Here is a 54,589-nt window from a genome sequence, read left to right as displayed (position 1 = left end):
GCTTTCGAGCATGCTCGAGTTCACCGCCGCCGGATCACGGCCGGCCGTGCTTCCGAGCGGCGAGCGCCGCAGCTTCCTCGAGGACGGCGACGAGGTCACCTTCCGCGGCCGCTGCAGCCTGGAAGGTTTTGCGGGCATCGGCTTCGGCTCATGCGTCGGCAGGATCGGGCCCGCCGATGCCGTGATTGCCGAAAACAACCATGCCTGATGGCGGGAGGGTGATATGGAGTGTCAATCGCTGCTAACCTACGCACAGCTCCAGAACGCGGCGCTCGATCCAGACGACTTCCGCTTCGGACAGCTCCTGACATTTGCGGTCGGGTTATCGCTGCTGCTGGTCACGCGTCTGGCGACGCTGCTGGCCGCTGCGCTGTAGGGTGACGGAAGTCCGACGGCGAGCGGTTGGTCCACTTCTTGAACGCCTTGCGGAAGCTGGTAGCGTCGGCAAAGCCGACACGCTCGGCGACCTGATCGATTGCCAGATGGGTGTTCTCGAGCAACTCTGTCGCAATCGACTGCCGCATCCCGTCGACGATCGACTGGAACGACTGCCCGTCCTCCGCCAGCCTGCGGTGGAACGTTCGCAACGACAGCCCGAGCTTGGATGCGATCTCCGGCGCGCCCGCAAATCGGCTGGGGCTGTTGAGACAGGCGGCTCTGATCCGCCTGACTAGCTCGGATTCGCCGGGCCGCTCGGTCAAGACGACGTCGCAGAGCTGCTGGCAGATCTTCGCGGTGATCGGGTTCGCGTTGGGGCAGGGCAGATCGAGCACCTTGGCTTCGAAATGCCATTCCATGCGATCGGCGCCGAAGTCGATCGGGCAGTTGAACATCCGCTCGTAGTTGCGCCAGTGCACGGGTGCGGCAAACGGAAAGATCATCCTCTTGCTCGGGAACGGCGACTCGAGGATGCGGCTGAACACCGCGGTCATCGAGCTGCGCCAGAATTCCGCGGCGAACGGCAGCAGCTCGCCGAGCGGGTCGAGCCCATGGCTGCGAAGGATCGCGGTCGTCCCGTGCTCGATCCGGAAGCTGATCTGCCTGACCGCCGGCCCGGCCATGGTGATGTGATCGAGTGAGAACATCAGCGCTTCGCCGAATGTCCGGCTCGACCCCAGCGCATAGCCGTAAATGCCGTAATCGCTGATGCGCTGCCGAGCGCCTGCGAGCAACCCTATATCAGAGCGCTTCGCCAACCGCATCGCGTTGCGGTAGATCGCCAGCCGCTGGCGGTGCGAGATGCGAGCGTGGGGATCCTCGAGCTGGGAGGCATCGAGACCGGTCCGTGCAAACAGCTCCCGAACCGACACGCCCTGCGCCGCCAGCTCGGCGGCCAGCGCGCCGAGTCCGAGCAGGCTCTGCGTCGGCGCATCGGGGTCGCTCGAGATCGGCATCACGATCTTGATCGGCTTCATGGCACTTCCTCCACGTCCGGCTGGCACAGATTGACAGGCCGACGAACGGCTCTTCCGGCCGTTTGGCAATCTTCGACATCATAATTGGCAGAGCTTGACGTTGTCACGTTTGTTATGACGGACGACATTCAAATCATCAGAACAGCGGGATCTGCGCCGGGCAGGCCCGCAGCGAGGAGACGTCTGACCGCCGTGACGCTGCGTCGAAAGCGCTGCCGGCCGGCTTTTGTATCGAGCGGAGGGAACCTGATGACGACAGTACTTCACGAGATGGACGGCAAGGTTGGCGTGGTGACGCTGGCGAAGCCGCCGCACAATTTGCTCGACGACCAGCTCATCAACGATGTGGTCGGCGCCTACCACGCGGTGGTTGCGGCCGGCTGCCGCGCTATCCTGCTGCGTAGCTCGATGCGGCACTTCTGCGCCGGCGCGGAGATGGCGTCCTGGGGAATCGGCACCAAGCTGCACACCGATCAGGCGGGCCTCGAAAAAATCTGGCGTAGTCTCGAGGATGTACCGGTTCCCACGGTTGCCGCCGTCAATGGCGGCGTGCTTGGCGGCGGGCTTGAGCTCGCGCTGACCTGCGACATGATTATCGCAGCGAACACCGCGTTCCTCGGCCAGGTCGAGGTTGCGGTCGGGTTGCTGCCGCTGCTCGGCGGCACGCAGCGCATCGCGCAACGCGCCGGCATCGCGCGGGCCAAGGAGATCGCGATGCTCGGCCGCCGTCACACGCCCGAGGCGTTCGAACGCTGGGGCATCATCAACCTCGTCGTCCCGGAAGCCGAATTGGGCGCTTCATCGATGACCATGGCCCGGCAGCTCGCCGCCGGCCCGACCAAGGTCATCGCGGGCGTCAAGATGCAGGCGAACCTGCAGGCGCGCGGCGGCGTCGCCGCTGCCGACGCGCGACAGGTCGAGATCAACGACATGATCTGGAAGGCCAGGGATCGCCAGCGCGGCGCCGACGCCTTCTTCGCGTCGGGCCCGGCAACAGCTGTCTTCGAGGGAGACTGACGATGTCGGCTGCGCCTCTTCAGGGATTGCGGGTGGTCGATTTCACTCGCGTGCTGGCCGGTCCGCATTGCACCAAGGCGCTGCGTGACCTCGGCGCCGAGGTCACCAAGATCGAGCCGCCGTCCGGCGACATTGGCCGCGCCGGACTGCCTTACGTCGGTGGTATGGGTCTCTATTTCGTGCAGCAGAACGCCGGCAAGCGGAATCTCAGCATCGACCTGAACTATGTTGAGGGACGCGAGATAGTCACCCGCCTGTGTAGGGGAGCCGACGTCATCGTCGAGAATTTCCGTCCCGGCACCTTGGCGCGGTTCGGCTTCAGCTACGACGACGTCCGTGCCTTCAACCCCGGCATCATCTATGTCTCGCTGAGCGGCTACGGGCAGTCGACCTCCTGGCGCAACCGGCCGGCCTTTGCGCCTACCGTGCAGGCCGAGACCGGCCTGACCTCGATCGTGCAGGACCATTTCGGTGCGGCATTGTCGGAGCCACGCGGCGATTCATGCAGCCATGCCGATGTCTATACCGGGCTGCAGGGCGTGATCGCCGTGCTCGCCGCGCTCCAGCATCGCAACCGCACCGGCGAGGGACAGCACGTCGACGTGTCGATGGCTGCGACGATGCTGTCGGTCAACGAGCGCGCCGGCGCGATGATGTCGGGGATCGACACCGACGGCGAGCCTATCGCGCTGTCGGCCAATGAGTCGCACATCTTCGAGATGTCCGACGGCACCCGCCTGACGATCGCCGCCAGCCCGATCTATTCGCCGATGTTCACGCGCTACTGCGCGATGATGCGGCGAAGCGATCTGCTGGCCGATGCCCGCTACGCCACCGCCAGCCTGCGCCGGCAGAACCTCGCGCCGTTGCTCGCCGAAATCCGCGCCTGGATTACGACGTTCGAGAATCTCGAGCAGTTGCAGGCGCAAGTCAGTGAAGCCGGGCTCGCGGTTGGGCGCGTGCGCACCGTCAACGAGTTCGTGGAGACCGATTGGGCCAAGGAGTGGAATGCCGTGGTCGAGGTCGATGACCGGGCCGGCGGATTGGTCCGAATGCCGGGCAATCCCTGGATCTTCAGCCGCTCGGAACTGCCGTCGCCCGGCATGCCGGCCTATCAGGGCGAGCACAATGAAGACGTCCTTGGCCAGCTCGACTTTGCGCCCGAGAGGATCAAGGATCTGCAGCACCGCAACATCCTGCTCAGCCGGCGATAGGCGGAGCTTGTCCGGGCATGGCAAAAAGATCGCTTCAATTGGATGGAGGAGGAATCCGACGACATCGAGCGATCCGCTCCGACCTTCTCGGCACTTTCCGCAACCGACATTTCGCGACGCGAGCCTCCCGAGGCCGGCACCTAACTGGTTCCAACCCTCTCGCAGTGGAATTGCGGGCGAAAGGAGGCCTTTGACGGGGTATCAGGAGGCGACCCCGCGAGTTTGCCTGCCCGTAGGTAGAAAAGAGGGCTTCGAGAATAGTGGGCTTAGCGATGCAGCGGACCAGCGCCTCGAATCCCCGACGCCTTATCGTTAGTTGGTCCGGGCTCGCTCGAAATTTGCCTTGCCCCATTCCGACAAGAGGAAATCAAACTGGAGGTTCAATGCACGCGAGCCCTGGTGCGCCCACCAAGCTTTCATAGCTTAAGTCCGCCCTCGTAGCGGTCATCCCGGCCAGCGGTCGCGTCTGTTCCGGCAACCGCTATCGCCTGCTTCCTCACGCCGCTTCCTGATCTCCCCCCTCAATTGCTCGCGCCTGCGTTTCGCACCGGCCGGCAAATCGTCGGGGCATGTCCGCTATCGCGCGCGGAATTTCGATCGCCGTTCGGCAGCGGTCTGAATCTGACGAAGTTCATCACGACAGGTCCGCGATCACTGCGCTGACAGGCGTTGGGGTGAAGGTGCGGGCTGAGCGCGGGGACGCCCTGCAGCGAGGGCGGTTGACAGGGGAGAGCGCCCACTTTAATCACCTGACTAATTAATCAATTAATTAAAGCCCAAAACCCTAGGGAAAGAATCCGCCTGATGCTGGCCGGCCAGAGACATCCGAAGCTGCTTGCCCCGCGCGGCCGCGGCCTCACTTGGCTGGAAAACAAGGTGCTCGTGCATTCCGTGCGCAGCGGCCTCGAACAGGCTGAGAATGACCTTGCCGAGCCCGCCGCACGCTTTGCCGAGCGCAACGTCGGTGTGATCACCGCGGGCAGACCGAACGCCGGAGCGACCGGCCATCGCGTCAAACCGTCGATCCCGGAAAAACCCGTGCAGCACCGCTGCAGCCGCCCACGCGGAGCGCGCCGCGGACCCCTGCCGCCGAATCCCGCACATCAGTTCGGGCGCGCGAGCGATGCGCGCCCGGCCGTGATGTCGCGGATCGGCGTCTGCCGCCCGAACCAGAGTGGGCTTCGATCACCCGTATGGAAAATGAGGAGTGAGGCGTAAACGATGGGACGTCGATCTGAGGTACTGATGGCGCAAGAGACCACCGGCACGGACAACCGGCGCGTGATCCAGGTGGTGTCGCGCGCATTCGACATCGTGCGTTGCTTCGAAGGTCGAAGCATACGCCTGGGAAATCGCGAAATCGCCGATCGCTGTGGTCTTCCCCGATCGACGGTGTCGCGTCTCACCTTGACGCTTACCCAGATCGGCCAGCTGATCTATCTGCCGCAAGAGCAAAAATATGCTCTCGGTCCCCACGCCGCCGCGCCCGGCGCGCCGTTGTTTGCGCATGGTTGCGACAAGCCTGCCTGCGCCGACGAGCCGCAACTCCGCCAGGTGCCGCGCTTCGGGTACTTCGAAGATCAGCGCAACTCGATTGCCGAGCCGCTTGCGGTGACGCCACACCGTTGATGCCTCGCGGAAACGGCTGGGACTATCGGTACGAGCGCAAGCTAACGAAACATTCGAAGCAAAGGGAAACGCATGTCTGAAGCATACATCATTGACGCTGTTCGCACGCCGCGCGGCATCGGCAAGCCGGGCAAGGGAGCGCTGTCGCACCTGCATCCGCAGCATCTGGCCGCGACGGTGCTCGGCGCGCTCAAGGAGCGCAACAAGCTCGACACGTCGACCGTCGATGACATCATCTGGTCGACATCGACTCAGGAAGGCAAGCAGGGCGGCGATCTCGGACGCATGTCGGCGCTCGCGGCAGGCTACGATATCAACGCCAGCGGCACGACGCTGGATCGTTTCTGCGGCGGCGGCATCACCTCGGTGAACCTCGCGGCAGCGTCGGTGATGTCGGGGATGGAAGATTGCGTCATCGCCGGCGGCACCGAGATGATGAGCTACCAACAGACCTTGGCAGCCGAGCGCTCCAAGGCCGGGCAGCCGGCGCGGATGATGGGTTCGGGCAATCCGGCGCTCGACGAGATTCACCCGCAGTCGCACCAGGGCGTGTGCGGCGACGCCATCGCCACGCGCGAGGGGATCAGCCGCGAGGCCTGCGATGCCCTGGCGCTGACGAGCCAGCAGCGCGCCAAGCGGGCCATCGATGAAGGCCGCTTCGCCAAGTCGGTGATCCCCGTCCTCAACGACGACGGCAGCGTTGCGCTCAATCGTGAAGAATTCCCGCGTCCGGAGACCACGGCTGAAGGCCTTGCTTCGCTGAAGCCGAGCTTCGAGCAGCTTGCCGATTTCGACCTCGGCAACGGCACGACGTTCAAGAAGCAGATCCAGCGCCGCTATCCGGACCTCGAGTGGAAGGGCGTGCACCATGCCGGCAACAGCTCGGGCGTGGTGGACGGCGCCGCCGCGGTGCTGATCACGTCGAAGGAATATGCCGAGAAGCACGGCCTCAAGCCGCGCGGCCGCATCGTGGCCTATGCCAACCAGGGTGACGATCCGACCCTGATGCTCAACGCGCCGGTTCCGGCGGCCAAGAAGGTACTCGCCAAGGCCGGCCTGACCAAGAACGACATCGACGTCTGGGAGATCAACGAGGCCTTCGCGGTCGTCGCCGAGAAGTTTATCCGCGACCTCGAGCTGGACCGCGAGAAGGTCAACATCAATGGCGGCTCGATCGCGCTCGGCCATCCGATCGGCGCGACCGGATCGATCCTGATCGGCACTGCGCTCGACGAGCTCGAGCGCAGCGGCGGCCGCTATGGCCTGGTCACCATGTGTGCCGCCGGCGGCATGGCGCCCGCCATCATCATCGAACGCATGTGATCGCGAAAGGATATTGCCATGAAACTCGATTCATCGGTCGCCGCCGTCGTCACCGGTGGGGCTTCCGGCCTTGGTGCTGCCACCTCGCGCGCGCTGGCTGCGCAAGGCGTGAAAGTCGCGATCTTCGACTTCAACGAAGAGAAGGGTGAAGCCATCGCCAAGGAAATCGGCGGTGTGTTCTGCAAAGTCGATGTCACCTCGGACGAGCAGGTCGATGCGGGCTTTGCCAAGGCCCGCGCAGCACATGGCCAGGAGCGCATCCTGGTGAACTGCGCCGGCACCGGCAATGCGGTGAAGACCGCGGGCCGCGACAAGAAGACCGGCGAGCCCACCCACTTCCCGATCGACGCCTTCAACCGCATCATCCAGATCAACCTCGTCGGCACCTTCCGTTGCATCGCCAAGTCGGCGCAGGGCATGCTGTCGCTGGCTCCGCTGGAGCACGGCGAGCGTGGTGCGGTCGTCAATACAGCCTCCGTCGCGGCCGAAGACGGCCAGATGGGGCAGGCGGCCTATTCGGCCTCGAAGGCCGGCGTGGTCGGCATGACCCTGCCGATCGCGCGCGACCTGATGGCCGAAGGCATCCGCGTCAACACCATCCTGCCGGGCATCTTCAACACCCCGCTGCTGCAGGGCGCCCCGGAGAACGTCAAGGCCGCGCTCAGCGCGTCGGTGCCGTTCCCGAAGCGTCTCGGCATGCCGGAGGAATATGCGCATCTGGCGCTGACCATGATCACCAATGGCTACTTCAACGGTGAAGACGTCCGTCTCGACGGCGCCATCCGCATGGCTCCGCGTTAAGCGATCAGGAGACCAAAGCGATGTCCGAAGAAACCCCGGTCCTCACTGAAGTCCGCGGACCGATACTGATCATCACCCTGAACCGGCCGGAAGCCAAGAACGCGGCCAACCTCGCCCTCTCCAAGGGCGTGGCCGCGGCGATCGACCGGCTCGACGCCGACGATTCCCTGAGCGTCGGCATCATCACCGGCGCCGGCGGCACATTCTGCTCGGGCATGGACCTCAAGGGGTTCCTGAAAGGCGAGCGGCCGTCGATCCCCGGCCGCGGCTTCGCCGGCCTGACCGAGGCCCCGCCGAAGAAGCCGCTGATTGCGGCTGTCGACGGCTACGCGCTCGCCGGCGGGATGGAGATCGCGCTGTCGTGCGACATGATCGTCGCCAGCCGCAACGCGAAGTTCGGGATCCCCGAGGTGAAGCGCGGACTTGCGGCCGCTGCCGGCGGGCTAATCCGCATGCCGCGCCAGATGCCGTTCCGTGTGGCGATGGAGTTCGCATTGACGGGCGAGTTCTTCGGCGCCGAGCGCGCCCATCAACTCGGCATCATCAATCGCGTAACCGATGGCCCGGCGCTCGACGCCGCGCTTGAGCTCGCGGCAGCGATCGGCGCCAACGGCCCGCTCGCCGTCAAGGCATCCAAGCAGGTGATCGTCGAATCCCGGCTCTGGCCGGAAGATGAGATGTGGAAGAGGCAGCAGGAGATCGTCGGTCCTGTCTTCGTATCCGAGGATGCCCGCGAGGGCGCGGCTGCCTTTGCCGAAAAGCGCGCGCCGAACTGGAAGGGCAAGTAGGGCATCGCCTGTTTCGATGACGGGGCGTCGGTTTTGATTGCAGCAGAACCGGCGCTCTAAACTTTTTACGATGCCTCGCCGTACGTCGGTGGGCTTCCACGAGAGCGCTATTGGGTGATTGATGCGCAGCTTTACCGAAGACCAGGTCATTTTCCGCGACTCCTACCGCAAGTTCCTCGCCAGCGAGATCACGCCTCACATGGAGGAGTGGCGGGAAGCCGGCATCGTCGACCGCAGCGCGTTCAAGAAGGCCGGTGACCTCGGCTTCCTGATGATCTGGCCCGAGGAAAAATACGGCGGAATGGGCGACGAGGACTTCCGTTACGAGCAGATCATCATCGAGGAGACCGCGCGCTCGGGCTGCAAGGGCTGGTTCAACACGCTGCACAGCCGACTGGTCGGTTCTTACTTCAAACGCTTCGGCACCGAGGAGCAGCGCGACCGGTTCCTGCCGAAATGCGTCAGCGGCGAGACCATCCTGGCGATCGCGATGACCGAGCCCGGCGCGGGCTCAGACCTCGCCGGCATGCGGTCGACCGCGGAAGACAAGGGCGATCATTTCCTGCTCAATGGCTCGAAGACCTATATTTCCAACGGCATCAATTCCGACGTGGTGATCGTCGCGGCCAAGCTCGCGGGCGCCGAGAAGAAGCATGCCATGGTGCTCCTGATCGTCGAGCGCGGCATGGAAGGTTTTGAGCGCGGCCGCAATCTCAAGAAGATGGGCATGCCGGCGCAGGACACTGCCGAACTGTTCTTCAACAATGTGAAGGTGCCCAAGGCCAACGTGCTGGGAGAACCCGGCAGGGGCTTCTACTATCTGATGGAAGGCCTTGCCGAGGAGCGGCTGATCTCCGCGGTCGGATCGATCGCCAACGGCCGCAAGGCGTTCGACATCACGCGCGCTTACGTGATGGACCGCAAATTGTTCGGCCGGCCGCTCGCCGAACAGCAGAACACCCAGTTCCGCATGGCGGAGATGGATGCCGAAATCGATCTCGTGCAGGTCTATGTCGATCACTGCGTGGCCGAGCACAATGCCGGACGCCTGACCAGCAACATGGGCGCCAAGGCCAAGATGATGTCGTCGGAGGTCGAGTGGAAGATGCTCGATCTTGGCGTCCAGCTGCACGGCGGCGCGGGATACATGGACGAATATCCGATCAGTCGCATGTTTACCGACGCGCGCGTCAATCGAATCCTCGCTGGAAGCTCTGAAGTGATGCGGCTGATCATCGGCCGCGATGTCTTCTCGGAGCACTACAAGAGCATTCTGGACTAGCCGGTCAGCACGACCGGCTAACTGCCTCCGTTCCGCATCAGCCGCGGGCCTGCCGCAGCGGCTCGCGCGCATGCTCCTTCGAGCGCAGCAATGCATCGACGAAGATCGGCTCCCAGGAGCGGATGTGCGTGCGGAGCAGGGCGGTCAGCGCCTCGGTCTCGCCGGCGAGCGCGAGCTCGATCAACCGGTAATGTTCGGGCACTGACGCTTGCTGCCGCTCGTGGCCGGCGCGGGAGCTGATGCCGTAGAGCCGCATCTTGTCGCGCAGGCCCATCACCGTGTCGGTCAGCAGGTCGTTGCCGGCGGCCGCGATGAACTCGCGATGATAGTTGCGGTCGGCTTCCAGATAGAGCTGGACGTCGTCGGTCTCCACGGCCCTGGCGATCTGGTCGGCCCAGCCGCGCACGATTGTTAGATCCTTCGGCGGATTGGTGGCGACCAGCACGGCGGCGTGCAGCTCGAGCACTTCGCGCATGTCGAACAAGTTGCGCAGTTCGGTCAGCGTCGGCTCGACCACCTTGAAGCCGCGGTTGCGCATCGGCTCGACCAGACCGCCGCGGCTGAGCTCGAGCAGCGCCTCGCGCACCGGCGTCGAGGAGACGCCGAGGCTCGCCGCGAGACTCGGCACCGAATACATCGTGCCCGGAAGGCTCTGCCCGGAAATGATCTCGGCCCGCACCCGCTGCACCACCTGTTCTCGCAAATTCTGGTCCATCGGTGGTCGTGGCCGCCTCTCGCTGGGAACTCCGATTCGTCGCTGATTATTACCTAGCCTTGACGCCGCCGGTAGCGTATGACGTAAATGTGTAACGCATTACAAAAATGCGTCACATGGATTGACTGGGATAGGTGAGACGGCGGTGAAACAGCGGCTGCCCGGCTATTGCACGCTTTGTCGCTCGCGCTGCGGTGCCGTCACCGTGGTCGAGGATGGGCGTCTTGTCGGCGTAGAGGTATTGAATAACCACCCGACCGGCGGCGCGCTTTGCGCCAAGGGCAGGGCGGCGCCCGAAATCGTCGCCAGCCCGCGCCGTCTGACCGTCCCGCTGAAGCGGACCCAGCCGCGCGGCGCCGCCGATCCGGGCTGGGTCGAGGTGTCGTGGGACGAGGCCTTGACCGAGATCGCCGCCCGGCTCGGTACAATCCGCGCCGAGAGCGGCGCCGAAGCGGTGGCGTTCGGCGTCACTACGCCGAGCGGCACGCCGATGGTCGACAGTTTCGAGTGGGTCGAGCGCTTCATCCGCGGCTTCGGCAGCCCCAATCTGATCTATGCGGTCGAGATCTGCGGCTGGCACAAGGACTATGCGCATGCGCTGACCTTCGGCCGCGGCATCGGCTTTCCCGATTACGACAAGGCCGATGCGATTATCCTGTGGGGCCACAATCCGGCGCGGACCTGGCTTGCCCAGGCAACGCGGATCGCCGATGCGCGGCGGCGCGGCGCCAAGGTCGTGGTGATCGATCCCAAGCCGAACGGCTCGGGGCAGCAGGCCGATCTGTGGCTGCGCATTCGCCCGGGCGCCGACGGCGCGCTCGCGATGGGGGCGATCCGTCACCTCATCGCGACCGGCAGCTTCGATGCGGATTTCGTCAACGCATGGACCAATGGATCGCTGCTGGTCGATCGTGCGACGGGACGCTTCCTGCGCGCCGACGCATTGTGGCCGGATGGCGCGCCGGAGGCTTTCGTTCGTCTCGATGCGTCGGGCGCGCCCGTGCCTTGCGACACCCGCTACGCGCCGGAGAGCTGTGGCCAGCTGCGTGGCGCGCTGCAGGTCCGCACACGCGACGGCCGGCTGATAGCGGCGGCTACCGCGTTCGAACTGCTCGTCGAGCGAGCTGCGCCATACACGCCGGCGCGCGTCGCGGAGCTGACCTGGCTTCCTGTCGAGGACGTCGACGCGTTCAACACGCTGCTCGCTCGCCGGCCGCGGCTCGCCTACCATTCCTGGACCGGCGTCGGCCAGCACACCAACGCGACCGCGATCGAGCGCACGATTGCAACGTTGTATGCGCTGACCGGCGCTTGCGATCGGCCCGGCGGCAATCGCTGGCCGGTGCCGCCGCCGACCCGTGCCCTCAACGACTACAACATCCTGTCGCCGGAGCAGCAGGCGAAGGCGCTGGGCATTACTGAGCTGCCGCTCGGCCCGCCGGCCAAGGGCTGGATCACGGCGCGCGATTTCAGCAGGGCGGTGCTCGACGGCGAGCCCTACCGGGTGCGCGCGCTGGTCGCCTTCGGCACCAACTTCGTCGTCTCGCAGGGCCATTCCGAGCGCAACCGCGCCGCGCTGAACGCGCTGGAATTCCAGGTCCATATCGACATGTTCATGAATCCGACCGCGGAGAGCGCCGATTTCGTGCTGCCGGCCAGCACGCCATGGGAGCGCGATGCGCTCAAGATCGGATTTGAGATCACGCAGGAAGCTGTCGAGACCGTGCAGTTTCGCCCGCGCATGGTCGAGCCGGTCGGTGAGGTGAAGGCCGATTACGAGATCGCCGCCGCGCTCGCGCTCAAGCTCGGGATGGGCGACTTGTTCTTCGGCGGCGACATCAAGGCCGGGTGGAATTACCAGCTGGCGCCGCTCGGCATCGGTGTCGAGGATCTGCGCGCGCATCCCGAAGGCCGCCGCTTCCCGCAGATCTTCCGCGACGAAAAATACGCCGTGGCGCGCGAGGACCGAACGGTTGCCGGATTCGCGACGCCGACGCGCCGCGTCGAGATCTATTCGGAGCTGATGCTGGGACACGGGTATGATCCCTTGCCCGACCATGTCGAGCCGGTCGGCAGCCCGCTCACGGCAGCGCCGGATGCACGCTTTCCGCTCGTGCTTTCCACCGCCAAGAGCGGCTGGTTCGTTCACTCCTCTTATCGGCACGTCGCCTCGCTGCGGCGCAAGTCGCCCGATCCGGCCGTCGAGATCAATCCGCAGCTCGCCAAGTGGCGCGGCCTTGCCGAAGGCGACTGGGCCGTGGTGGAGACGCATGGCGGTGCCGTGCGCCTGAAGATACGCATCAATACGGCGCTCGACGATCGCGTCGTCGTCGCCGAATTCGGCTGGTGGGAAGACTGTCCGCCGCTCGGCCGCGAGCGTTCCGCGACGGCAGGCATCCACACCCGCAACATCAACGCCGTGCTGCATGACGATGCGCGCGATCCGGTCAGCGGCTCCGTCCCGCTGCGCGCGATCGTCTGCGATATCAGGCGCGACGGCGTCGCCAGTCGCGGCCTGTGGAGCGGTCAGCGGCGTTTCACGGTCGGCGCGCGTCGCGCCGAGGCGGATAATGTCATCGCGCTCAACCTGCTGCCGCTTGACGATGGTCCGCTGCCCGACTTCCTGCCGGGCCAGCACGTGATGGTCTCGCTGCCCGGCGCAACGCAGGCACGGGCCTATTCGCTGACCGGGTCGGGCGATCGGCCGGATGTGCTCTCGATAGCGGTGAAGGGGCGCTTCTTCAATGAGGCGCCGAGTGGCGATGCGCCGTTCTTCATGCCGGATCGTCTGCACCATCTTGCCGTCGGAGACGAGGTCGTGCTGGAGCCGCCGGGCGGCATCTTCACGCCGCCATTGAAGGGGCAGCGGCCGCTGATCTTCCTCGCCGCCGGCATCGGCATCACGCCGTTCATCAGCCATCTCGAAACGCTGCAACGGATTGCCCCACAAGATCGCGTTGGCGAAATCCTGCTGCTCCACGGCTGCCGCAGCAGTCGGGAGCATCCGTTTGCCGAGCGGCTTGCGGAGCTGGAAGCCGGTATTCCAGGGCTGAAGCGTGTGACGTTCTATTCCGCGCAGTTCGCGCAGGACCCGATCGACTCGCATGCGTTGCGCAAGGGGAGGGTTGATCTCGGACAGGTCAAGCCGCTGTTGCCGCGCCGGCCGCTGGTCTACATCTGCGGCTCGCCGGAATTCGTTGCGGCACAGATCGAGGCCGTGACGGCGCTTGGCGTGCCGCGCTTCGACATCTTTGCCGAGAGCTTCGTGTCGCCGCCGTCGGTGCCGAGCGATCTTGCGCCGCGCACCGTCCGGCTTGCGGGCAGCAAGCAGAGTTTTTCTTGGCGGCCGGAGCAGGGGACGCTGCTTGATGCGGCGGGTGCGGCGGGCGTCGCGCTGCCGAGCGGCTGCCGTGTCGGGCAATGCGAAAGCTGCGCGGTTCAGGTCGTCGATGGCGAGTTCACCCATCTCGGCGCTGTCGATGGCAGTGAGGGACAGTGCCTTGCCTGCCAGGCCGTGCCGCTGACCGATCTGACGCTCGCGCTTTGATGACGAACCCGATTGAAGGCAGTAACCGAATTACCGGAAGGGGATCAGATTGATGACGAATGCAACGCACGATCAAACCGTGAGCTTACGAAAACCTGTCGCGGACAACATCATCGCGCGATTTTCGCAAGCCCTGGTAGCATTCGCGGAGCGCTGGTTTCCGGATGCCTACGTCTTCGTCCTGATCGCGGTGATTGCGGTCGCAATCGGCGCGATCCTGCATGGCGGTTCGCCGCTCGCCGTCAGCCGCGCCTTTGGTGACGGGTTCTGGAACCTGATTCCCTTCACGATGCAGATGGCGCTGGTCGCGATCGGCGGCTATGTCGTGGCGATGTCGCCGCCGGTGGCGGCCGTGCTGGCGCGGCTCGCCAGCGTGCCGAAGACCGGGCGCGGCGCCGTGGTCTTTGTCGGCGTGCTCAGCATCTTCCTGTCGCTGCTGAACTGGGGCCTGAGTCTGATCTTCTCCGGCCTTCTGGTGCGGGAGATCGCTCGGCGCACCGACATCAGGCTCGACTACCGGGCGGCCGGCGCCGCCGGCTATCTCGGGCTCGGCTGCGGCTTCACGCTCGGCATCACGTCCTCGGCCGCGCAGCTGCAGGCCAATGCCGGCAGCATTCCGGCATCGCTTCTGCCGATCACCGGCGTGATCGGTTTCTCCGAAACCATCTTGACCTGGCAGAATATGGTCACCGTCGTGATGGTGACCGTGGTCTCTGCTGCGATCTGCTATTTCACGACGCCGGCGCCCGAGCAGGCCAGGACGGCGGAAGACCTCGGCGTTGCGCTCGGCAATGATCGCATCGAGGCCAGGAAGCCGGCGCGTCCGGGCGACTGGCTCGAGTTCAGCCCGCTGCTGACGATCCTGATCGCGCTCCTTGCCGCCGGCTGGTTGTGGCAGACGTTCCAGTCGGGCAATCCGTTGATCACGCTGTCCGGCCTCAACACCTATAATTTCGTCTTCCTCATCCTCGGCATCGTGCTGCACTGGCGTCCGCGCAGCCTCATCGAGTCGTTCTCGAAGGCGATGCCGAGTGTCTCCGGCGTACTGTTGCAGTTTCCGTTCTACGCCGGCATTGCGCAGATCCTGACCAAGGTCCCGAACAGCAGCGGCACGACGCTGTCGGACACGATCGCACACTGGTTCGTCGGCGCCTCCAGCAATTCCACCGTGTTTTCGTTCCTGGTCGGAATCTATTCGGCGCTGCTCGGCTTCTTCGTGCCGTCGGCGGGCGGAAAGTGGATCATCGAGGCGCCCTACATCATGAAGGCGGCCAACGACATCGGCGCGCATCTCGGCTGGACGGTGATGGTCTACAACATCGCCGAGACGCTGCCGAACTTCATCAACCCGTTCTGGATGCTGCCGCTGCTCGGCATCCTCGGCCTGAAGTCGAAGGATCTGATCGGCTACACCTCGGTGCAGTTCTTCATCCATTTCCCGATCGTGATGCTGTTGGCGGCGATCCTGATGGCGACCTTCACCTATCACCCGCCGATCCTGCCCTGAGCGACCTTGGCCGGGCACCGGGATGCACGGTGTCCGGCCAATTCAGCGCTCCACGACCGTCACCACCAAAACTGTGCTGTTTTTCCGCTGGCCGCGAATGAGGCGTCGCGCCGGGCTCTTATCTTTGGTCAGCCATTTCATTGACCGCCGCGCGGTTCGGCCGGATATTGCTGCGCGATACTCCGCGTTGTTCAAGGCCACCGCAATGAGACACGACCACCGCAGCTTGATGTGCGACATGCGAAGCCGCATGCAGCATCGCTGCGTCTCGGCGGCGACCGGCGTCTGTTGTTGTTGATCGCTTCGACAAATCCAAAGCATCCGACAATCTGACTGGAGCGCCGTCATTCGGCGATCGAACACGCATGTCCCAAACCCAAATGTCCCAAGCCTATGTCATCGAAGTATCGGATCGCACCGCTGGCATCGTCGTCAGCGATAGCCGCGGCTTCTGCTTCTTCTCCTCCGACCGCGCCTTTGACGTCCTCGACGGCGGCTATTTCGGCTCCGCGCGCGCCGCGGAGCGTGCTGTGAGGGCGCACTTGCAGCAGCGCCGCGAGGTCCGGGGCCGTGCGACGCGCGGTTGAGGCCAAGTCTCAGGAGGCCGCGGCGAGCGGCGGCGAGACCACCTGTGGTGCCTCGGGCACCTGCATGGCAGTCGTTGCCAGCTGGAAGCGGATGCCGTGCAACGAGCAGGTCAGCGGGATGCCGCGAAAGTCGTCGTGGAAGGCGCGGATCCGGCGCGCCAGCTCACTGGGGTTGATGCCGGTGGGAAGCTCACACATCTCGCGGTACATCTGTCGGGTGCTCTTGATTCCGCACCAGGCGATCTCCAATTCCGCCAACGGCGTGGGATTGCAGGCGAGATCGCGCGACATCCGCCAGAACAGATGGGCAAGCCGCACATAGGCGATCTGTTCGAGCCCGCGCACGCTGATCTTGTCGGGAATGATGAAGGACTCGACCCCGACGATCGGGCCGGAGTCGACGCGCGCGGCCATCACATGGGCCGTTGCGCCGAAGGTGCGGGCACCGTCATAGAGCGCGAAATGCGCCGGCGCCCAGCCGGGATATTGCGGCGGGCCGGGATGGAAATTGTAGGCGCCGTGGCCGAGCGCCGCCAGAATGTGCTCCGGCACGATGACGCTGGCGGTGAAGGCCAACAGCCGGGCCTCGCGCAAGACCTCCGGCTCGATCGCGGCGAGCTCGTCGGCCGTTACCGCGCAGCGGAATGACAGCGCCGGATTGTGTGCCTTCAACAGCTCGGTAAGCGCGAATTGCTGGTTGGCGACGCCGGTAAGAAGGATGATTGTCTTCATGATGTCGATGTCCTTCCCTTGCTCTGTCTTTCCGGCGCTAATCAGCCGTGCTGCCCGGCCATCACGACGACGCTGCCGGCATCGCGGGACTGGCCCACGGTGCGGAACAGGTCGGCCGGCAGCGCCTGCCACGGCGCGATCTCGATGATGCGGTTATTTGCGCTTTTCGCGGCCGATTTCGCCGCGCGGATATCGTCCTGCCAGGGGCAGAGTGCGAGCTCGAGCCGGCCGAACCCGCCGCAATCGGCTGCGAACGCGCCGGTGACCGCCTCGATGCTGGCAGCCATTTCGCGCGCGTCGCTGTCCGCGATATCGCGCATGATCACGGTGATCGCATCATTCGAGGCCGCCTGCGACCGGATCACGATCATGGCGTCACGGCCGCCGCTGCGGCCGGCGCGCCGCGCGGCCCGCATCGCGACGCCGAATTCGGCGTCCGGTCCAAGATCGCTGCTGTCGGTGGGCAGGTCGTGAACGACCGTGGTGTGGCGGGGCGTGCCGGCGTCTTCGGCCGGAGCGTGGTATGAGCGCGGCAGCCAGACGGTGTCGAGCGCCATCTGTGACGATGTCAGGCTCCAGGCCTGGTCGAGCAGATAGCCTTCCCAGACCGCGGGATAGGCGCTCGCGATGTGATGCCAGTTGCGCAGCACCGCTTCGGCGGCGGGCGAACGGGCGAGATAGAGGGTGCGCGCCGACATTTCCCACCGGTTCCATTTGTGAAGCGCGATGTCGCATGCGAGGGACGACGGCAGCATTGGCGGCTCGCTGAGGACTGCGTCGGCCTCGATGAACAGCAGCGGCTCGCGATGCTGCTCCCACATCCGCAGCAAGAAGGCGGATTTCTCGGCTGCGCGCATGTGCTCGCCGTCTGCGGTGTCGATCGGTGCGATATCGCAGGGGATCCGAAATTCGGCCAGCTTGTCGCGGAGAGCGCGGGCATGGTCGTCGCCGCAAGCGCGGGGATAGCAGGAGACCACGCGCAGCGATGCCTCGGACCTTGAGCCTTGCTCGGGCGCGATCGGGCGCCAATTGAGGCCGCCCCACCACATCTCATGCGGGCCATCGAAGCTCGGCCCGATCGTTCCGAAGTCGGTCAACTTGGATTTCAGGAAGTCGAAGGCGGGATTCTCGCCGAAGGGGACGACGACCGCGCAGTTGGCGCGAAGCGACCGGTAAAGCATCTCGGCGGCGGGGCCGCTCGGCGGCTCGACGAGGATGATGACGCCATGGTCCCTCGCCGGCACTGAGCTGGCCTGATGGACGACCGCGGGTCCGAGCCGCTCCGACAACCATGCGAGCCGCCGGCGCTGCGCCGCGCTCATCCGGATGCCGTTCGCCGCCAGCAATTGGTCGAAGTTCGTCTGCAAGCCGTCAGCTTGCGCCGTGTCAACAGAAGTCATGCCCGCACTACCCCTCGTTAACCTTCTACGTGCGGGGCGGCCGGATCAGGCGGACAAATCAGCTGTTGTTGTTCGTTGTCGGCATGCCTCTGGCGCTGCGCCAGGTCAGTGTGGCCGAAGCGGCGCCGTTGCCGTCGCGGTCCGCGACCGCAAGGATGCGGTCATGGTCGAGGGCGGTCAGCGCGACCGTGTAGATGGCGACGTCGTCTTCGAAGCCGTCGACGGGGATGAGCAGCATGCCGTCGTCACTGGTGGCGCGGAAGTGACGGCCGCGCCGTTCGAGGCCGACATCGATGAGCCGTCCCTCGGCGATCGCTGTCACGTTCGAACCCTCGGCGGCTTTCGCGGCGCTCTCGCCATATTGGACCGTGATGCCGTGGAGCATCCCGTCGCGGGTGAGCTTGGCCAGCGGCAGCACGATAGTCGCGATTGCCATCCGGCGCGACAGCGGGATCCGCAGGCGAAGATCGCCGAGCCCGGTGTGATAGACGCTGATCGCCTCCAGCGACGCCTGGCCGTTCCGCTCGAACAGACCGACCTGCAGCGTCCCGCACAGCGCTTCGCCGAACACGCTAGCGGGCAGGCGATTGGCGCCGAACAGCGTGTAGAGATAGGCATGCGACGGCGACAGGGCGGCAAAGCTGCCCGCCAGCCACATCGGGGGCGCCGGAGCCGTGCAGGCGGTCATGAGGCCGCGGGCGATGATGCTATCATTGACGAAGTCGGCATCGAGCAATGGCGCCAGCGCCGGGGTGCCGAGATTGACGTCATGCTTGATGCCGCCGAGCAGCGCGAGCTCATCATCGTCCGGCAGCAGCAGGAGGCGGCCGAGCACGGCGGCGGTCCAGCGCGCCGCGACCGCGGGGGCGGCATCGGGCTGCAATCCGTAGCGTGGTGCCAGCTCGCGGGCGCGCGAAACATAGGCCAGCGTTCCGGATTGCACCTCGGTCGCCAGCGCCAGCTGGGCGGCCGGGCGCTGATCACCCTCGCGCAATACCTCACCGCTGCGATAATCCCGCGCCGATCCTTCCCTAGAACAGCACAGCTGCTCCAGCAAGGCGACGTTGCGGATCAGCATGCGCTTGACGTGCGGCGTGACGACGCGATCCGAAATCAGGCCCTCCGCGGTGTCGTCATCGGCGATGTCGTCGAAGGCATCGTCAAGCGTCAGCAGATAGGCGCCGTGCAGGCGGATGCGGATGCCCTCGCGATCGAAAATTCGCCGCAACGACTTCTGCACGCTTGCGGAATAGCCGAGGTCGACCAGGATCAGATCGGTGCAGCCATCGAAATCCAGGATATGCGCGCGAAGATAGGTCAGCAAACGGGTCCGGACACCGGCAGCGATATCGGTGATCTCGCGCGGGTCCATCAGATCAGGCAGGGCGTCGGCGAGTTCGCGGCCGCTGGCAATGCCGTCGGGATACTGCGCGAAGAACTTCATCACGGCGGGCGGCTGCACCTTGACGATGTCGATAAAGGTCGCCGCGTCGATCTTGACGACCCGGCCCAGCAGCTCACAGAGTGGTTCGAGCGTATCGGCAGACCCGACCAGGCTGACGCGACGATTGATCTCGATATAGGCGCCGGTCTCGCCGTGGTTTGCCTGCCAGACGCGATGCGGCAGCAGGCCGTCGCGGCCGAGGAAGCCGACCGCAACGCGCGCGCCCTCGCGAGCAAGCGCGCTGCGCCGCGCAGAAATGAATGCGTCGAACGCCGCCATCACCGGGCCGAGCACGGTCACGCCGAGGTCGAAAGCGGGAGCAGGCTCCGCGCTCTTCGCCGTCACCGCGCGCCGCAGCGTGCGGGCGCCGCAGTCGAGCCGCGACGGCTGATCGGGGCACAGCAATTCAAAGATCGATGTCTCGCGTTGAAACTTGGAAGCCAGCGCCGCGCCGACCTGCGGGTAGTAGCGCGGACGGATGCCGTGACGGCGCGCGCCCTTGATATCGGCGGTGTGGTTGTCGCCGACATGGAACGAGCTTGCCGCGTCGATGCCTTGCTCGGCGAGATAGGCCTCAAACAGCGCCTCGCTCTTGCTGCTGCCGTGATCGCAGGACGCATAAAGGAAATCCCAGCTCAGCCCGGGACTGCAGGAACGCAGCAGCTGCGCGAGCTGGTCGGTGCTCCAGTAGGTGTCGGAAATGAAGCCGACGCGAAAGCCGCCGCGCTTCATGTCCAGATATTGCTCGAGCATTTCGGGATTGGCGCGGCAGAGCTCGAGCTCGGTCTCGAACTCGATCTGCGCAAGATCGTGCAGCGCATCGCGGCTCAGGCCGAACAGCCTGAACGGAAAGTATTTGTAGATGTCGGCGATGCGCACTTCAGTTGAGCCGCACCGCTCCTGCGATACTTTGCGCGCCCGCGCCTCCGCCTGGATTCGATGTTGAACGAAACTGGCGGACATGTTCGGAAATTTTTCAGCAATGCAGCAACGCTGAAAAACCCTTTCAAATACGCCATCCGGCGTCGTGCAGGCGCGCAACAGAAATGTATCGAAAACATCGAATGAACATGCAGAAACATTCTGCGCTCGACGCGTCGCGTCGGCCGTCATGATCGTCATGCGCAAAATTCCCGCCAGTCCTCATGCGTTGAACGCGCGCGTGAGACAAATCAGGCGCGACAGTTCAAAAAAGTTGATGCGGGATTCGAAAACGCGCGCTTCGCGACTGACAGATTCAAAAAATCCGATAACGTCGAAACAGTGATTCGGAAAAAATTGCCTGGTCGCAATCGTCGAATGCAAGATGGCGACCAACGGCGGTGAGTCACTCGCATGCTCGGCGCATGCATGGGTTCGCGTGGCGTTAGTTGGTGTGACAACAGCGTTTTCCGACGCGACGATCTCTTCCGCGGAAATGCGAGGCGATGCTGAACGACTGCTCCAAACTCCGTCGCATTTTTCCCTGCGCCTGCGCGCAGCGGCAGCTTTTGCCGGGCGGTCGGCAAAAACATCCAGCTAAGCGTTTGAAAAATAACGAAAAAAGTTCGCCTGGTTTGCTGGACCCCTCCGTTCAACGCTCAGAAGCCGCATGGAATGTGTGCCAGCGGCGTTGGTTGGAGAGCGGCGGATGAGTTACGCGCTTGATATGAGGGCACCGGCCGAAGTGGAGGCCACGCCGGCCGCGGTTGCACCGGCCGAAGCGGCTGCTCCGTGGAGCAACGTCCCCACCGTTGCCGATGCGGGCCCGCTCGACACCGTCGAGATCCACGACGAAGACAAGGACTTGCTCGACCGTCTCGCCGCCGGCGACGAGACGGCATTTCGTGCTCTGGTCGAACGCCACGTCGATCGCGCCTACGCGATCGCGCTGCGCATCGTCGGCAACGCCGCCGACGCCGAAGACGTCGTGCAGGACACGATGCTGAAAGTGTGGACCCATCGCGGCCGCTGGCAGCATGGCCGCGCAAAGTTCTCGACCTGGCTCTATCGCGTCGTCAGCAACCGCTGCATCGATCTGCGCCGCAAGCCGCGCACCGAGAATGTCGATGTCGTGCCCGAGGTCGCAGACACCCAGCTCGATGCCTCCGCCGTGATCGAGCGCAACGAGATCGGCAATCTGCTGGAGGTCGCGATGCAGCGCCTGCCCGAGCAGCAGCGCGTCGCAGTGATCCTGTCGTATCACGAGAACATGAGCAACGGCGAGATCGCCGAGGTCATGGACACGACCGTGGCCGCGGTGGAGTCGCTGCTGAAGCGAGGACGGCAGCAGCTGCGCGAGATGCTGAAGCGGCACGAGCGCGACCTGCGCGGCGCGTTTACCGACTGCTAACCATAAATTCCAGCTTCTGAAGATTTTGCGCCTGACCACCGGCGGCCGGCCCGTTTGATCGGGCGGACGGGGGCTGGATCCGCGTCACCTCTCTTTTTCACGATGCGGCATGCCATGCCCCATCAGCACAGGAGCTACTCATGCCGGCAATCTCCACCAACACCGCCGCGAACTCCGCGGTCCGTTACCTCAACATCAACTCGCAGCAGGAAACCAGCGCGCTGTCGAAGCTGTCGAGCGGCTCGCGCATCACCTCGGCTTCCGACGACGCGGCCGGTCTTGCGATCTCGACCCGCATCTCCTCCGACATCACGACGCTGCAGCAGGCCGCCACCAACGCGGCGCAGGCGACCTCGATCCTGCAGACCGCCGACGGCGGCGCCTCCAACATCTCGGACATCCTGGCCCGCATGAAGTCGCTGGCTTCCGAGTCCGCCTCGGGCACCGTGGCCGATTCTAGCCGCGCCTACATCAACTCGGAATTCACGCAGCTCAAGGGCGAAATCGACTCGATCGCCAGCGGAACCCGCTACAGCAGCCAGAGCTTGCTCGACGGTTCGAGCGTGTTCTCCTCGGGCGTCTCGGTGCTGGTCGGTTCGACCTCGGCCGACACCATCACGATCACGCTGACGAGCCTCACGGCCTCGTCGCTGTCCGTGACGTCGCTCGATGTGTCCAGCCTGTCGAGCGCCACCAGCGCGATGACGGCTCTCGACACCGCGATCGACAAGGTTTCGTCCGCACGCGCCGAGATCGGTGCTCAGGAATCCCGCTTCAACTTCAGCGCCGACTCGATCTCGACCCAGACCCAGAACCTGCAATCGGCCAACTCGGCGATCAAGGACGTCGATATCGCCTCCGAGCAGGCGACGCTGTCCTCGGCCGAGGTGAAGACCCAGGCCGCGGTCTCCGCTGAAACCGCGGCGAACCAGATGCCGCAGTACCTGCTGAAGCTGCTCGGCTAATTCGAAAGATCGATCGGGCCGGCATGATGCCGGCCCGGTTCCTATCGCGGCGGAAGTGTCGACATGACGGTTAGCAGCGCCACCTCGAGCACATCAAACACGACGTCGACCAGTTCCGCCAGCACGGTGACAACGACCGGCACGACCAATTCGACCAGCATCGATTGGGATGCCCTGATCGAGGCCGAGGTCAACGCCAAGCTCGCAGCGGCGACCTCGATCACCACGACGATCACCGCGAACCAGGCCAAGATCACGGCCTATCAATCGCTGCAGACCGAGCTGTCGACGCTGGCGACCGGGTTGTCGTCGCTCAGCACCTCGATCATCAATTCGATTGCCACCAACGCGTTCGCCACCCGGGCGGCGACGATCTCGTCCACCGGTGACGTCAGCGCCTCGTCGGCGCTCAACATGAGCGTCAACAGCGGCTCGGCGACCGGCGATCACACGCTCCAGATCACCCAGCTCGCAACCGCGCAGAAGGTGATCGGCTCCTCGCAGTCGAGCAGCTCGATGGCGCTGGGCCTCTCCGGCACTTTCTCGCTCGGCCTGTCCGGCGGCACCAGCACGGCGATCTCGATCACCAGCGGCATGTCGATGCAGGATATCGTCGACACCATCAACGCCCAGACCTCGACCACCAATGTCCAGGCCTCCATCGTCCAGGTGTCGAGCGGGTCCTACGAGATGGTGCTGACGGGGACGCACGACGCCGCTGACATCGCCTATTCGTCGACGTCGGGCGATGACATCCTGAACGAGCTCGGCGTCACCGACACGTCCGAGGCGTTCACCGACGTGCTGCAGAAGTCGCAGTCCGCGGAGTTCACCCTCGACGGCATCGCGCTCACGCGTAACACCAACGACATTTCCGACGTCCTGTCCGGCGTCACGTTCGACCTGCTGCAGCCGACGCCGAGCGGCACCAGCCTCAACATCAGCATCGAGACCGACACCAGCCAGATCACGTCAGCGCTGCAGACCTTCGTCACCAACTACAACGCATTTCGCGACCAGGTGATCGCGCAGTCGGCGCAGAATTCCGACGGCACGGCCGCGTCGAGCGCGGTGCTGTTCGGCGACAGCACGATGCGCGATCTCATGACCCAGCTGCAGCAGGTGCTCAGCGGGACGGTCGGCGGCATGACGATGGCCGATCTCGGCCTGTCCTTCAATGAGAACAACGAGCTCCAGCTCGATACCGGAACGCTGTCGACGGTGCTGACGCAAAATCTCGCCGGCGTCACCCAGCTGCTGTCGGCGCAGACCGCCACTTCGTCCAGCCAGCTCAGTGTGGTCAATACCGGCACATCGCCGCAATCCTTCACGCTCGACCTCACGGTGGACTCCACCGGTACGCTGACCGGAGCCTCGGTCGGCGGCGACAGCTCCGGCTTTTCGCTGGTCGGCAACACCATCATCGGCAATTCAGGAACGATCTACGCCGGTATGGCCTTCACCTATACGGGCTCGACCTCGCAGTCGATCACGGTGACATCGTCGTCCGGTTTGGCGACGCAGCTCTACCAGCTCGCGCACACCAGTTCCGGAACCAGCGGTCAACTCCAGACCATGATCACCAACTTGCAGTCGCGCGACACCGACCTGCAGTCCCAGGTCAGCGACATTCAGAGCAATGCGGCGACGTTCAAGGCTCAGCTGCAGGTTCAATACGCCAATTACCAGGCGGCCATCGAAAGCGCGAACAATACGCTGGGCTACCTGAAAGCACTCCTAGACGCAGCATCGAGTAACTGATGACCCAGAACGCGACCGCCTACCACGCCAACAATGCCTATCGATCCGCCGCGGTGGCGGTTCCGCCGCTGAAGGCGGTGGTGATGCTGTGCGACGGCGCGATCACGCTGTTGCAGAAGGCGCTGGAAGCGCACGAGGCGAAGCGCTTCGAGGAAGGGCACATCTATCTGACACGGGCGACCGCGATCCTGCGCGGGCTGAGCCACAATCTCGACTTCACCCGTGGCGGCGCGATGGCCGATCGTCTCTACCGCACCTATAACGCCCTGATCATGGCGTGCCTGCGCTCCTATGGCCGGCCGCAGGCCAGGGACAATTTCCGGCGCATCATCGCGAGCCTGGCGGAACTGCGCGACGCCTGGAAGTTCGTCGAGGCGACCGCCGGCAAGGCCGCCAAGGCCAGGGCACTCGACAAGACGCTCGAATCAGCCGCCGGCCGCTGAGCCCGGGGAGGGCCGAGAATCACCCGGCGAGGGCGGTTAGCGGGCGCAGCAAGGGGCCTGGGCGGGCGCCCTGGTTGGGGAAAATAGCCGTGCGGCAAGCACCATGCTGGACCTGATGCGGCAGCGGCGGAAATTGATTTCCGCCGTCCCGCGAATGCTTTATGACAGCCTTGGCGACGAGGCTGGATCTGCGCGCGCGATGGACGTTGCGACATTCGAAGACCTGATCGACCGGCTGGGGGAGGATCTGTCCCGCTGGCCCGACGATCAACGTCTTGCCGCCGTCCAGCTCCTGGCATCTTCGGCCGAGGCGCGGACGCTCTACGAGGAGGCGAGTGCAGTACGCGGCGGGCTCGCGGCGCCGCCGGTTCGCGCACCCAAGGGTCTTGCCGACCGCATCGTGACCGCGGCGGCGAAGTTGCCCCAGAAGCCCGCTTCGGGGCCGGCCTCGGCTGACGATCAGCCGAACGATGCACAAGCACCGGACCAATCCGCACAGCAAGGCAAGGTGCTGCCGGCGCTGCTGCTGGCCCTCTGCCTGTTGCCCGCATTGACGCCGCCGGCATTGATGCTCGGCGAGCCGGATCTGCCGATCAGCCTTTCGCTCTAAAACGCTCCGCATTGCCTTTGCAGCTCTCCGCGGGCTCTCGCGGCGAGATGCACGCCTGCGAGCCGCGAACCCGCAACGGACACGGCAAGTTCCGCCGATTCATCAAGTGATTGCGGGTGGATGAATCCGCGCCTGAAATCGGCGCGTCATCCGTTTTATCTGCGAACGACATCACGACCCCAATGTTCCACCGCGTTCCGTCGCGCATCCCGCGGCGAAGAGAGCCTTGTCATGACCGTTTCCTCGGCAACTGCTGCAACTTCCACCACGTCGAGCTCGTCGTCGAGCGCGTCGATGGGGATGAGCTCGACCGATTTCCTCAACCTTCTCGTCAGCGAGCTGCAAAACCAGGATCCGCTGAACGCCACCAGCACGACCGACTTCATCAACCAGCTCACCTCCTACGCCAACTTCACCGAGCAGCAATCGACCAACGCCAGCATGACGTCGCTGGCGAGCTCGTTCTCGAGCCTCGTGACGCTCAACTCGGTCAACTATATCGGCCACACCGTCGAGGCGAAGACGAACACGGCGGAGCTGACCAACGGCTCGGCGACCTTCGGCTACTCGCTCACCTCGGCTGCGTCCAACGTCGCGATCACGATCCAGGACTCCTCGGGCAACACGGTGTGGAGCGGCAAGGGGACCGGAACCGCCGGCTCCAACACCTTCACCTGGAACGGCCAGTCCGCCGACGGCACCCAGCTCAAGGACGGCGGCCAGTACACGATTCAGGTGACTGCGACCGACTCCGCCGGAAACTCGCTGCTCAGCTACACCACGATGACGGGAACGGTGACCGGCATCGATGCCTCCGGCTCGACGCCCTCGCTGCTCGTGAACGGCGTCCCCGTCAGCGCCGCCAACATCATCGGCGTCACGTCCTGATTGCCTCCGGAGTCATATCATGAGTCTTACTGGTGCTCTTTCCTCAGCGATCTCGGCGCTCAACGCGCAGAGCCAGTCGCTGGCAATGATTTCCGACAACATTTCCAACGCCGATACCACGGGTTACAAGACTACGTCGGCAATGTTCCAGGATCTGGTGACCGCGTCGAACAGCGCCACCTCATACACGTCCGGCGGCGTCACGGTGTCCGGCCGCGCCAACATCACCCAGCAGGGCTTGTTGTCCGCGACCACCAACGCCACCGACGTCGCGATCCAGGGCAGCGGCTTCTTCGTCACAACCAACGCGACGTCCGGCGGCACCACCTCCTATACACGCAACGGCGCGTTCACCACCGACAATCTGGGCTATCTCGTCAACAACGGCAACTACCTCGAGGGCTGGCGGACCGACGCTGACGGCAACATCGTCGGCAATGCCTCTGCCGCGAGCCTCGGACCGATCAATACGCAGGTGGCGTCCACCAGCGGCAGCGCCACCACCAAAACCACGGTCGCGGCGAACCTGCCGGCCGATGCCGCGGTCGGTGCGACCTTCAATAGCTCGATGACGGTCTACGATTCGCTTGGCACGGCGAGCACGATCCAGATCGATTGGGAAAAGACCGCCGACAACAGCTGGCAGGCCAGTTTCGAGACGCCAAAGCTCGCGTCGGACTCCACGACAGACAGTGCCAGCACGATCACCGATACGGTGGATATCACCTTCAACAGCGACGGCTCGCTCGCCTCGACCAGCCCGAGCCCTCCCGTCATCTCGGTGACGGGCTGGAAGGATGGGGCGGCCGACAGTTCTGCCGCCAACGGCACGGCCATCACGCTCAATCTCGGTACGGCCGGCAAGACCGACGGCCTGACGCAGTATTCATCGGGCGAGACCACGCCAGCCGTCGATCTCACCAGCATCACGTCGGACGGTCTGCCCTATGGCAAGCTGAGCAGCATTTCGATCGGCAAGGGGGGCGTGGTCGACGCCACCTACTCCAACGGGCAGACGATCGCGATCTACAAGATTGCGGTCGCGACCTTCAGCGACCCCAACGGATTGAGCGCGGCTAGCGACGGCATGTACTCCGCGACGGCAGCTTCCGGCAACGCCACGCTGCAGACCTCGGGCACCAACGGCGCCGGCACGATCTACGGCAGCGAGCTGGAGTCGAGCACCACCGATACCAGCGGCCAGTTCTCCAACATGATCTCGGCGCAGCAGGCCTATTCGGCGGCCTCGCAGGTGATCACCACAGTCGACAAGATGTTCGATACGCTGATCTCGGCGGTGTCGCGATGATGACCGAAAAGCAAAATGACCGCTTGCTGGTCAGGCTTCAGCGGCTGAAGGCGAAGGCCGCTGCGGTCCGGCCGGACGATCGCGCGCAGCTTCGTGCGTTGCTCGACGATGTCGGAACGTTGCGGGACCAGCTAATGCGCGAATGCGCGCGGCTCGACCATGAACTCAACCGGGCCGCGGTCCGGGTAACGGCAATCACCGCGTACGGGCGCAGCGCACAATCGGTTCGCGCCCTGCGTCGCGGACACTAGCTTGAACGGGAGCGATGACATGACACCGGAACGCAACATCAAGATCAATCCCGCGGGAAATGACGAGCGCGCAAGGTCGTTGATCGCGCTGATCGACAATCTGATCGCGATCGTGAACGAGGAGAATGTCGAACTCGCCAAGGGCTTGCCGGCCTCGCGACTGAAGCAGGTCGACGAGAAGCACCGCCTTGCCACCCTGTTCGAGCAGTGTGTGGCGGAGGCGGTTGGCAAGACGGCAAATCTCAACGTTCAGGATCGCGTGCTGCGCGAGCAGCTGATGGACCGGATCCTGAAGCTGCGCATGACGATGGACGAGAACGTGATGCGGCTGCGTGCGGCGATCGATGCCAGCAATCGCAGGATCGAGGCGATCATGCAGGCGATCCGCGAGCAGATCGCCAACGTATCGCCTTATGGCGCCGGCGGCCGTCGCGTCACGCCCGCGATGTCCTATGGCACCAATGTGCGGGCCTGATCGGGCCGGTGCCGGAGGGAGTTGGTCGTGTCGTCGCTCGATATCGCACGAAGCATCGCATTCAGCGGGCTGTCAGCCACGCAGGTGCAGATCAGCGTAGCCTCGGCCAATATCTCCAATGCCGATACCAAGGGCTATACCGCGAAGACCGCCAACCAGAGCAGCAGCGTCACTTCCGGTGTCGGTACCGGCGTCACGATCACGGGGATCAGCAGCGCGGTCGACGAGCTGCTCCTGAAGTCGCTGGTCGGGGCCGATTCTGATCTCGGCGCCGCCGATACCACCAACAGTTTTCTGACCGAGCTCCAGCAGCTCTATGGCAGCACATCGAGCTCGGACAGCTCCACAACGGGCACCTCGCTGGCCAACACGATCGCGGCATTCGAGTCGGCGTTGTCGTCGCTGGCGAGCACGCCGAGCAGCGCGTCGCTGCAATCGAACGCCGTCAGCGCGCTTGCGGCGGTGACGACACAGCTGCAGCAGACCTCTAGCGGCATCCAGACGCTGCGCTCCAATGCCGACCAGGACATCGCATCGTCGGTCACCGATATCAATTCCGACCTGCAGCAGATCTCCGACCTCAACAAGCAGATCAAGCAGCAAGCGGCAGCCGGGCAGTCGACGGCCGATCTGGAGGACCAGCGCAACAGTGCGCTGCAGGATCTCGCGTCGATGATGAATGTGAGCTATTTTACCACGTCGAGCGGCGATCTGCAGATCTATACCAGCTCGGGGCAGGCGCTGGTCGATAGCACGGCGCATCCGCTGAGCTATACGGCGCTGCCCAGCGTCACGGCGTCGACGACGTATAGCGCGGGATCGTCGAGCGGTTTCAGCGGCATCACCGTCAATGGCGTCGACATCACCTCGCAGATCTCCTCGGGCAAGGTCAGCGCGCTGATCACGCTGCGCGACCAGACGCTGCCGGCGGCGCAGTCGCAACTCGATGAGCTGGCCAGGCAGCTTGCCGCGAGCGTCAACGCGGTGTCGAACCAGGGCACGTCGGTGCCGCCGCCGGCCAGCCTCACCGGAGCCGCCACCGTGAGCAGCACGACGCCGCTGTCGGCAACCGGCACGGTGCGCATCGCGGTTGCGGACAAGAGCGGCAATCTGGTGTCCTACCAGGATCTCGATCTGTCGTCCTACGCTACGGTCGGTGATCTCGCCACCGCGATCAACGGCATCTCGGGGCTGTCAGCTTCGGTCGATGCCAACGGACACTTGTCGATCTCGACGACCACATCCGGCAACGGCGTTGCGATCAACGAGATGACGAGCGCGGTCGGCAGTGCGGCTCAGGGCTTTTCGGATTACTTCGGGTTCAACGACCTGATCACGGGGACCGGCGCGTTCGACATCGCCGTTCGCAGCGACATCCTCAATGGCTCGGCGGCGCCGCCGACGGCGACGCTCGATGCGTCGTCCACGCTGACCGCCGGAAACTCGGTGCTGTCGCCGGGCTCGGCAACGGTGGTGAACGCGCTCTCGAGCGCGCTGACGGGGGCGACCAATTTCGGCATGGCCGGCGGCCTCGGCGCGACCACAGGCTCTTTCACGGACTACGCGGCCGCTATCGTCGCCAACGCCGCTGGCAAGGCGACCCAGGCGTCGGCGGCCTACACCGCCAAGCAAACCGCGCAGTCGACCTATGCGAATTCGCTGTCGTCGCAGTCTGGCGTCAACATTGACGAGGAATCCGCAAATCTGAGTGCTTTGCAGAACAAATACGCCGCCGCGTCCCAGATCATTACCGCCATCAATGCCATGTTCTCGGCGCTGATGACCGCGATGAGCGCCAGCTGAACCCGAGGCCGTCGTCATGATGATGCGCGTTGCCACCTTTGCACAGTCGGACCAGATGATATCAAACGCGTTGCGGGTGCAGGCGGTGATGGCCAACGAGCAGGTGCAGGAGTCCTCCGGGCTGCAATCCGAGGATTTCGGCGGCTACGGTTCCGGCGCCGGGCGCGTCATCAATTTGCAGGTGTCGGTGACGCGCGCGCAGTCCTATATCGATGCCAGCCAACTCGCCGATAACAAGGTGCAGGTGATGTATTCGGCGGTCGGGTCGATGACCGACATCATCACGCAGCTGCGGACCCAGCTCAGCGCGGCCACCACCGGCAGCAGCACGGCGACGGCATCGGTGATCAACTATGCGCAGCAGGCCATGGCGCAGATGCAGGGGCTGCTCAACACCCAGTATGACGGCGAATATGTCTTCAGCGGCGCCCGCACCAACACCGCGCCGGCGGACCTGTCGAGCTATGGGACGGGCACCGGATCGCTGACGACATCAGACACCAGCTACTACAAGGGCGACGGCGAGATCGCGTCCGTGCGCGTGTCGGACAGCCAGTCGATCTCGTACGGCGTCACCGCCGACAATCCAGCATTCGAGCAGGTCATGCGGTTGCTGAAATACGTCGGCAACAGCACGACGCTGTCGTCGAGCGACATCACGCAGGCGCTCGACCTCGCGAGCAATGCGCTGGATGCCACATCCACCGTGCAGGCAAAGTTGTCGGCCGCGGCGTCGCAGATCGAGACCGCCAGCACAAACCAGAGCGATTACCAGAATTTTGCGAAGACGCTGTCGACGGACCTCACCAGCGTCGATGTCGCGGCCGTGACGGCACAGCTTTCGACCTATCAGGCGCAGCTGACGGCGTCCTATTCGGCGATCTCCAAGATCCAGAGCATGAATCTGGCGAGCTATTTGCGATAGCTATCGCCGGCATCACCGGTTCAGAATCTTCAGCCAGACATCGCCGAGAATGATCGGCTCGCGCGGCGGAAGCCAGGTGAGGCCGGCAGCCTTGCCGAGCTCCGCGATGGTGCCCTTGGCCTGCAGGTCGGTGAGGACCTTGTTGACCGATTCCAGCAGGGCCTTGTCGGTTTCGAGCGCAACGTAACCGCGGTTGGCGCCGATCGGATAATAGTAGCCCGAGGCCGTGATCCTGGTGTCGGGATGTTCAGCGCGGTAGGCGTCGAAGCGGCGCAGGTCGAGCAATGTGGCGTCGAATTCGCCGCGTTCCAACTCTCCGAGTAGGTCGCTGCGCCCCGGAACGAGGTGCGTGATGTCGTCGATCAGCTTTCCCTTGTCGAAGGTCATCAGGATGGCGTCGCCCAGCGTGCCGCTTTCGATCGTCAGGCGAAGGCCGGCGAGATCGCCGATATCCTTGATCTTGCGCTCCTTGATCTTGTCTTTGGCCTTGGGACCGAGCACGACGGTCATCGGCGAATAGATGTAGGGCTGGCTCGGCGCCAGCACGCCGATCGGGATCCGCCGGCGGCGATCCTCGCGGGTGGCGCCGTCGAAGTCCGGCAGCTTGGCCGTCGTGACGCCGGGCGCCTTCAGCGAGTCCGTGGTAAGCGCGTAGCCGCCGACCAACGAGCAGCGCCCGTCCGACAGCAGCGCATTGGCTTCGAGCGCCGGGCTTGCGGTGTCATCGAGCTTGCTTTCGAACCACTGGATCTCGAGCTCGCGGCCGAGCCGCCCGGTTATTGCCTGCGCGAGCGCAACGTCGAAGCCCGAGGCGGGCTTGCCGCGATGATGCACGGAAAACGGCGGCAGGTCCTCGTCGAGACAGACTCGGAGCGGCTCGTCGGCCGCGCGTGCCGCGGTCACGCCGGCAAGCGTCGAGATCAGTGCGAAGCCGAGAGCGGCGGCTAGCGCCGCGGTCCAGGCCCTCATGGCTTTCTCCGGCTTGCGACGAAGGCCCAGAGATCCGATATCTCCTCGTCGCTCAGGATGTCGCCCCACGGCGGCATCTTGCCGTTCTTGCCCTGCTTCACCGTGGTGACGAACCGTGTCTTGTCATCGGGATGGGTACGAAGGTCCGGCGTGACCGTGCCCGAATTGACCATGTTCGGACCATGGCAGTGCGAACACTTCTGGGCGTAGGTGACTTTGCCCTTGTCGATCGTGGCCTGATCGCCGTCGGCATTTGCTTGCTGTGCGATGGCAGGCATCGTCATAGTCGCGATGCCCGTCATCGCGGCGGCGGTGAACACCGCCGCCGTCCAGATCGATACTGTCTTCACGTGCGATCCGCGCTCACTGCTTGACGGCGAAGACCCAGAGGGACCCGCCAGTCGGCACTTTCGCAAGGCGCTCGTCGCCGGAGAAGATCGAGTACACTCCGCCGTAGCCGCTGGTGACGGCGATATACTGAACGCCATCTTGCTGCCAGGTCACCGGCTGGCCTTCGATGCCGGAGCCGGTCTGGAAGCTCCACAGCTTCTTGCCGTTCTCGGCGTCGAACGCATCGAATTCACCGGTCAGCTGGCCGGAGAACACGACGCCGCCGGCGGTCGAGAGCACACCCGAGAAGCGCGGGATGTCGCTCGCCACCTCCCACTTGCTCTTTCCAGTCATGGGCTCGATGGCCTTGAGATAGCCGCGCGGTCCGTTGGGCCAGGCCCAGGGATCGGTGAGGTCCATGCCGAGATACCATTCGCCCTGCTTGTAGGTCGCGGGCTCGGCCTTGTAGTTGCCGCCGATATTGAGCGTATTGGCGTAGGCTAGGCCGGTCTGCGGATTGTACGACATCGGCTCCCAGTTCTTGCCGCCAAGGATCGACGGTTGCACCAGGACTTTCTTGCCGTCGCGCGCATCCTTGGAGATGTCGGTCTCGATCGGACGGCCGGTTTTCAGATCGATGCCGCTCGCCCAGTTGACCGTCACGTAAGGATTGGCCGCGAGCAGCTTTCCATTGGTGCGATCGAGCACGTAGAAGAAGCCGTTGCGGTTGGCGTCCATCAGCACCTTGGTCGGCTTGCCCTCGACGGTCATGTCGGCGAGCACCATCTCGGCAACCGAGTCATAGTCGAACGGGTTGTTCGGCGAGAACTGGTAGTGCCACTTGATCTTGCCGGTCTTCGGATCCAGCGCGAGCACCGAGCAGGTGTAGAGGTTGTCGCCGGGACGTACCGCCGAATTGAACGGTCCGGGGTTGCCGATGCCCCAATAGACGGTGTTCAGCTCGGCATCGTAGGAGCCGGTGATCCAGGTCGATCCGCCGCCGAGCTTCCAGGTGTCGCCCTTCCAGGTGTCGCCACCGGGTTCGTCCGGGGACGGGATGGTATGGGTGCGCCATAGATGCTTGCCGGTTGCGGGATCCCAGCCGTCGATGAAGCCGCGGGTGCCGAACTCGGCGCCCGAGATGCCGGTGATCACGACGCCGTCGGCGACCAGCGGGGCCACCGTCATCGAGTAGCCTTCCTTGATATCCGCGGCCTTCTGGCGCCACAGCTCCTTGCCGGTCTTGGCATCGAGCGCGATCACATTGGCGTCGAGCGTGGTGCGGAACACCTTGCCATCGAACAGCGCCGCGCCGCGGTTGATGATGCCGCAGCAGACGATGCGCGGTGTTTCGGCGGGATATTCGACCTTGGTCTTCCACACCTGCTTGCCGGATTTGGCGTCAATCGCCATCGTGGCGTTGTGCGTGGTGAGATAGATGGTGCCCTGGTAGATCAACGGCTGCGATTGCTCGCTGCGATCGTCGGCAAGACTGTAATTCCAAACGGGAACGAGATTCTTGACCGTGTCCTTGTTGATCTGGTTCAGCGTCGAGAAGCGCTGAAGATTGTAACCCATGCCGTAATTGAGAACGTTCGAAGTATCAGTCGCCCCCTTGACCAACTGCTCGTTGGTCTGGGCGCTTGCACCATACGATGCAAGAATCACGAGGCTTGCGGCCAGCGCAATGCGTCTCATCCTATCCTCCCAATGAACCTTTTTCGCACGCCTATTCCTGACGTTGCGGACGGAACCATCCGCCTGAAACCAAAACGGGTCAATACGAAAACGTGAACGAGCGCCCGCTAACCGCAAGAGACTGATCGAAAGCGTCAGGTCTTTCGCAGATGCGTTCGTGGCTTGCCGTCGCGTGGAATACGCTACACCAGCGCGGCCCGCCGTGATGCCGCGGCGCGAACGGTCAGCTGGACGGCGTCGGGGGACAGACACTCGGCCGCGGTTTCGCGCCCCGCTTGTCCGGCGGCACATTGCAATTATCGATACGCTGCTCGTCGGTCCATTTGCGGCCGAGCCGTTCCTTGCCGGTGAGAACGCGCTGCTGGACCGCCTCCGCCGATGGGGCAGGGTGCCGGGTCTGCGCGGACACGGGCGCGATAAGACCGAATGCAACGAGGCAGCCCAATGCGTTCTTGCAAATGCTGGTCATGGGTCACCTCGCTCGTTGTGGTGCAATCGAGAGCGCCACAGATGGCCCGTGAGGCAACCGCTTTCCACCCGAATCCCGACAGGATTTCGCCGCGTACACGAACCGTGGGAAGCCCCGCTGAAGCTGCTATGGTAGGGTCGGATCGCAGGCGCTCCGTGTCTTCGCCGGAGCGGGACTTACGGGAGACGAACGATGATTTCGCGCCGATCGCTTGCGCTGAGTTTGGCGATGGTTGTCCTGTCAGGTCCCGCGTTGGCCGCATCGGGCGGTCGCAGTGCGCTCAGGATGCTCGACCCCGATAATGACGGCACGGTCGACCTTGCCGAAGCCAAGAAGGCTGCCGCCAATCTGTTCGCGAAGCTCGATCCCGACCATGACGGCACGCTCGACGCGCGCGAATTGCGTGGACGGCTGACCGCCAAAGAACTGGCCGCTGCCGATCCCGATCACGACGGCACCCTGACGCTCGACGAATATCTCGCGGTCGTCGAGCAGCGCTTCAAGGCCGCAGATCCCGACAATGACGGAACGCTGGACGCGAAGGAGTTGAACTCGCGCGCCGGCCGGGCCCTGCTGCGCCTGCTCAAATAAGTTGCCAGCCGGCGAACTTTGCCGGGCGGATTTGCCGGATATTGACGCAGAATTCCGCGCATAACAAAAAAAGTTGCGATTTCGCTCTTGGGCAAGACGCGGCTGGATGAATCGGGTCTCCTTACCCACGCGTCGCCGCCCGGCAGCCGGAAAATGCCCGACAGATCAGTGTCGGAGTTCCCAATGCCGGGCAGATGTCAGCGAGCCGTCGTCCGCTTCGGCATGTCCAGCAGCGAAGTCGGGTCCTTACCCGGCCGGCTTGCGCCCTGGAAAAGGCAGCCCTAGCTTGCCGCGCGGCGCGAGGCTTGCGCCAACTTATGACTTGGGAGAAGGAAATGGCCTGGAAAACACCGAAGATCGTCGAAGTGCCGGTGGGCATGGAAATCAACATGTACGCCTGCGCAGCGCGCAAGTAATCTTAAGACAAGTAACGCGAGACAGCCTGCCCGGCTCGTGCAGCGCGCTGCATCGAGCCGGGCAGGCGTCTTTTGTCGAACGTGTCTTTCTCGGGCGCTGCGGCCGCTCGGACAGCTTCTCTCATACCCTTCCCACAAGACCTTGAGACCGACACCACCTGCGCGATTGGCGGGCCTAGCTGCTTTGTCCTACAGTGTGGCCTGAGGCGGTGGTGCGGGGACGATGAATCCAAAACTCAAGACCGGGCGTTGGGCGGGGATGCTGTGCGCGGCGATTGCCGGCATCGCGGCGGCGTTGCCGCCTGGCGCATATGCCGAGGACTTTGATACCGAGCACATCTTCGGCTTCATGATCGGCTCCGACGTGGGCAATGTCGGTGAGCGCGAATTCCAGAGCCAGACCACAGGGCGCTTCGCCAAGGACGGCGGCCGGTATCGCACGCTCAATCAGGAAATGGAGCTCGAGCTCGTGCCCGCGCAGAATTTTCGTGTCGAGCTCGGAACGTCATTCGGCGCATACGACATCAACCGCGTTCCGGGTCTTGACGATCGGCGCCAGCTGTCGTGGCAGAGCGTCTCGGTCGATTTCCGCTATCGCTTTCTGAATCGCGAGACGGCGCCCTTTGGCATGACGGTCGCGCTGGAGACGCGTGCCGATCGCGTCGACGAGACGACGGCCGCAGCCGTCCGTAGTTATGGCACCGAACTCACGGTCGCGTTCGACCGCGAGGTGATCCCGAATTTTGTCATCGCGGCCCTCAACCTAAGCTATGAGCCGGAATGGACGCGCACGCCGCGCACCGGCGCTGCGGATCAGGATGCCACCATCGGTGCCGCATTCGGCCTCATGGCCAGGGTGAAGCCGGATATCCTGATCGGCGGCGAAGCGCGCTATTTCAGGAAGTACGAGGGAATCGGCCTGGATGAACTGTCCGGGCAGGCGCTGTTCATCGGACCGACCGCCTATTTCCAGCTCTCCGAACGTTCACGCCTGACCGCGACCTGGAGCGTCCAGGCCTGGGGGCAGAGGGCCGGGAGCAATGCCGCCCTCGACCTCGTCAATTTCGAGCGCCATCAGGCGCGGCTGGTGTACGGTTTGAACTTCTAGAGCGTGAAGCCTCCCGGACCGGGTTCCCCAACCTCTCACGGGGCTGTGAAACCCGGACGTGGCTGATTACGTATTTCGCCGTGTTATCTATTGCATGAGCACGCTTAGGGATCGCGCATGAACCCGATTGATCTGATCGTCACGGTATGTGCCGTGCTGTCGCCCGCCACCTGCGAGGAGCAGCATCTGGTGTTCAACTGGAACGGCTCGCTGCAGCAATGCGCCATGGCCGCGCCGCCTTACATCGCGCGGTGGGTCGGCGAACATCCGAAATGGACCGCGGTGCGCTGGCGTTGCGAATATCCGCACAGCAACGATCGGGCCGGCACGGGCGGCGAGCTGCCGGCGGGTTAGCCTTCCTATTTGTTGCAGTCCTTCAAGTCCTTGTCGGATACCGAAAACACGGCGTCGGCCTTGATCTCGATGTCGCGAACGAAGCACTGTTTGGCGCCGCTGTAGCCGACCTTGGCGTCGTAGCGGCCGGGCTCGACGCCGGTGATCCGCAGGCGCTCGTCATGGTCGACTTCCTTGTCCTTGTCGTTGAGCGTCTGGTTCGGACCCCACTCGTTCTTGCCTGCCGGCGACAGCTCAAAGCTCGAAATCGTGGCGCTGGTCAGATTCCACAGCCGAATGCCTTTGCCCTTGCTTTGGGCGAGCACCGTCGCCGGCAGCACAAGCGACGCAACACCAACAGCGATCAACGCGCGCGACATCCAGCCTCTCCTTTATGCTTCGTCCAAGGATGACGGCGTCTCACATATTTGCAAGGTCCAACTGTGAGAGTTGCCGCTTGATTTCGTCGATCTCGGGTTCGCCGCGCGTCGCGCGTGGTGTGGCAATGGTCTCGACGTGGAGGATTCGGGCCGGCCGCGATGACAGGAAGAACAGGCGATCGCCGAGGCGAACGGCGTCGTCGAGATCGTGGGTGACGAGCAAGGTCATCATTTTCCGGCTCGCCACCAGCGTCGCGACCTGGTCGCGCAGCCGCCCCGCGAGCGCATTGTCGAGCGAGGCCAGCGGCTCATCGAGGATCAGGAAATCGGGCTCGATGGCGAAGGCGCGGGCCAGCGCGACGCGGCGGGCGAGGCCGAGCGACAGCTCCGCGGGAAAATGGTTGCGGTGCGCGCCCAGTTCGAGCACCTCGAACAGCGCAGAGAGCGTGCTGTCGTCGACATGCGGCGCGGCCAGCCGTACATTTTCCTCGACCGTGCGCCAGGGCAACAGCCGCGGCTCCTGGAAGACCATGCCAAGGCGCATGCCCGGCGACCGCGCGACATGGCCCCGGTAGTTGGCGTCGAGCCCGGCGAGGATCCGGAGCAGGGTGCTCTTGCCGCAGCCTGACGGGCCGAACAGCACGCCGACCTCGCCGGCGTTCAGCGTGAAGGTGACGTTGTCGAGCACGTCGTGCCGCTTCCCGGCCGCGCTCTCAAAACTCTTGCCGGTGATATTGACTTCAAGCTGCACGGAGCCGCCACCGCGTTAGCCTGGTTTCAAACGGCTGCACCAGCAGGGTTTCGATGATGAGCACGACACCCGCAAAGCTCAGCGAATAGGCAAGCAGCAAGGGGATGTCGAACAGCTGGAAGGCAACCCCGATCTCGAAGCCGACGCCGTTCGGCCGGCCGAGATATTCGGCGACCAGCACGATCTTCCAGACCAGCGAGAGCCCGGAGCGCGCAGCGGCCGCGATGTAGGGCGCAAGCTGCGGCAGGATCACATGACGGAAGGCGCGGCCGCGCGGAAAAGAAAACGCCGTCGCCATTTCGTCGAGCGCAGGATCGAGCGCGCGGGCGCCTTCGCGCAGGGTGACGACGGCGGTCGGCAGCTTGTTGATGGCGATGGCGGCGATCGCGGCGACCTCGGTCAGCCCGGCCCAGATGTAAGCGAGCACGATGACGACGAGCGCGGGCAGGTTGAGCAGCAGGATCAGCCAGGGATCGCCAAGGCGATTGGCAAGCGAGACACGGCCCATCAAATAGCCGATCGCCGAGCCGAGCGCCATGGCAAGCGTGAAGGCCAGCGCGACCCGGGCCAGGGTTGCGCCGAGATTGACGAACAGCGCGCCCGATCGGGCTTCGGCGACGAGCACCGACAGCACCGCCGGCGGCGCCGGCAGCTTCGCATCGCCGATCAGCAGCGAGGCGATCCACCAGGTCGCGATGAACAGCGTGAATGAGAGGAGACGCAGCACCGCTAGTCTCCCGGGATCGCTTGGTAGAAGGTGCCGGGATCGAGCTCGGTTGCCGTGCCGACCAGATCGCGGCCGCCGAGCTGCGCCAGCACCCGGTAGAGCACGCGCGCATCGGCCTCTTCGTCCGCGATCGGACGGCGCGGGATGCCTTCGCGGTAGCGCTCACGATAGGCATGCAGGGTTGCGGGATCCTGCGCGCCGGTGAGCGGCGCGATCGCGTCCCATTCGGCATCCGAGGTCGCCAAAATCTCTTTCGCCGCGCGGGTCACCGCGATGAAGCGGGCCACCAGATCCTTGTTGGCATTGGCCCAGGCTTCGTCGAACACGTAGCCGATCATGGCAATGCGGCCCTTGCTGCCGAGCTTTTGCAGGATCTCTTCCATCCCGGCGAGCCGGCGAAAGCCCTTGGCTTCGAGCGCGGCGCAGAAATTCCAGTAATTGAGCGTCGCGTCCATCTCGCCGCCGAGCGTCTTGGCAGCGAGCAGCGGCGGCGCGCCGTAGACGATGGTCGCCTGCGACTTCAGGTCGACGCCGTCCTGCTTCGATGCGGCTTGCAGCAACAGCCAGTTCTTGTCGATCGCCCCGCCGGCAATAGCAAGCTTCCGCCCCTTGAGGTCCGCGAGCGTCTTGACCGGCGAGGAGGCCGGGACCATCACGGCGCCGAGCGCGCTCGAATAGGGATAGAATTGCAGCTTGGCGCCGAGCGACCGCTCGCGCGACACCCAGGGCCAGTCCGATACCATCACATCGGCCGTGCCGGCGCGCAGCGCGATCTTGCCGGCCTCGGGGCTGGCCAACTCGACGACGTCGATCGACAGATTGGCCTTCTTGTCGAGACCATGGGAGCGAATGACGGCCAGTTCCCAGGCCAGCGTTCCGGTCTTCTGCGCTGCAACGCGGATGGTCTGCGCGTAGCACGAGGTGCCGAACTGCATGACCGCCAGAACTGCCGCAGCCAACACCGTGCGTACAGAGATGATCATCGTTTCTTGAGCCACTTCCCCGAATGTTTTCTTTTCTGATCAACATCCATAGCATAGCTTGCGGAAAGAGAAGAGGAAGCAGGACCATGGCAGGAGCTGGCATGCTACGACCGATTGTCGCCATCCTGGTGCTGGCCGGGACGGCCGTCAGCGTGCGGGCCCAGGAGATCAACGACTATCCGACCTCGGCGCGGGCGGAATATGTGTTCGGCTGCATGAAGGCCAATGGCGAATCCCGGCAGTCGATCGAGCAATGTTCCTGCTCGATCGACGTCGTCGCCTCGATCATCCCCTACGATCGCTATGTCACCGCCGAGACCGTGCTGAGCATGGCGCAGGTGCGCGGCAATCTGGGCGGCCAGTTCCGCTCGTCCGAGCAGGCCGCGAACGCGCTCAACGACCTCAGGCGCGCCCAGGCCGAAGCCGAAGTCAGGTGCTTCTAGAGCATGATCCGGAAAAGTGCGAAGCGGTTTTCCGGAAACATCATGCTTAAATACCGGGCTAAGGCGCGATAGCGATCCAACCTGATCTCATTGCATTTTGCGTCCGTCGTGACGCGAGGCGTCAGGTGCCGGGATTCTCGACCTTCCATTCGTGCTCGAAGATATGCCCTTCGGTGTCCTTGGCTTCGGCACGGAAGCGCTTGGCGCCATTCGAGACGTAGGTGAAGCGGATATTGGGATCCTCGGAAATCGAGATTCCGCCCTCCATCGCCAGCACCGGACTGTCGTCCTGCCAGATGTGCAGCTCGTTGACGAAGAAGGCCGGGATATAGAGCTGCGTGACCTGGTCCATCTGCAGGCCTGAATTATTCGGATGCCCGATCATGATCTGGGCTTCCCGCGTGCTGGTCGCAGGTCCCTGTTCGGACTTGGTGAATTGCCGGTAGCGCATCTGGCCGAGGCGGTTCTTGGCTTCCTCGACGTTCTTGCCGGCGGGCGCTGAGCAGCCGCCGGACGCCTTGACATAGACCTTGCTGACATAGAGCTTGCCGTCGCTGAGCTCCGCGACGGCGTGCACATTGGTGTAGTTGTTGACGCGGACACGGGTCGAGATCTCGGTGACGTTGGCGGCCGGCCCCAGCGTGAACTTCGCGGCCATCGGCGCCGGATTCTCGTCGATCACAAGCGTGATCGTGACGACGCGGCGGCTGTCGCTCGGCTGCAGCTTGGTGCGCAGCGTCACCGGCACGATCGCGGCGTCTTCCGCGCGTATCGGCATCTCGATGCCGATGACATCATTGCCGTCATTCATCGGACGGTTGCTGAAGATGTCCTGGACGAGGCCGGGCCAGGGATCATAGGCCTCCGCCGCGGGTGCAGCCGGTGTGCCCAGCGCGATCGTGAGCAGGCTTGCGATGCAAAGCAGGCGGGCGCGATGTCCGGTCATGTTCGCGAAATCCTATGTAGCCGCGTCATCATAGGACGAACAGCTACTCCCATTCAATTTCCGAGAATGCTGCAGTTGCGTTGCGGGCGTTGTAGTCGTCGAACAATTGCCAGCGCGGCCGCTCGGCGGCTGCCGCGTGCTCGGCCGCGGCCGTGATCGGCTTGCCGCTTGCGACCCGTGCGCGCACATCCGCGGCCAGCACCCCAAGATAACGGCGCTCGTCGGCAAGCGCAGCCGGCCACGCGCTCACGGGCCCGTGACCGGGAACCACACGCTCGGCGGAGATCGCCGCGAGCTCGTCGAGCGTACGCAGCCAGCCCTTGAGGCTGCCGTCGACCACGGGAATATGGATGAGAAAAACCATGTCGCCGGCGAACAGGGTGCTGGTTTGCTCGTCGAGGACCGTGAGGTCGTTGTCGCTATGGGCGGGCGGCCACGCTTTCAGGGTGAGAGCCCGTCCGCCGAGGTCGAGCTTCAGCGTGTCCGCGACCAGCACGGTCGGGGAGATGATCTTCACCTCGTCGATCAGCTCATCGCCCATGCTCCGGCGAAACCCGTCGAGGTAGAATTGTCCGCGCGCGGCCAGCGCGCGTGGCAAAGACTTGTGGCCGACGAAGCTGGTCCCGTCGCCGACGAAAGCCGCATTGCCGAAGCTGTGGTCCGGATGCGCGTGGGTGTTGATCACATAGCGGATCGGTTTGTCGGTACGGCTGCGGACCGCGGCGAGCAGCTGTCGTCCTTCGCGGACGCTGCCGCCGGTGTCGATGACGGCGACGGCGCTGTCGCCGATCACGAATCCCACATTGGCGATGGCGCCTTCGTTCTCGCGCGTCATCAATGCGGTGACCCCGGTGTGAACGAATATTCCGGGAGCGACTTCGCTTACAGGCAATTCCGCCTCTTGCGCCCGCGCTATGGTCGGCGCCCAAAGCATCAGGAGCAGCGCAAGCACCGAACCGCCATGAGCCATGTTTCCGCCTCAGTTACTCCGCGACGCGCGATCGATGTCGTCGCGTTCCAGTTTGCGCTGCAGCAAGCAGCGCGGCGTGGTCGCGATCATTATTCCTGTTGCACGTCATGGTGCGCCGGGCAATTGCTGGATGTCGGCGATCGATCCGATCAAGAGGAGACCGCGTAATGAGAATTGTCGGATGCCGTCCTGTTCTGCTCGCGCTTGTCGGCTTCATCGCCTGTCTGGCCGGCCGCGACATCGCGCGGGCACAGGTCAATGATCAGGGCGAACTTTCCATCGAGCTCATCGATGCCCGCGTGCTGCGCATCTGTGCCGATCCCCGCAACCTGCCGTTCTCGAACGACAAGGGCGAGGGGTTCGAGAACAAGATCGGCGAGCTGCTGGCGGGGAAACTGCAAAAGAAGCTCGACTACATGTTCTTTCCGCAGGCGACCGGGTTCGTGCGGATGACGCTCGGCGCGCATCGCTGCGACGTGATCATGGGCTTTCCGCAAGGCGATGACCTCGCGCAGGGCACCAATCCCTATTACCGCACAGCCTATGCGATCGTTGCCAAGCCGGGCAGTGGGCTCGATGAGGTCACGACGCTCGAGGACCAGCGGCTGAAAGGCAAGCATATCGGCATCGTGGCGGGAACGCCGCCCGCGACCAACATGGCCATCAACGGGCTGATGACCAATGCGAAGCCTTATCCGCTGATGATCGATACGCGCTACGATTCGTCGGCCGAGGCGATGATGAACGATCTCGCCAAGGGTGAGATCGACGCCGGCATCCTGTGGGGGCCGATGGCGGGCTTCTACGCCAAGAAGGCCAACCCGCCGCTGCACATCACGCCGCTGGTCAAGGAGACCACGGGACCGAAGCTGATCTATCGCATCGGCATGGGCGTGCGGGCGTCCGACCAGAACTGGAAGCGCCAGCTCAATCGCCTGATCCAGGAGAACCAGCCCGAGATCAACAAGATCCTGCTCGACTACGGCGTCCCGCTGCTCGACGAGAACGACCGTCCAATCGGGCCGGAGACCGCGACCAAATCACCATGATCAGGCTCGCGGCCACGCTTGCGGTGATGTTCGTCGCCGCTTCGCCTGTCCGCGCGCAAGACCCACCCGCAGAGCCGGAGGGCTATCGCACCGAGGACTACCGCGCTCCGGTGCCGGTGACGCTTGCCGGCGCACGGGTGCTCACCACCGCGGAAGCGGAAGCGATCTGGCGCGACAAGTCCGCCGCCTTCGTCGACGTGCTGCCGCGTGCGCCGAAGCCAAATCTGCCCGCCGGCACGGTGTGGCGCGAACGGCCGCACCTCAACATTCCCGGCAGCATCTGGCTGCCTGACACCGGCTACGGCAAGCTCGCCGCGCCCACGGAGGACTACCTGCGCCGCGGGCTGGTCCGCGCCTCAGGCGGTGACGCGACCAGATTGCTCGTGATCTACTGCCAGGAGAATTGCTGGATGTCGTGGAACGCGGCCAAGCGCGTGCTGTCCCACGGCTACCGCAACGTGGCGTGGTATCCGGAGGGAACTGACGGATGGGAGCGTGCCAAATTGCCGCTGGCGGATGCCGAGCCCGAGCCGCGCGAGGGAGAGCAGTAAGCCCGGCCTCGCGCGCCACGCGGGCCGTTACTTCTGCTTGTCGAGCTTGTTGATGGTCTTGCCGCCGTCGCTGTCCGTTGTGGTGAACGAGACCTTGTCACCGGCGTGGAAGGCCTCCAGCGATTGTCCCTTCGGCACCTTGTATTCCTGGATCGCGCCGCCGGACGCGCCCACCGTGCCGCCTTGCGTTTGCTGGATTGAGATGGTTCCACTCAGTCGGTCAATCTTGGTGACCATTCCCGACATGGATTGCTGGGCCAAAGCCGCTGTGGTGACCAGGCTCGCGGCGGCAAGGCTGGTCATGACGATCTTGGCTGCTTTCATGGAGGTCTCCCAAGTTCAGATATAGTTGGAGACAACGAGCGGGCAGTGCAGTTTGTTCCGGATCGGCGTGGCCCAACAGACTGTTACCCAAAAGACCGTCAAAATGGCGCGTTGACGATCCCGGGGCGTTCGGTCGCAGGCCTCAATCGAGCTCCTGCTGGATGGTGCGGCCGAGCGCGAACAGGCGCTGATCGATCGCGGTCGGCACCTCGCAGACGAATTTCACCACGCGCCCGCGGTCCTCGAAGATGCGGGTCTCCCAGACCAGTTGATTGCCGAGCTCGTCGACCTTGGTCTGGTCCGGCGGTGTCGCGTCCTGCAGCGCCTGCAGCTTGAGCGTATCGTCGCGGATCTTCTCCGCGGCCTCGCGCTGCTTGCGCATCACGCGCTCGAGCCCGTTCATGACCGAGGCGCGCTGTCCGTTCAGCGTATCGAACAGACCGGCAAACAGCAGTTTTCCAGCATTCGCCTTGTCGGCCGCGGCCGCTGACAGGAATTCGGTGATTTCCTTCTGCGCCTCCTCGAGCGGAACGCGGCGCGCCGCGAGCTTGATCGCGAGCGCGCTGACTTTCGGGTCGTCCTTCCACTTGGTCTCGGCATCGCCGAGCGGCGGCCCGGCCCAGACTGCGGCGAGCGAGATCTCGGGCACCTTGGCCTGTTGGCAGGGCCAGTCCGGATAGCGCGGGTCGGCAGCCGATGCGGCCTGGTTCGACAGAACCATCGCGAGCAGCGCGCCCAGTCCTGTTCGCCAGTCTGTCATGCCTCGCCTCCGCCGGGTCCGCGGCGCACCAGGCCGCGCGATGGATCGTAAGCCAGGATCGCGCCGATCATGAAGACGACGGTGCAGCCGCCGACCACCGCGAGCGAAACCCAGTTCATCTTGCCGTACAGTGCAAACCGGATCAGCTCCACCGCATGCGTGAACGGATTGCACTGGCAGATATAATACAGCATCGGGCTGCCTTCCTGCACGCGCCACAGCGGGTAGAGGGCCGACGATGCGAAGAACATCGGGAAGATCACAAAGTTCATCACGCCGGCGAAATTTTCCAGCTGCTTGATGCTGGCCGAGATCAGCATGCCCAGCGCGCCGAGCATCAGGCCCGACAGCACCAGCGCCGGAAGTACGGTGAGGTAGCCGATGGTCGGCGGCGCGATGTCCCAGAACCAAGCGATGACGAGGAAGGCATAGACCTGGAGCAGCGACACCGCCGTGCCGGCGAGCAGCTTGCAGAACAACAGATAGCCGCGCGGCAGCGGGCTGACCAGCAGCGTGCGCATATTGCCCATCTCGCGGTCGTAGACCATCGACAGCGAGGACTGCATGCCGTTGAACAGCTGGATCATCGCCATCAGGCCGGGCGCGATATAGACCTCGTAGAGGATGTAAGTCTCGTAGGGCGGGATGATCGAGATGCCGAGCACCTGCCGGAAGCCGGCCGCGAAGATGAACAGCCAGACCAGCGGCCTGACCAGCGCCGACACGAAGCGCTCGCGCTGATGCAGGAAGCGCAGCGCCTCGCGCCACACGATGCCGTTCAGGCAGACGATGTATTCCGACAGCGAGAAGCCGCTTCGCTCAGGCGTAACCGTCGTGCTGGTCATGACGGCGGTCTCCCCGCGAGTGTTGCCGTTCCGGTCAGGCGCATGAACGCGGTGTTGACGTCCTGGGCGCCTGCGTCCGCGATCACCCGTGACATCGGGCCGTGCGCCAGCATTCGGCCCTGATGCAGCACGACGAGGTCGTCGTTTGGCATGATCTCGTCGAACAGATGCGTCGCCCAGAGCACGCCGATGCCCTGCTCGGCGACGAGCTGCCGGACATGGTCGAGAATGTCGGCGCGCGCCTTGACGTCGAGCCCGACCGTGGCCTCGTCGAGCAGCAGCAGCCGGGGCCGGTGCAGCAGCGCGCGGGCGATCTCAAGCCTTCGCATCTGGCCGCCCGAGAGATCGCGCACCTTGCTGGCGGCGCGGTCGGCAAGCCCGATGCGGCCGAGCACCTCGGCGCTGCGCAGCCGCGCCTCGCGCCGCGAGATGCCGTGCAGCGCGGCGTGATACAGCAGGTTCTGCGTCAGCGAGAGGTCGAGATCGAGCGTGCGCGGCTGGAACACCACGCCCATCAGCCGCAGCGCTTCACCCGGCGTCCGGCTGATGTCGTGGCCGAATATCTTGATCTGGCCGTTCTGGATGCCGAACAGCCGCGTCACCAGCGAGAACAGCGTGCTCTTGCCGGCGCCATTGAGACCCAGCAGCGCGGTGAAGCTCGCAGGCTGGACCGTGAAACTGACATCGATCAAAGCGCGGCGCGGACCGTAGCTGTGGCTGACATTGCCGATCGACAGGGCCGGCTGCACGGCCGCGGCTGTTCCAGGGCCTGCATCCGGCGAGAGCTGGTTCGCGATATGGGCGTCGCTTGCGGTCATGGCTGCGCGATCGTGATCCCCCAGGGCAGTTCGCCGACCTGAATGGTCTTGATCACCTTCTGGGCCGAGACGTCGATGACCGAGACGTCGTTGGAGACGCCGTTGGTGACCAGCAAATATTTTTCGTCCGGGGTGAAATCCATGTGCCAGACCCGCTGGCCGACCAGCAGATATTTGAGGACCTTGTGGGTCACACCGTCGACGACGGCGACGCGGTTGGCGGGGCCGAGCGCAATGAATGCGGTCTTGCCGTCCTTAGTCATGCCGATGCCGACGGGCTGGATCGCCTCGTTGCGCAGGCCCGGAATTTCGAAGGTGATCTTGCCGGTCACCTCGCGCTTGACCGGATCGATGATCGACACGGTGCCGCCGATCTCGGAGGAGACCCACAATTCGGAGCCGTCGCGCTTGAACTGGGCGAAACGCGGCCGCGAATCGACCAGCACATTGGCGACGATCTGGCGCGTCGACGTATCGATGAAATGCGCCATGTTGGTGGTCTCGGAGGTGTTGATCAGGATCTTGCCGTCCGGGCTGATCGTCATGCCCTCAGGCTCGACGCCGACCTGGATGTCGCCAATCCGGGCGCGCTTTTCGAGGTCGATCACGGTGACCGTGTTGTCGTTCTCGTTGGCGACATACATGGTCTTGCCGGCGGCATCCTGGGTGAACAATTCAGGGTCGGGACCGGAGGGCAGGGTGTCGACGATCTCCTGGGTCTTGGTATCGATCACCTGGATCGTGTCGTCGTCGCCGACCGCAACCATCACGAACTTGCCGTCGCGCGAGAACTCGATGCCGCGCGGCCGCTGGCCGACCTTGATGGTTTTGGTCACCGTCCAGCTGCTGGTGTCGATCACCGTGACGGTGTTGCCCTTCTCGTTGGAGACGTAGGCAACGAAGGCGGACGCCGGTGTCGCGGCAAGCCAAACGAGCATCCCGGTCAACAGACAGCGGCGCCACATGCGTTTCATCTCCCTCACTGCAGCTTGCACTTCGTTTCAGGCCGGTCAACTCCGAGCGTGTCGAGCTCGGAGACCTGATGCAGGAAACCTTCCTGCGGCGAGACCGAAACGACCATACGACCATCGGCCAGCAGGATCGGCTGGCGAAGCTGCAGATTCCAGTCTCGCAGGGTCAAGCGCGTACCCTTGAAGGCGGCAATCGAGAAATCCTTGCCCTTGAGGAAGGCGATGACCTTCTTGGGGTCTCCCGAATTGGTGCGCGATGTGGCTTCCCCGATCATGCGCGCGGCGGTCCAGGCCTGCATGTCGAGCGCCGTCATGCGGCGCATGTTCAGCTTGACGAAGCGGTTCTGGATCTGGACCGCGCCCCACTGGTCATGCGCCGCGTCCCAGCTGGTCGGCACGAGGCCCGCCGAGCCCGCCACCGGCCGCGGGTCCCAGGTACGGTACGGCAGATAGTTCGCGAACACCTCGCTCTCGTCGGCGGCGACCAGCACGTCGTAAGCCGGCGCCTGCTGGGTGAACACCGGCATCTGGCGCTGGATCAAGGTCACGCCGCTGTCGGTGCGGCGCGCGCCGCCGGTGTCCTCGAAAGTCCGTTCCTGAACGATCTTGGCGCCGAAGCGGGTCGCGGCGCGGCGCAGCGCGTCGGCGTAAAGCTTGTCCTGATCATGCGAGCCGACCACCAGCAGCCAGCGCTTCCACTGCTTCCACACCAGATATTGGCCAAGCGCATCCGCCAGCATCGAGCGGGTGGGTGCGATGTGGATGACGTTGGCGCGGCAGTCCTGCTCGCGCAGCCGGTCGTCGATTGCGCCGGCGTTGAGCAGCACGGTGCCGCGGTCGCGCAGCGCGTCGGCGACCTTGAGCAGGGCATCGGCCGGCAAGTCGGTGATGATATAGTCGTTGCGGCCGGCGAAGTCGGTCGCGACCTTGGCAACATCGTCGCTGTCCTTGACCTTGGCCTCGTCGAGCACGAAGCGCTGGTTGAGGAATTTGCCGGTCGTGTTGTTATCCTCGATCGCAAGACGCGCGCCGGCGATGCCGTCATTGTCGGCGGGTTGCTCGACCAGCGAGAGCGTCGATTTGACGCCGGCATGACCGAGATAGCCGATATGAAGCTCGACGGGATCAGCCGCCAGCGCGCCGGTCGCCACCATGCTGAGCGCGATCGTGCCGATCAGCCATCGCAACATAACTCCTCCCGCAGTCTTTTTTCACTCGGCATGGCGTTCGGAAATCCGGCCTCCATGCTGTTGACTTGCAAGATGCCGGAATTGGCCTAGCTTGCAACCCCGCTTTTTGTCGTTGCGACGTTACAAATTACGATTGGTTCACAATCATGAGATCAGCGTTTGCCTTCGCCGTTTCTTTGCTGGTGGTGTCTGCGGCGGCAGCGCGCGCCGAGCCGCCCAGGCTCGCGGTGTTCGACCTCGAGATGATCGACACCAGCCTGCAGGGGGAAGTGAGCGGGCCACGCAGTGATGAGCAGGCGCGGCTGCTCCGGGCCGGCGATCAGGTGCGCAAGGAGCTCGCGGACTCCGGCAAGTTCCGCGTGCTCGACATCGCGCCGGTCAATGCTGCGGCGCATGGCAGCAATCTTCAGGCCTGCGGTGGCTGCGATGTGAAGCTGGCCGGCGAGCTGGGCGCTGATCTCGTGATGACGGGCGTGGTGCAGAAGGTCTCCAACCTCATCCTCAACATCAATCTCTATTTGCGCGACGTGCACAGCGGGCAATTGTTGGCAGCGGCGAGCGCCGACATGCGCGGCAACACCGACGAATCCTGGTCGCGTGCTACCGACTACCTCGTGCGCAACCGGCTGCTCGCGCCGAACTACGGCGTGCCGAAGGCGCAGTAGCCTGCGCTCACGAATGGACCTCCCTTACCCTGAGGTGCGAGCCTTGCGGCGCAATTGCGCCGCTGAGCGAGCCTCGAAGGATGAATCGGCCCGGTTACAGCCACAGGTAGCAAATTCGGGCCGCGAATCCTTCGAGACCGGCCGCTTCGCGGCCTTCTCAGGATGATGGGATGAACGGACTGCGTGACGCTCACGCCTTCAACCGCGCGGCGTGCCAGCGCAGATGATCGGCCATGAAGGTCGAGATGAAATAGTAACTGTGGTCATAGCCCGGCTGACGCCGCAGGGTGAGGGGGATGTTGGCCTTCTCGCATGCCGCCTTCAGGAGTTCGGGCCGCAGCTGCTCGGTGAGAAAGCCGTCGGCATCGCCGTAGTCGACCAGCAGATCGGCGAAGCGGGCACCGTCCTCGATCAGGGCGACGGCGTCGTGCCTGCGCCACGCCTGCTTGTTGCTGCCGAGATAGCCGCCGAGCGCCTTGTTGCCCCATGGCACCTGCGACGGCGCCACGATCGGCGCGAACGCGCTCGCCGCCCGATAACGATCGGGATGGCGCAGCGCCACCGTCAGCGCGCCATGGCCGCCCATGGAATGACCGAGGATCGACTGCCGCGTTGTGTCGACCGGGAACTGCTCGGCGATCAGCTTGGGCAATTCCTCGGTGACGTAGCTCCACATCCGGTAATTGGTCGCGAACGGCTGCTCCGTCGCATCGACATAGAAGCCGGCGCCGAGACCGAAATCGTAGGAGTTGGCGGGATCGCCGGGGACGCCTTCGCCGCGCGGGCTGGTGTCGGGCGCGACGAAGATCAGGCCGAGCTCGGCGCATGCCTGGCGGAATTCGCCCTTCTCGGTGACGTTGGCGTGGGTGCAGGTCAGGCCCGACAGATAGGTGACGACGGGCAGTTTTGTGCCAGCAGCATGCTCAGGGACGAACACCGAAAAGGTCATGTCGGTCTTGGTCTCGCGGCTTGGATGCCGATAGACGCCTTGCGTGCCGCCATGCGACTTGTTCTGGGAAACCGTCTGCATTGTCGTATTCCTCTTGGTTGGAGCGCTGCGTCAGGCGACGCCGCTCTCGATCGCCAGCCGCACCAGCTCTGCCGAAGTGCGCACGCCAAGCTTCTGGCGCATGATCGATGACGTGTTTGCGACCGTCTTGTATGATGAATGCACCAGCCAGGCGATCTCCGACAGGCTCTTGCCTGAGCTGAGCAGGCGCAGGATCTCCATCTCGCGTGAAGTGAGCTTGGAGAGCGGATTTTGCGCAAAGCCGGGCCGCGCAAACGCCACGTTGCGCGCGATCGCTGGCGGCAGATAGACGCCGCCATTGCCGACCTCGCGCACTGCTTCGACCAGATCGTTGGGATCGCCGGTCTTCGAAACGTAACCCTTGGCGCCGATGTCGATGGCGCGGGCGGCGAACACCGGGTCATCGTTCATGCTGAACATGATGAGGCGCGCAGACGCATCATGCGTCAGGATGCGGCGCGCCAGCTCGAAACCGGAGACCGTCGGCAGGTTGATGTCGATCACGCAGAGATCGGGCTTCTCCGCGACGAACGCCCGTTCGCCGCTTTCGGCATCCGCCGCTTCCAGCAGCGTGATCTCGGGATCGTCGGCGAACACGGTGCGGCAACCGGAGGCAACGATGGGATGATCATCAACGATCAGAATGCGCATGGCGTTGTTCCGGCGACCTGCTTCGATTCACTCATCATCACGTCGGTTTGCGCGAAGGACAGGTCGGTTCCGACCGGTTGTGCACCTCGTGCGGGATTGCGATAGGGTGCGATTAGATAGCCGGGCAAATTTGGCTGTCAACGATCCTCTCGGAGGAGGGATCGCGGTCGGGGGCAACGTCATGTGGCAAAAGCTATCCTTGCGCGCGCGGATCAACCTGCTGCTGGCGCTGATCCTGGCGCTTGGCCTCGGCATCAATATTGCGCGGCTCGTGCTGGAAGCGGGGCCGCGTGTCCAGGCCGAGGACCAGAGCGTGATCCGTCTGGCGCGTGAATTCGTTGCGACGATCGTGGCCGGTCTCGACGAGGCGCCGGATCCCGATGCGCGGCTCGATCAGATCGTCCAGGACCTGAGCCGGATGCGTCACGTCAGCATCACGCGGCAGGATGGCGCGACCGCAAAATCTCCTGATCGCCCCGAGGACGCCGGCGATCAACGCGCTCCGCCGCAGTGGTTCGTCGCGCTGGTTCATCCCGAGCAGACCTCGGTGCGGGTGCCGATCTCGGTGCACGGCAAGCCGCAATCGCTGGTCATCACCTCGCATCCCGACGACGAAGTCGCCGAGATCTGGGACGGCATCGTCACCCAGATCGAGGTCGGCTCCGCCATCGCAGTGGCGCTGCTTCTGGTCACCATGCTGGTGGTCGGCCGCGCGCTGGCGCCACTGCAGGCACTGTCGCAGGCCATGACCGGCATCGAGGCCGGGGATTACGATGCCCGCGTCGAGCCCGGCGGATCGCCGGAATTGGCCGCCATCTGTGCCAAACTGAACCATCTGGCGGCGACCCTTGGCGATGCCGTCGAGGGCAAGCGGCAGCTCGCCGAGCGCGCGGTCTCGCTGCAGGATTCCGAGCGCAAGGAGATCGCGCGCGAATTGCACGATGAGTTCGGGCCCTATCTGTTTGCCTTGCGCGCGCATGCCGGCGCGCTGACCCGGCTGGCGGAAGTCGAAAAGCCGGACCCTGCGGCATTGCGCAAGCACGGCAATGCCATCCTCGAGCAGGTCAACGCGCTCCAGCAGTTCACGCGCCGGATTCTGGAGCGATTGCGGCCGGTCGGCCTGGCCGAGCTCGGGCTTGCGGAAGCGCTCGGCGCGCTGGTGCGGCTATGGAGCGAAACGCATCCGGAGGTGGAGATCGAGAGCCGCATCTCGCCGGCGCTCGGCGATACCGGAGAGATGGCCGACCTCACGATCTATCGCATCGTCCAGGAGGCGCTCACCAACGTGTTCCGCCATGCCGGCGCGACGGCGGTCGATATCACGATCGAACCGGTGGACCGGCAGGCCGGTCTACGCGGCAGCCGCGACTGCGCGCTGGTGCGGATTCGCGACAATGGCCGTGGCTTGCTGAGGGATCACAGGCTTGGCCGCGGATTGACCGGGATGCAGGAGCGGATCCTCGCGCTCGGCGGCACGCTTAACATCAATTCCAGCGATGATGGCGTGACGGTCGAGGCGCTCGTGCCAAAGGCCGCACGGTCCTAGACGATTGGCTGTCGCCAATATCTGAAAGCCGCCCAAGCCAGCGCCGCCGCGCCGGCGATCCAGAGCACGACGATCGCGATCATTCCCGCCCGGCTGGTCGGACGCTGCAAGACGGCGCCGGCCTTGGCACGGCATTCCGCCATCACCTCGTCCGGCACGAGCGAGATCGCAAGCCAGATGCCGAGCGGCAGCAGGATCAGATCGTCGAGATAGCCGATCACCGGAATGAAATCCGGGATCAGATCGATGGGAGACAGTGCATAGGCCGCGACGGCGACGGCAAGGGCCTTGGCATACCAGGGCACGCGCGGATCACGCGATGCGAGATACAGCGCAACGCTGTCCCGCTTGAGGTTGCGCGCCCAAACCCTGATCGAGGACAGCTTGATTGAGGACAACTTGGTTGGAGAAAGTCTGTCGGCGGACGGCATGGCGCAACGCCTGCGCGTCGGATGGAACCGCTATTCGAGCACCACATCCGCCGGCATACCGCCGTGCAGGCCCTTGTGGACGGAGGAGGGCGCGATGCCGAAATACTTCCGGAAGACGCGGCTGAAATGCGACGAACTCGAGAAGCCCCAGGAGAACGCGACGTCGGTGATGGTCTTGCCGTTCTGGGACTCCAGCTCCTGCCGGCAGTTCTGCAGCCGGGCCTTCCAGATGTAGTCGCTGACCGTCATGCCGCGATCGCTGAACAGCATGTGGAGATAGCGCTTCGAGCAACCAAGCGCCGCGGAAATGCGGTCGATGCAGAGATCCGGATCGCGCAGATGCTCGCGGATGAAGCCCTGGGCACGCACATAGGTGGCCTCGGCGCTGCCGCGGTCGAACATGGCGCCGGTCTCGCGCAGCGGCAACAGCAGCAAGTCGATCAGCGCATCAGCCACGCCGACGGCGTTGACCGGCGTCAGCGTCGGTGCCTCGCCGAAGGCGGCATGGACGAAATCATAGGCGATGCGGCCGGTGCCGTTGCGCGCCGACAGCTTGCACGGCGCCATCTTGGAGAGCTGGAAGCCGCGCTCCTTGAGCAGGTCCTTTGGAACGATGACAACCTCGTGCCGCGTCAGCGACGGGCTGATGATGGTGTGCGGACACGACACGTCGTAGGCGAAGCAGTCGCCCGGCATGATGTCGAAGTGCAGGCCGTCTTGCTCGAAATGCGAGACGCCGTGGGTCTGGAACACGATCTTGATGTAGGGGTGCTCGCTCAGCTTGATGCGCGAGATGGTATGCGCGATCCGGTGCTGGCTTGCCTCGATCTGACACAGCTTCAGGCGCGATACCGTCGTGAAATTGACCCGGGCTTCGAGCGAGGATCCTTCCAGCGCATCGACGTCGAACTGGCCGCAAAGGTCAGTGAGCGCATCCGACCAGCGCTGAATCTGCCGCTTGGGCGTCAATCCGTTCGTGCTGAGAGAATGGACTGTATCGGACATCTTTCCAGCCACCGATTCGATCCCCACGTGACTGCTCACCGAGCTTAAGTCTGGCCCGGAATGATGCGCCTTCTCCCTGATTCTGAATAGCTTAGGGAGGCGGCGGGATTTCTTCCCGGTTAATGTCGGGTGATCCTCCGACTTAGTTCTAGGCTCGTCAAGCGCAACCTTAGCACGCGTCAATCTGGCATCCGGATCGCGCCGGCCGCGATTGATGCCCTGCAACATGAAGCAAGCTTTCCAGCCAATTCAGGGCCGGGCGACAAAAATCTGACGAAGCTTCGCTTTTGAGCAAACGGCTCTTCTCTTTTGGGCAAGTCAGCGCGCTTCGAGAGGACTACGACTGGGGCACCAAAATGGAAGAAGTGGGGCCGTTTCGGCGGAAACCCTTGAGCTCTTGAACCTGGGAGGAAATCCACGATGCGCAAGATGCTTTACGCGACCGGTCTTGGGGCAATGGCGGTATTTGCCGCCGG

The 54,589-nt window shown here is 64.3% G+C and carries 59 protein-coding genes and 1 pseudogene (2 of these 60 running past the window's edge); 34 read left to right on the top strand and 26 right to left on the bottom strand.

The annotated features are described in order from the left end of the window. Together fahA and ACVMB1_RS21235 are read left to right on the top strand one after the other, a co-directional pair. On the top strand, positions 1–208 hold the 3' end of the coding sequence (gene fahA / locus ACVMB1_RS21240; protein ID WP_456849239.1) for a fumarylacetoacetase. Its footprint begins 1,148 nt before the window's first position; only the last 208 of its 1,356 coding nucleotides appear in the window; the start codon falls outside the window, past its left edge; its stop codon occupies positions 206–208. Between the two features lie 15 nt (positions 209–223). Next, complete coding sequence (locus tag ACVMB1_RS21235) at positions 224–376, top strand: hypothetical protein (RefSeq protein WP_159109497.1); 153 nt, start codon at positions 224–226, stop codon at positions 374–376. Here ACVMB1_RS21235 and ACVMB1_RS21230 read toward each other — a convergent pair. Next, positions 339–1,415 (bottom strand): AraC family transcriptional regulator, encoded by a 1,077-nt coding sequence (locus ACVMB1_RS21230; protein WP_456849237.1) that lies wholly within the window; start codon positions 1,413–1,415, stop codon positions 339–341. The two genes, ACVMB1_RS21235 and ACVMB1_RS21230, sit on opposite strands and share 38 nt — an antisense overlap. Positions 1,416–1,664: 249 nt before the next feature. On the opposite strand from ACVMB1_RS21230, the gene ACVMB1_RS21225 reads away from it, so the two are divergent. The 8 genes and pseudogenes from ACVMB1_RS21225 to ACVMB1_RS21190 all read left to right on the top strand — a co-directional run bounded on the left by ACVMB1_RS21225 (position 1,665) and on the right by ACVMB1_RS21190 (position 9,469). Then, the gene (locus ACVMB1_RS21225; RefSeq protein WP_057020596.1) at positions 1,665–2,432 is read left to right on the top strand and encodes an enoyl-CoA hydratase/isomerase family protein; all 768 of its coding nucleotides are present in this window, start codon (positions 1,665–1,667) and stop codon (positions 2,430–2,432) included. Between the two features lie 2 nt (positions 2,433–2,434). Then, positions 2,435–3,646 carry a CaiB/BaiF CoA transferase family protein gene (locus ACVMB1_RS21220; protein WP_076834220.1) on the top strand — a complete coding sequence of 404 codons (1,212 nt, stop codon included), beginning with the start codon at positions 2,435–2,437 and terminating at the stop codon, positions 3,644–3,646. Positions 3,647–4,450: 804 nt separating this feature from the next. Next, positions 4,451–4,864, top strand: coding sequence for a hypothetical protein (locus tag ACVMB1_RS21215; RefSeq protein ID WP_456849235.1), 414 nt, complete (start codon positions 4,451–4,453; stop codon positions 4,862–4,864). A 3-nt stretch (positions 4,865–4,867) separates the two neighbouring features. Further along, positions 4,868–5,131: pseudogene (locus tag ACVMB1_RS21210) on the top strand (helix-turn-helix domain-containing protein); the annotation flags it as partial. Positions 5,132–5,347: 216 nt separating this feature from the next. Next, a complete protein-coding gene (locus ACVMB1_RS21205) occupies positions 5,348–6,598 on the top strand; it encodes an acetyl-CoA C-acetyltransferase (protein ID WP_456849233.1) in 1,251 nt (416 codons plus the stop codon). Positions 6,599–6,616: 18 nt separating this feature from the next. Further along, positions 6,617–7,399, top strand: coding sequence for an SDR family NAD(P)-dependent oxidoreductase (locus tag ACVMB1_RS21200; protein ID WP_028336964.1), 783 nt, complete (start codon positions 6,617–6,619; stop codon positions 7,397–7,399). Positions 7,400–7,419: 20 nt separating this feature from the next. After that, complete coding sequence (locus tag ACVMB1_RS21195; RefSeq protein ID WP_076834289.1) at positions 7,420–8,187, top strand: crotonase/enoyl-CoA hydratase family protein; 768 nt, start codon at positions 7,420–7,422, stop codon at positions 8,185–8,187. 121 nt (positions 8,188–8,308) lie between these two features. After that, positions 8,309–9,469 carry an acyl-CoA dehydrogenase family protein gene (locus ACVMB1_RS21190; protein WP_456849231.1) on the top strand — a complete coding sequence of 387 codons (1,161 nt, stop codon included), beginning with the start codon at positions 8,309–8,311 and terminating at the stop codon, positions 9,467–9,469. A 37-nt stretch (positions 9,470–9,506) separates the two neighbouring features. Here the strand turns inward: ACVMB1_RS21190 and ACVMB1_RS21185 are convergent, their stop codons facing one another. Continuing rightward, on the bottom strand, positions 9,507–10,184 hold the full coding sequence (locus tag ACVMB1_RS21185) for a GntR family transcriptional regulator (protein ID WP_456849229.1): 678 nt from the start codon (positions 10,182–10,184) through the stop codon (positions 9,507–9,509). 145 nt (positions 10,185–10,329) lie between these two features. On the opposite strand from ACVMB1_RS21185, the gene ACVMB1_RS21180 reads away from it, so the two are divergent. Together ACVMB1_RS21180 and ACVMB1_RS21175 are read left to right on the top strand one after the other, a co-directional pair. Then, positions 10,330–13,731 (top strand): molybdopterin-dependent oxidoreductase, encoded by a 3,402-nt coding sequence (locus ACVMB1_RS21180; RefSeq protein ID WP_456849227.1) that lies wholly within the window; start codon positions 10,330–10,332, stop codon positions 13,729–13,731. 52 nt (positions 13,732–13,783) lie between these two features. Continuing rightward, positions 13,784–15,238: a short-chain fatty acid transporter gene (locus ACVMB1_RS21175; protein ID WP_456849225.1), complete on the top strand. Its 1,455-nt coding sequence runs from the start codon at positions 13,784–13,786 to the stop codon at positions 15,236–15,238. A 42-nt stretch (positions 15,239–15,280) separates the two neighbouring features. On the opposite strand, the gene ACVMB1_RS21170 is transcribed toward ACVMB1_RS21175, so the two are convergent. Next, positions 15,281–15,586 carry a hypothetical protein gene (locus tag ACVMB1_RS21170; protein ID WP_456849223.1) on the bottom strand — a complete coding sequence of 102 codons (306 nt, stop codon included), beginning with the start codon at positions 15,584–15,586 and terminating at the stop codon, positions 15,281–15,283. A gap of 17 nt (positions 15,587–15,603) precedes the next feature. Here ACVMB1_RS21170 and ACVMB1_RS21165 point away from each other — a divergent pair, with 17 nt between their 5' ends. After that, positions 15,604–15,825: a hypothetical protein gene (locus tag ACVMB1_RS21165; protein ID WP_168856081.1), complete on the top strand. Its 222-nt coding sequence runs from the start codon at positions 15,604–15,606 to the stop codon at positions 15,823–15,825. A 9-nt stretch (positions 15,826–15,834) separates the two neighbouring features. On the opposite strand, the gene ACVMB1_RS21160 is transcribed toward ACVMB1_RS21165, so the two are convergent. From ACVMB1_RS21160 to ACVMB1_RS21150, 3 genes are read right to left on the bottom strand one after another with little or no spacing between them, the layout of a single operon-like run. After that, on the bottom strand, positions 15,835–16,560 hold the full coding sequence (locus ACVMB1_RS21160; protein ID WP_456849922.1) for a formyltransferase family protein: 726 nt from the start codon (positions 16,558–16,560) through the stop codon (positions 15,835–15,837). A 38-nt stretch (positions 16,561–16,598) separates the two neighbouring features. Further along, positions 16,599–17,957 carry a hypothetical protein gene (locus tag ACVMB1_RS21155; protein WP_456849221.1) on the bottom strand — a complete coding sequence of 453 codons (1,359 nt, stop codon included), beginning with the start codon at positions 17,955–17,957 and terminating at the stop codon, positions 16,599–16,601. A gap of 58 nt (positions 17,958–18,015) precedes the next feature. After that, the gene (locus ACVMB1_RS21150) at positions 18,016–20,280 is read right to left on the bottom strand and encodes a hypothetical protein (protein ID WP_456849219.1); all 2,265 of its coding nucleotides are present in this window, start codon (positions 20,278–20,280) and stop codon (positions 18,016–18,018) included. Between the two features lie 751 nt (positions 20,281–21,031). Between ACVMB1_RS21150 and ACVMB1_RS21145 the strand changes: the two genes are divergently transcribed. The 11 genes from ACVMB1_RS21145 to ACVMB1_RS21095 all read left to right on the top strand — a co-directional run bounded on the left by ACVMB1_RS21145 (position 21,032) and on the right by ACVMB1_RS21095 (position 31,163). After that, complete coding sequence (locus ACVMB1_RS21145) at positions 21,032–21,733, top strand: RNA polymerase sigma factor (RefSeq protein WP_076834197.1); 702 nt, start codon at positions 21,032–21,034, stop codon at positions 21,731–21,733. A gap of 140 nt (positions 21,734–21,873) precedes the next feature. After that, positions 21,874–22,698 (top strand): flagellin, encoded by an 825-nt coding sequence (locus ACVMB1_RS21140; protein ID WP_028336954.1) that lies wholly within the window; start codon positions 21,874–21,876, stop codon positions 22,696–22,698. 63 nt (positions 22,699–22,761) lie between these two features. Then, positions 22,762–24,459 carry a flagellar filament capping protein FliD gene (gene fliD, locus ACVMB1_RS21135; RefSeq protein WP_456849217.1) on the top strand — a complete coding sequence of 566 codons (1,698 nt, stop codon included), beginning with the start codon at positions 22,762–22,764 and terminating at the stop codon, positions 24,457–24,459. Further along, positions 24,459–24,902 carry a flagellar export chaperone FliS gene (locus tag ACVMB1_RS21130; RefSeq protein ID WP_456849215.1) on the top strand — a complete coding sequence of 148 codons (444 nt, stop codon included), beginning with the start codon at positions 24,459–24,461 and terminating at the stop codon, positions 24,900–24,902. The genes fliD and ACVMB1_RS21130 overlap by 1 nt, the downstream gene beginning before the upstream one ends. A 103-nt stretch (positions 24,903–25,005) precedes the next feature. Beyond that, on the top strand, positions 25,006–25,512 hold the full coding sequence (locus ACVMB1_RS21125) for a hypothetical protein (protein ID WP_456849213.1): 507 nt from the start codon (positions 25,006–25,008) through the stop codon (positions 25,510–25,512). 231 nt (positions 25,513–25,743) lie between these two features. Beyond that, positions 25,744–26,400, top strand: coding sequence for a flagellar hook assembly protein FlgD (locus ACVMB1_RS21120; protein WP_456849211.1), 657 nt, complete (start codon positions 25,744–25,746; stop codon positions 26,398–26,400). Between the two features lie 19 nt (positions 26,401–26,419). Next, entirely contained in the window at positions 26,420–27,709 is a 1,290-nt protein-coding gene (gene flgE / locus ACVMB1_RS21115) for a flagellar hook protein FlgE (protein WP_456849209.1), read from the top strand. After that, the gene (locus ACVMB1_RS21110) at positions 27,706–27,960 is read left to right on the top strand and encodes a hypothetical protein (protein ID WP_057020579.1); all 255 of its coding nucleotides are present in this window, start codon (positions 27,706–27,708) and stop codon (positions 27,958–27,960) included. Before flgE ends, ACVMB1_RS21110 begins: the two co-directional genes overlap by 4 nt. A gap of 19 nt (positions 27,961–27,979) precedes the next feature. Beyond that, complete coding sequence (locus ACVMB1_RS21105) at positions 27,980–28,435, top strand: flagellar protein FlgN (RefSeq protein WP_456849207.1); 456 nt, start codon at positions 27,980–27,982, stop codon at positions 28,433–28,435. A gap of 27 nt (positions 28,436–28,462) precedes the next feature. After that, positions 28,463–30,238 (top strand): flagellar hook-associated protein FlgK, encoded by a 1,776-nt coding sequence (flgK, locus tag ACVMB1_RS21100; RefSeq protein ID WP_456849205.1) that lies wholly within the window; start codon positions 28,463–28,465, stop codon positions 30,236–30,238. Between the two features lie 16 nt (positions 30,239–30,254). After that, on the top strand, positions 30,255–31,163 hold the full coding sequence (locus tag ACVMB1_RS21095) for a flagellin (RefSeq protein ID WP_456849203.1): 909 nt from the start codon (positions 30,255–30,257) through the stop codon (positions 31,161–31,163). A gap of 12 nt (positions 31,164–31,175) precedes the next feature. Here the strand turns inward: ACVMB1_RS21095 and ACVMB1_RS21090 are convergent, their stop codons facing one another. The 4 genes from ACVMB1_RS21090 to ACVMB1_RS21075 form a co-directional block, all read right to left on the bottom strand. Beyond that, positions 31,176–32,132 carry a substrate-binding periplasmic protein gene (locus ACVMB1_RS21090; protein WP_456849201.1) on the bottom strand — a complete coding sequence of 319 codons (957 nt, stop codon included), beginning with the start codon at positions 32,130–32,132 and terminating at the stop codon, positions 31,176–31,178. Continuing rightward, positions 32,129–32,416 carry a c-type cytochrome gene (locus ACVMB1_RS21085; protein ID WP_229188856.1) on the bottom strand — a complete coding sequence of 96 codons (288 nt, stop codon included), beginning with the start codon at positions 32,414–32,416 and terminating at the stop codon, positions 32,129–32,131. The genes ACVMB1_RS21090 and ACVMB1_RS21085 overlap by 4 nt, the downstream gene beginning before the upstream one ends. Positions 32,417–32,495: 79 nt before the next feature. Further along, the gene (locus ACVMB1_RS21080) at positions 32,496–34,160 is read right to left on the bottom strand and encodes a methanol/ethanol family PQQ-dependent dehydrogenase (RefSeq protein ID WP_076834181.1); all 1,665 of its coding nucleotides are present in this window, start codon (positions 34,158–34,160) and stop codon (positions 32,496–32,498) included. A gap of 223 nt (positions 34,161–34,383) precedes the next feature. Beyond that, complete coding sequence (locus tag ACVMB1_RS21075; RefSeq protein ID WP_225647641.1) at positions 34,384–34,629, bottom strand: hypothetical protein; 246 nt, start codon at positions 34,627–34,629, stop codon at positions 34,384–34,386. A 192-nt stretch (positions 34,630–34,821) separates the two neighbouring features. Here ACVMB1_RS21075 and ACVMB1_RS21070 point away from each other — a divergent pair, with 192 nt between their 5' ends. The 4 genes from ACVMB1_RS21070 to ACVMB1_RS21055 all read left to right on the top strand — a co-directional run bounded on the left by ACVMB1_RS21070 (position 34,822) and on the right by ACVMB1_RS21055 (position 37,098). Continuing rightward, positions 34,822–35,220 (top strand): EF-hand domain-containing protein, encoded by a 399-nt coding sequence (locus tag ACVMB1_RS21070; RefSeq protein WP_310879955.1) that lies wholly within the window; start codon positions 34,822–34,824, stop codon positions 35,218–35,220. A 335-nt stretch (positions 35,221–35,555) separates the two neighbouring features. Beyond that, positions 35,556–35,636, top strand: coding sequence for a pyrroloquinoline quinone precursor peptide PqqA (pqqA, locus tag ACVMB1_RS21065; RefSeq protein WP_009031067.1), 81 nt, complete (start codon positions 35,556–35,558; stop codon positions 35,634–35,636). Between the two features lie 223 nt (positions 35,637–35,859). Beyond that, positions 35,860–36,744 carry a hypothetical protein gene (locus ACVMB1_RS21060; protein WP_371852188.1) on the top strand — a complete coding sequence of 295 codons (885 nt, stop codon included), beginning with the start codon at positions 35,860–35,862 and terminating at the stop codon, positions 36,742–36,744. Positions 36,745–36,861: 117 nt separating this feature from the next. Continuing rightward, positions 36,862–37,098: a hypothetical protein gene (locus ACVMB1_RS21055; RefSeq protein WP_168856069.1), complete on the top strand. Its 237-nt coding sequence runs from the start codon at positions 36,862–36,864 to the stop codon at positions 37,096–37,098. Positions 37,099–37,103: 5 nt separating this feature from the next. Here ACVMB1_RS21055 and ACVMB1_RS21050 read toward each other — a convergent pair whose 3' ends face one another. From ACVMB1_RS21050 to ACVMB1_RS21035, 4 genes are read right to left on the bottom strand one after another with little or no spacing between them, the layout of a single operon-like run. Beyond that, positions 37,104–37,457, bottom strand: coding sequence for a hypothetical protein (locus ACVMB1_RS21050; protein ID WP_076834173.1), 354 nt, complete (start codon positions 37,455–37,457; stop codon positions 37,104–37,106). Between the two features lie 40 nt (positions 37,458–37,497). Further along, entirely contained in the window at positions 37,498–38,208 is a 711-nt protein-coding gene (locus ACVMB1_RS21045) for an ABC transporter ATP-binding protein (protein ID WP_076834171.1), read from the bottom strand. Further along, positions 38,198–38,935, bottom strand: coding sequence for an ABC transporter permease (locus ACVMB1_RS21040; protein ID WP_057020570.1), 738 nt, complete (start codon positions 38,933–38,935; stop codon positions 38,198–38,200). The genes ACVMB1_RS21045 and ACVMB1_RS21040 overlap by 11 nt, the downstream gene beginning before the upstream one ends. 2 nt (positions 38,936–38,937) lie before the next feature. After that, on the bottom strand, positions 38,938–39,870 hold the full coding sequence (locus ACVMB1_RS21035) for an ABC transporter substrate-binding protein (protein WP_168856108.1): 933 nt from the start codon (positions 39,868–39,870) through the stop codon (positions 38,938–38,940). Positions 39,871–40,019: 149 nt separating this feature from the next. On the opposite strand from ACVMB1_RS21035, the gene ACVMB1_RS21030 reads away from it, so the two are divergent. Continuing rightward, on the top strand, positions 40,020–40,361 hold the full coding sequence (locus tag ACVMB1_RS21030; protein ID WP_371852187.1) for a hypothetical protein: 342 nt from the start codon (positions 40,020–40,022) through the stop codon (positions 40,359–40,361). Positions 40,362–40,482: 121 nt separating this feature from the next. Here the strand turns inward: ACVMB1_RS21030 and ACVMB1_RS21025 are convergent, their stop codons facing one another. After that, complete coding sequence (locus tag ACVMB1_RS21025) at positions 40,483–41,307, bottom strand: quinoprotein dehydrogenase-associated SoxYZ-like carrier (protein ID WP_456849198.1); 825 nt, start codon at positions 41,305–41,307, stop codon at positions 40,483–40,485. A 43-nt stretch (positions 41,308–41,350) separates the two neighbouring features. Beyond that, the gene (locus tag ACVMB1_RS21020) at positions 41,351–42,241 is read right to left on the bottom strand and encodes a quinoprotein relay system zinc metallohydrolase 2 (protein ID WP_456828464.1); all 891 of its coding nucleotides are present in this window, start codon (positions 42,239–42,241) and stop codon (positions 41,351–41,353) included. A gap of 203 nt (positions 42,242–42,444) precedes the next feature. Between ACVMB1_RS21020 and ACVMB1_RS21015 the strand changes: the two genes are divergently transcribed. Continuing rightward, on the top strand, positions 42,445–43,326 hold the full coding sequence (locus ACVMB1_RS21015) for a substrate-binding domain-containing protein (protein ID WP_076834162.1): 882 nt from the start codon (positions 42,445–42,447) through the stop codon (positions 43,324–43,326). Then, positions 43,323–43,877 carry a PQQ-dependent catabolism-associated CXXCW motif protein gene (locus tag ACVMB1_RS21010; RefSeq protein WP_253625929.1) on the top strand — a complete coding sequence of 185 codons (555 nt, stop codon included), beginning with the start codon at positions 43,323–43,325 and terminating at the stop codon, positions 43,875–43,877. Before ACVMB1_RS21015 ends, ACVMB1_RS21010 begins: the two co-directional genes overlap by 4 nt. Positions 43,878–43,904: 27 nt before the next feature. Here ACVMB1_RS21010 and ACVMB1_RS21005 read toward each other — a convergent pair whose 3' ends face one another. The 6 genes from ACVMB1_RS21005 to ACVMB1_RS20980 form a co-directional block, all read right to left on the bottom strand. After that, complete coding sequence (locus tag ACVMB1_RS21005; protein WP_016847793.1) at positions 43,905–44,201, bottom strand: copper-binding protein; 297 nt, start codon at positions 44,199–44,201, stop codon at positions 43,905–43,907. A 142-nt stretch (positions 44,202–44,343) separates the two neighbouring features. Next, positions 44,344–44,961, bottom strand: a complete 618-nt coding sequence (locus ACVMB1_RS21000) for a hypothetical protein (RefSeq protein ID WP_456849196.1) — start codon at positions 44,959–44,961, stop codon at positions 44,344–44,346. Then, a complete protein-coding gene (locus ACVMB1_RS20995; RefSeq protein WP_028336929.1) occupies positions 44,958–45,806 on the bottom strand; it encodes an ABC transporter permease in 849 nt (282 codons plus the stop codon). Before ACVMB1_RS20995 ends, ACVMB1_RS21000 begins: the two co-directional genes overlap by 4 nt. Then, positions 45,803–46,624, bottom strand: a complete 822-nt coding sequence (locus ACVMB1_RS20990) for an ABC transporter ATP-binding protein (protein ID WP_253625930.1) — start codon at positions 46,622–46,624, stop codon at positions 45,803–45,805. The genes ACVMB1_RS20995 and ACVMB1_RS20990 overlap by 4 nt, the downstream gene beginning before the upstream one ends. Next, complete coding sequence (locus ACVMB1_RS20985; RefSeq protein WP_076834157.1) at positions 46,621–47,598, bottom strand: YVTN family beta-propeller repeat protein; 978 nt, start codon at positions 47,596–47,598, stop codon at positions 46,621–46,623. The genes ACVMB1_RS20990 and ACVMB1_RS20985 overlap by 4 nt, the downstream gene beginning before the upstream one ends. A gap of 5 nt (positions 47,599–47,603) precedes the next feature. After that, positions 47,604–48,785: an ABC transporter substrate-binding protein gene (locus ACVMB1_RS20980; protein WP_456849194.1), complete on the bottom strand. Its 1,182-nt coding sequence runs from the start codon at positions 48,783–48,785 to the stop codon at positions 47,604–47,606. Positions 48,786–48,931: 146 nt separating this feature from the next. On the opposite strand from ACVMB1_RS20980, the gene ACVMB1_RS20975 reads away from it, so the two are divergent. Next, positions 48,932–49,450 carry a DUF3280 domain-containing protein gene (locus ACVMB1_RS20975; protein ID WP_253625932.1) on the top strand — a complete coding sequence of 173 codons (519 nt, stop codon included), beginning with the start codon at positions 48,932–48,934 and terminating at the stop codon, positions 49,448–49,450. 190 nt (positions 49,451–49,640) lie between these two features. On the opposite strand, the gene fghA is transcribed toward ACVMB1_RS20975, so the two are convergent. Together fghA and ACVMB1_RS20965 are read right to left on the bottom strand one after the other, a co-directional pair. After that, positions 49,641–50,480 (bottom strand): S-formylglutathione hydrolase, encoded by an 840-nt coding sequence (gene fghA, locus ACVMB1_RS20970; protein ID WP_253589712.1) that lies wholly within the window; start codon positions 50,478–50,480, stop codon positions 49,641–49,643. 30 nt (positions 50,481–50,510) lie between these two features. Further along, complete coding sequence (locus tag ACVMB1_RS20965) at positions 50,511–51,131, bottom strand: response regulator transcription factor (protein WP_016847801.1); 621 nt, start codon at positions 51,129–51,131, stop codon at positions 50,511–50,513. A gap of 181 nt (positions 51,132–51,312) precedes the next feature. Here ACVMB1_RS20965 and ACVMB1_RS20960 point away from each other — a divergent pair, with 181 nt between their 5' ends. Continuing rightward, positions 51,313–52,677 (top strand): histidine kinase, encoded by a 1,365-nt coding sequence (locus ACVMB1_RS20960; RefSeq protein WP_310885684.1) that lies wholly within the window; start codon positions 51,313–51,315, stop codon positions 52,675–52,677. Here the strand turns inward: ACVMB1_RS20960 and ACVMB1_RS20955 are convergent. Together ACVMB1_RS20955 and ACVMB1_RS20950 are read right to left on the bottom strand one after the other, a co-directional pair. Then, entirely contained in the window at positions 52,674–53,108 is a 435-nt protein-coding gene (locus ACVMB1_RS20955) for a YkvA family protein (protein WP_076834149.1), read from the bottom strand. The two genes, ACVMB1_RS20960 and ACVMB1_RS20955, sit on opposite strands and share 4 nt — an antisense overlap. 30 nt (positions 53,109–53,138) lie before the next feature. Continuing rightward, a complete protein-coding gene (locus tag ACVMB1_RS20950; RefSeq protein ID WP_016847804.1) occupies positions 53,139–54,113 on the bottom strand; it encodes a helix-turn-helix domain-containing protein in 975 nt (324 codons plus the stop codon). A gap of 420 nt (positions 54,114–54,533) precedes the next feature. Between ACVMB1_RS20950 and xoxF5 the strand changes: the two genes are divergently transcribed. Then, positions 54,534–54,589, top strand: the 5' end (the start) of a protein-coding gene (xoxF5, locus tag ACVMB1_RS20945) for a lanthanide-dependent methanol dehydrogenase XoxF5 (protein ID WP_076834147.1). It continues 1,750 nt past the right edge of the window; only the first 56 of its 1,806 coding nucleotides appear in the window; it begins with the start codon at positions 54,534–54,536; its stop codon lies beyond the right edge, outside the window.

The sequence above is a fragment of the Bradyrhizobium sp. USDA 4504 genome (genome assembly GCF_054063995.1).
The sequence above is the reverse complement of the archived record's forward strand: the minus strand, read 5'-3'. Positions and strand labels throughout refer to the sequence as shown.

Coding starts and splice junctions, on each gene's coding strand:
- ACVMB1_RS21165 (WP_168856081.1), top strand. CDS start 15,604: ATGTCCCAAACCCAAATGTCCCAAGCCTATGTCATCGAAGTATCGGAT.
- ACVMB1_RS21125 (WP_456849213.1), top strand. CDS start 25,006: ATGCTGGACCTGATGCGGCAGCGGCGGAAATTGATTTCCGCCGTCCCG.
- ACVMB1_RS21140 (WP_028336954.1), top strand. CDS start 21,874: ATGCCGGCAATCTCCACCAACACCGCCGCGAACTCCGCGGTCCGTTAC.
- ACVMB1_RS21090 (WP_456849201.1), bottom strand. CDS start 32,132: ATGAGGGCCTGGACCGCGGCGCTAGCCGCCGCTCTCGGCTTCGCACTG.
- ACVMB1_RS21200 (WP_028336964.1), top strand. CDS start 6,617: ATGAAACTCGATTCATCGGTCGCCGCCGTCGTCACCGGTGGGGCTTCC.
- ACVMB1_RS20980 (WP_456849194.1), bottom strand. CDS start 48,785: ATGTTGCGATGGCTGATCGGCACGATCGCGCTCAGCATGGTGGCGACC.
- ACVMB1_RS21155 (WP_456849221.1), bottom strand. CDS start 17,957: ATGACTTCTGTTGACACGGCGCAAGCTGACGGCTTGCAGACGAACTTC.
- fliD (WP_456849217.1), top strand. CDS start 22,762: ATGACGGTTAGCAGCGCCACCTCGAGCACATCAAACACGACGTCGACC.
- ACVMB1_RS21085 (WP_229188856.1), bottom strand. CDS start 32,416: ATGACGATGCCTGCCATCGCACAGCAAGCAAATGCCGACGGCGATCAG.
- ACVMB1_RS21055 (WP_168856069.1), top strand. CDS start 36,862: ATGAACCCGATTGATCTGATCGTCACGGTATGTGCCGTGCTGTCGCCC.
- ACVMB1_RS21010 (WP_253625929.1), top strand. CDS start 43,323: ATGATCAGGCTCGCGGCCACGCTTGCGGTGATGTTCGTCGCCGCTTCG.
- ACVMB1_RS21170 (WP_456849223.1), bottom strand. CDS start 15,586: ATGACGGCGCTCCAGTCAGATTGTCGGATGCTTTGGATTTGTCGAAGC.
- ACVMB1_RS21120 (WP_456849211.1), top strand. CDS start 25,744: ATGACCGTTTCCTCGGCAACTGCTGCAACTTCCACCACGTCGAGCTCG.
- ACVMB1_RS20995 (WP_028336929.1), bottom strand. CDS start 45,806: ATGACCAGCACGACGGTTACGCCTGAGCGAAGCGGCTTCTCGCTGTCG.
- ACVMB1_RS21025 (WP_456849198.1), bottom strand. CDS start 41,307: ATGACCGGACATCGCGCCCGCCTGCTTTGCATCGCAAGCCTGCTCACG.
- ACVMB1_RS21145 (WP_076834197.1), top strand. CDS start 21,032: ATGAGTTACGCGCTTGATATGAGGGCACCGGCCGAAGTGGAGGCCACG.
- flgE (WP_456849209.1), top strand. CDS start 26,420: ATGAGTCTTACTGGTGCTCTTTCCTCAGCGATCTCGGCGCTCAACGCG.
- ACVMB1_RS21060 (WP_371852188.1), top strand. CDS start 35,860: ATGAATCCAAAACTCAAGACCGGGCGTTGGGCGGGGATGCTGTGCGCG.
- ACVMB1_RS21080 (WP_076834181.1), bottom strand. CDS start 34,160: ATGAGACGCATTGCGCTGGCCGCAAGCCTCGTGATTCTTGCATCGTAT.
- fghA (WP_253589712.1), bottom strand. CDS start 50,480: ATGCAGACGGTTTCCCAGAACAAGTCGCATGGCGGCACGCAAGGCGTC.
- ACVMB1_RS20950 (WP_016847804.1), bottom strand. CDS start 54,113: ATGTCCGATACAGTCCATTCTCTCAGCACGAACGGATTGACGCCCAAG.
- ACVMB1_RS21110 (WP_057020579.1), top strand. CDS start 27,706: ATGATGACCGAAAAGCAAAATGACCGCTTGCTGGTCAGGCTTCAGCGG.
- ACVMB1_RS21020 (WP_456828464.1), bottom strand. CDS start 42,241: ATGCTTTGGGCGCCGACCATAGCGCGGGCGCAAGAGGCGGAATTGCCT.
- ACVMB1_RS21095 (WP_456849203.1), top strand. CDS start 30,255: ATGATGATGCGCGTTGCCACCTTTGCACAGTCGGACCAGATGATATCA.
- ACVMB1_RS21005 (WP_016847793.1), bottom strand. CDS start 44,201: ATGAAAGCAGCCAAGATCGTCATGACCAGCCTTGCCGCCGCGAGCCTG.
- ACVMB1_RS21215 (WP_456849235.1), top strand. CDS start 4,451: ATGCTGGCCGGCCAGAGACATCCGAAGCTGCTTGCCCCGCGCGGCCGC.
- ACVMB1_RS21000 (WP_456849196.1), bottom strand. CDS start 44,961: ATGACAGACTGGCGAACAGGACTGGGCGCGCTGCTCGCGATGGTTCTG.
- ACVMB1_RS21015 (WP_076834162.1), top strand. CDS start 42,445: ATGAGAATTGTCGGATGCCGTCCTGTTCTGCTCGCGCTTGTCGGCTTC.
- ACVMB1_RS21075 (WP_225647641.1), bottom strand. CDS start 34,629: ATGACCAGCATTTGCAAGAACGCATTGGGCTGCCTCGTTGCATTCGGT.
- ACVMB1_RS21070 (WP_310879955.1), top strand. CDS start 34,822: ATGATTTCGCGCCGATCGCTTGCGCTGAGTTTGGCGATGGTTGTCCTG.
- ACVMB1_RS21130 (WP_456849215.1), top strand. CDS start 24,459: ATGACCCAGAACGCGACCGCCTACCACGCCAACAATGCCTATCGATCC.
- ACVMB1_RS21230 (WP_456849237.1), bottom strand. CDS start 1,415: ATGAAGCCGATCAAGATCGTGATGCCGATCTCGAGCGACCCCGATGCG.
- ACVMB1_RS21050 (WP_076834173.1), bottom strand. CDS start 37,457: ATGTCGCGCGCGTTGATCGCTGTTGGTGTTGCGTCGCTTGTGCTGCCG.
- ACVMB1_RS20965 (WP_016847801.1), bottom strand. CDS start 51,131: ATGCGCATTCTGATCGTTGATGATCATCCCATCGTTGCCTCCGGTTGC.
- ACVMB1_RS20990 (WP_253625930.1), bottom strand. CDS start 46,624: ATGACCGCAAGCGACGCCCATATCGCGAACCAGCTCTCGCCGGATGCA.
- ACVMB1_RS21190 (WP_456849231.1), top strand. CDS start 8,309: ATGCGCAGCTTTACCGAAGACCAGGTCATTTTCCGCGACTCCTACCGC.
- ACVMB1_RS21030 (WP_371852187.1), top strand. CDS start 40,020: ATGCTACGACCGATTGTCGCCATCCTGGTGCTGGCCGGGACGGCCGTC.
- ACVMB1_RS20975 (WP_253625932.1), top strand. CDS start 48,932: ATGAGATCAGCGTTTGCCTTCGCCGTTTCTTTGCTGGTGGTGTCTGCG.
- ACVMB1_RS21205 (WP_456849233.1), top strand. CDS start 5,348: ATGTCTGAAGCATACATCATTGACGCTGTTCGCACGCCGCGCGGCATC.
- pqqA (WP_009031067.1), top strand. CDS start 35,556: ATGGCCTGGAAAACACCGAAGATCGTCGAAGTGCCGGTGGGCATGGAA.
- ACVMB1_RS21220 (WP_076834220.1), top strand. CDS start 2,435: ATGTCGGCTGCGCCTCTTCAGGGATTGCGGGTGGTCGATTTCACTCGC.
- ACVMB1_RS21185 (WP_456849229.1), bottom strand. CDS start 10,184: ATGGACCAGAATTTGCGAGAACAGGTGGTGCAGCGGGTGCGGGCCGAG.
- ACVMB1_RS20960 (WP_310885684.1), top strand. CDS start 51,313: ATGTGGCAAAAGCTATCCTTGCGCGCGCGGATCAACCTGCTGCTGGCG.
- ACVMB1_RS20985 (WP_076834157.1), bottom strand. CDS start 47,598: ATGAAACGCATGTGGCGCCGCTGTCTGTTGACCGGGATGCTCGTTTGG.
- ACVMB1_RS21175 (WP_456849225.1), top strand. CDS start 13,784: ATGACGAATGCAACGCACGATCAAACCGTGAGCTTACGAAAACCTGTC.
- ACVMB1_RS21035 (WP_168856108.1), bottom strand. CDS start 39,870: ATGCAGTTCGGCACCTCGTGCTACGCGCAGACCATCCGCGTTGCAGCG.
- ACVMB1_RS21105 (WP_456849207.1), top strand. CDS start 27,980: ATGACACCGGAACGCAACATCAAGATCAATCCCGCGGGAAATGACGAG.
- ACVMB1_RS21235 (WP_159109497.1), top strand. CDS start 224: ATGGAGTGTCAATCGCTGCTAACCTACGCACAGCTCCAGAACGCGGCG.
- ACVMB1_RS20955 (WP_076834149.1), bottom strand. CDS start 53,108: ATGCCGTCCGCCGACAGACTTTCTCCAACCAAGTTGTCCTCAATCAAG.
- ACVMB1_RS21225 (WP_057020596.1), top strand. CDS start 1,665: ATGACGACAGTACTTCACGAGATGGACGGCAAGGTTGGCGTGGTGACG.
- ACVMB1_RS21195 (WP_076834289.1), top strand. CDS start 7,420: ATGTCCGAAGAAACCCCGGTCCTCACTGAAGTCCGCGGACCGATACTG.